Below are 56,159 nucleotides of genomic sequence, written 5' to 3' on the forward strand. Positions count from 1 at the left end.
CCGCTACGACAAACGCGCCTACACCTACCTCGGAACCGTCACCGTCGCAGCCCTGATGATCTGGCTCCGCACATGATCCAAGAAACAGAACCTAGGCCGTGTCGTCAAATGAGCTCCCCCAGCTACCGCTGGGAGGTGCCCCCAGGTGCGGTGCATCGCAAGGCGGAGAGTCGTCCTCGTAGTCGGTTACTCGGACGATTCGACAACGCAGCGTGGGGGCACCCCCGGCCGAAGGCTGGGGGAGTGCCGTACCAGACGCCGCCGAGCAGGCGGGCATTGACGACACGGCCTAGGACCCGGCCCTGGGGTACCGGATGCCGGAAGGGGGCGGCGGCCCGGTGGCCGCCGCCCCCTTCCGCGTCCCGCGACCTGGGTTCAGCTCGGATCGGTCAGGTCGTAGACGGTCGTTCCGCCCAGGGTGGTGGAGCCGAAGTTCTCCTCCACCCACGAGCTGATCTGCGAGGAGGTGCCGCTGCCGCCGCCCCGGCCCATGCCGCCGGAGGCGATGAAGTAGTGGATCTTCCCGGCGGCCACGTACTCCTGGAACCGCTCCAGCGTCGGGGACGGATCGCTGCCGTTGAAGCCGCCGACCGCCATCACCGGCTTGCCGGTGGCCAGCTGGTAACCCGCGGCGTTCTGGGAGCCGATGGCGGCGGCCACCCAGGTGTACGCGTCGGCGCCCTCCAGCAGCGCCTCCTTGGTGGCGTCGGCCACCTGTGAGCCGCCCAGCAGTCCGCCGAGGCCCCCCGCCGCTCCGCCGCGGCGGTTCTCGCCGCCCGTACCGCCACCCGTACCGTTGCCGGGGAAGCCCTGCCCGCCCTGACCCTGCCCGCCCTGACCCTGCTGCCCGTTGCCGCCGGGCATGCCCCCGGGGAAGCCGCCCGTACCGCCGGGGCCGCCTCCCGTGAAGCCCTGCCCGCCCTGGCCCTGCCGTCCGTTGCCGCCCGGGAAGCCACCGCGCATGCCGCCGGGGCCGCCGCCCATGCCGGCGCCCTGCACCGCCGGGCCCGCGGTCACGATGGAGCCGGTGTGCGCCGTCCCGACGGTCTGCACGGTGTACGCCAGCGGCCCGCCGAGGGCCGCCGCCAGGCCGGCCGCGGCCGCGAGCGGCGCGAGCCGCCGGAGCAGCCGGGCCCCGAGCAGCAGCCCGCCCGCCGCGATCCCGGTGACCAGCACGGCGTACCGCACCCAGGGGTACCAGTCGGCGGAGCGCCCCAGCAGGACGTACGACCAGACCGCCGTGAGCACGACCGTGCCCGCGAGGACCGCCGCGGCCGCGGGGTGGGCACGCCGCTCCCACAGCATCACCGCGCCCATTCCGGTCAGCGCCGCGATGTAGGGCGCCAGGGCGATGTTGTAGTACTGGTGGAATATCCCGGACATGAAGCTGAAGGTCAGGAAGGTGAAGACCAGCGCACCGCCCCAGGCGAGGATGGCCGAGCGGCCGGTGTCCGTGCGCGGGGCGCGCCGGGTCAGCCAGAGTCCGGCGACCAGCAGCACGAGGGCCGCGGGCAGCAGCCAGGCGATCTGACCGCCCATGTCCGAGCCGAACAGCCGGCCCCAGCCGGTCTCACCCCACCGTCCGCCGCCGTTCGGGCCGCCGCCGCCCCCGACCGAACCGGTCTCGTCGCCGGTGATCCGGCCCAGACCGTTGTAGCCGAAGGTCAGCGACAGGAAGCTGTTGTCCTGCGAACCACCGATGTAGGGGCGGGAGGACGCGGGCCACAGCTCGACGATCGCGACCCACCAGCCGCCTGACACGACGGTCACCAGACCGGCGAGACCGAGCTGCGCGAAGCGCCGCTTCACCGTCGCCGGGGCGCAGACGGCGTACACCAGTGCCAGCGGCGGCAGGATCAGCCAGGCCTGCAGCGTCTTGGTGAGGAAGCCGAGGCCGAACGCGACGCCGGCGAGCACCAGCCACTTCGTACGGGCGTCCTCCAGCGCGCGCAGGACGCAGTACACCGCCGTCACCATCAGCAGGCACAACAGCGCGTCGGGGTTGTCGAAGCGGAACATCAGCGCCGCGACCGGGGTGAGCGCCAGGGCCAGTCCGGCGATCAGGCCGGCGGCCGGCCCGGAGCGGCGGCGCACGGCGGCGTGGAGGACGCCGACCGCGGCGACCCCCATCAGCGCCTCGGGCACCAGGATCGCCCAGGACCCCAGGCCGAACAGCCGCACGGACAGCGCCATCGGCCACAACGCGGCCGGGGGCTTGTCGACGGTGATCGAGTTCGCCGCGTCGGACGAGCCGAAGAAGAACGCCTTCCAGCTCTCGCCACCCGCCTGCGCGGCCGCCGAGTAGAAGCTGTTGGCGTAGCCCGAACTGCTCAGGTCCCACAGGTAGAGCACGGTCGTGAAGGCGAGCAGCGCCAGCAGGGCGGGCCGCGCCCAGCGCGGGTCCTGCGGCCGTCCGCGCCACAGGCGAACGGCGGTCCCGCGGGGGCGGCCGGTGCCGCCCTGCGGCGCATGGTGCACCGGGGGCGCCACCGGCGCCGGGGCACCCGCCGGGACGGGGCTGCGCCCGTCGGCGCCGGGCGGCGGGGCGTCCACCGGGACCGGCGTACGGCTCACGACCGCGGGTGCGTGGGCCGGGGGCGGGGGGAGGGGGAGGGGGAGGGGGAGGGGGAGGGGGCGCTGAGCCGGCACGGCCCGGTCCCGGGCCTCGTCGCTGCGCGACGTGGTCATCGGTCGCTCCTCGGGTCGTGCGCATCGGGACGCGCGGTCGGCAGGGGGACGGCCAAGTCCCGGGTGGGATCCGCGACCGGTACGGGCGGGGTGCCGCCCGTCCGGCCGGGGAAGACCCAGGTGCGGAAGAGCAGGAAACGCAGCACCGTCGCGGCGAGGTTGGCCGCGACGAGCACGGCGAGTTCGGTGCCGTGCGCGGGCGTGGTGTCGGCGACGTGCAGCGCGGCCAGCGATCCGCTGGTGAGCGCCAGGCCGATGCCGAAGACGACCAGCCCCTGCGCCTGGTGCCGCACGGCCTTGTCGCGGCCGCGTACACCGAAGGTCAGCCGCCGGTTGGCGGCCGTGTTGCCCACCGCCGAGAGCAGCAGGGCGAGGGCGTTGGCGGCCTGGGCGCCGCAAAGGGTGCGGAAGAGCGTGTACAGCAGCAGGTACGCGACCGTGCTCAGCCCGCCGACGACGCAGAAGCCGACCAACTGCCGGGCGAGCCCGGCCGGCACGTCGGCGAGACCGCGGTCGCGCGGGTCGTCGCCGAAGGGCCGGCGCAGCCGGTCGAGCGGGAGGGCGCCCGTGGCCAGCGCCCTGCCCACCCGCCACACGCCCTTGAGGTCGTCGGTGGCGGTCCTGACGACGTCCACGCTCGAGTCGGGGTCGTCGACCCAGTCGACCGGCACCTCGTGGATGCGCAGCCCGGCCCGTTCGGCCAGCACGAGCATCTCGGTGTCGAAGAACCAGCCGGTGTCCTCCACCAGGGGCAGCAGCCGCTCCGCGACGTCCTTGCGGATGGCCTTGAAGCCGCACTGCGCGTCGGAGAAGCGGGCGGCCAGCGAGGTCCGCAGCAGGACGTTGTAGGAGCGGGAGATGAACTCCCGCTTTGCGCCCCGCACGACGCGCGAGCTGCGGGCCAGCCGGGAGCCGACCGCCAGGTCGGAGTGGCCGGAGATCAGCGGGGCGACCAGCGGCAGCAGCGCGTTGAGGTCGGTGGAGAGGTCGGCGTCCATGTACGCCAGCACCGGCGCCCCGGAGGCCGACCACACCGCGCGCAGGGCGTGGCCGCGGCCCTTGCACTCCAGCCGGAAGGCGGTGACCTCGGGGAGCTCGGCCTCCAGGGCCGTGGCGATCAGCGGCGTGCGGTCGGTGCTGGCGTTGTCGGCCACGGTGATCCGGAACGGGTAGGGGAAGGTGCGCCGCAGGTGCGTGTGGAGCCGGCGAACGCAGCCTTCGAGGTCCTTCTCCTCGTTGTGCACGGGGATCACGACGTCGAGCACCGGTTCGGTCTGCGCGACGGCCAGGTGCTCACGGGCGGGGAGGGCCTCCGGGCCCCGGGCCGGCCGGCCGGTCGGTGGGAGCTGTTGGGTTCGCATGGCGACGACCTTGGTCCGGCCCGCTGTCATGACGTTGTGGCGGCGCTGAGCGGCAGCTGTGAGTGCGCGGCGGGCAGGTGGACGCGGAAGACGGTACGGCCGGGCACGCTGTCGATGGACACCGCGCCGCGGTGTGCGGCCACCACGGCCTGGACGATGGCGAGTCCCAGGCCCGTGCTGCCCGCCGCCCGGGAGCGGGAGGCGTCACCGCGCGCGAAGCGCTCGAAGACGTGCGGCAACAGGGCGGACGGGATGCCGGGACCGTCGTCCTCGACCTCGACCAGCACCTCCCGGCCGCGCGGCACGACGCGCGCGACGACGGTGCTGCCGGGCGGGGTGTGGGTGCGGGCGTTGGCGAGCAGGTTGGTCAGCACCTGGTGCAGGCGCTCCGGGTCGCCGTGCACGACGGCGGGTTCGTCCGGGAGGCTCAGCAGCCAGCGGTGGTCGTTCCCGGCCGCGCGGGCGTCGCTGACGGCGTCGACGACCAGCGGGGACATGTCCGTCCCGGTGAGGCCGAGCGGACGCCCGGCGTCCAGCCGCGCGAGCAGCAGCAGGTCCTCCACCAGGGTGGTCATCCGGCTCGCCTCCGACTCGATCCGGCCGAGCGCGTGCCGGGTGTCCGGGCCGATCGTCTCCCGGCCGCGCCGGGTCAGCTCGGCGTACCCGCGGATGGAGGCCAGCGGGGTGCGCAGTTCGTGGCTGGCGTCGGCGACGAAACGGCGGACCCGGGTCTCGCTCTCCTGGCGGGCGTGCAGGGCGTTGCCGACGTGGTCGAGCATGCGGTTGAGCGCGGCGCCGACCTGGCCGACCTCGGTGCGCGGATCGGTGTCGGCGTCCGGCACGCGGTCGTGGAGGGCGACCTCGCCACGGTGGAGGGTGAGTTCGGAGACCCGGGTGGCGGTGGCGGCGACCCGGCGCAGCGGGTGGAGGCTGAGCCGGATCATGACGAAGCCGGCCATCCCGGCGGCGGCCAGCCCCGCGGCGGTGACGCAGGCCTCGACGACCACGAGGGTGCCGATGGTGTCGCGGACGGCCGTCGTCGGCAGTCCCACCAGCAGCCACCCACCGCTGCCGTCGGTGGCCGACTGCACGCGGAAGCCCCCCAGTCCCGGGACGTCGAGCGTGTGCGGCAGGCCGTCCAGGGGGACGGCCGCGAACGCCTCGCGCTGCGGAGCGGTGAGCGGCCGGGCCTGCAGCCGGGACTGGGTGCCGCTGGGCTGCGCGCTCACGCCGGCGGCGGTCACCGCGCCGGTCGCGTCGAGCCGGGCGCCCACGGTCCCGGGGGCGATGCCGGGCCCGGTGATGAAGCGCAGGGACCCGGTGCCGGGGACCGGCGGCCCGACCGGATGCTTGCCGTCGTACCCCGGGTCCAGCCGGGCCCGGCCGGCGACCGCCACTACCTGCTTGTCCAGTTGTGTGAAGAGGAAGGACTGCAGGGCGAGCGTGGTGACCGTACCGATGACCGCGCACACGACCGCGATCAGCGCGACCGAGGAGACCACCAGCCGGGTCCGCAGGGACGCGCGCCGGCGGGCCCGGCTCACGCCGCTTCGCCCGGCTTGATCAGGTAGCCGGCGCCGCGCCGGGTGTGGATCATCGGGGGGCGGCCCACGTCGATCTTCTTGCGCAGGTAGGAGATGTAGAGCTCGACGACGTTGGCCTGGCCCCCGAAGTCGTAGGACCAGACGCGGTCGAGGATCTGCGCCTTGCTCAGCACCCGGCGCGGATTGCGCATCAGGTACCGCAGCAGCTCGAACTCGGTGGCCGTGAGGTGGATGCCCTGGCCCCCGCGGCTGACCTCGTGGCTGTCCTCGTCGAGCACGAGGTCACCCACGACCAGCAGCGACTCCTGGCGGGCGGCGGCGGCCCCGGCCCGGCGGAGCAGCCCGCGCAGCCGGGCCACGACCTCCTCCAGGCTGAACGGCTTGGTGACGTAGTCGTCACCGCCCGCGGTGAGACCCGCGATGCGGTCCTCGACGGCGTCCTTGGCGGTGAGGAACAGCACCGGCACGTCGGGCAGTTCGCGGCGCAGCCGGGCCAGGACCTCCAGGCCGTCCATGTCGGGCAGCATGACGTCGAGGACCACGGCGTCCGGTCGCACCTCGCGCGCGGCGCGCAGCGCGTCGGAGCCGGTGCCTTCGGTGTGGACGTCCCAGCCCTCGTAGCGCAGGGCCATGGAGAGCAGGTCGGCGAGGGCGTTCTCGTCGTCGACGACGAGCACCCGGACAGGCGCGCCGTCGGGACGCGTGAGGTCGGCGGCGGGGGAAGGAGACGCGGTCATGCCCGCATCCTGTGAACCGCCGCTGAGAACCCCCTTTCCGCTGCCTGTGATTTCCCTGAGAATCCCCTGTCGCGAAGGCCCTGACGCGCCGCCGGGCCGGGAATGCGCGGGCCGCGGACCCCGTTTTGGTACGAAGGACGTCGAACTTCAAACGGACTTCACGGCGGGAGAAGACCCATGAGCGACAGCCGGACGCCGGCGATCGGGCGCTACGGCCTGTGGAACGCCGGGCTGCGCGACCCCGATCCGGCCCGCGCGGCCGAACTCGCCGAGACCGCCGCCGAACTGGAGGAACTGGGCTACGGGGCCCTGTGGCTCGGCGGCAGCAGCGGCGTCGAGCACGCGGTACCGCTGATCGAGGCCACCTCCTCCATCACCGTCGCGACCGGCATCCTCAGCATCTGGCAGTACGGGGCCGAGGACACCGCCGCCCGCCAGGCGGGCCTCGAGGCCGCCCACCCCGGGCGCTTCCTGCTCGGGCTGGGCGTCAGCCACGCCCGCCTCGCCGAGCAGTACAAGCACCCGTACGCCGCGATGACCCGCTACCTCGACGAACTGGACGCCGCCGGGGCCCCGGCCGGGAACCGGGTGCTCGCCGCGCTCGGCCCGCGGATGCTGGACCTCGCGCGCGACCGCTCGGCGGGCGCCCACCCCTACCTGGTCACCGTCGAGCACACCGCGCAGGCGCGGGCCACGCTGGGCGAGGGGCCGCTGCTGGCACCGGAGTTCACGGTCGTCCTGGAGACCGACCCGGCACGGGCCCGCGAGACGGCCCGGGAGATGCTGGCGTTCTACCTGACGCTCCCCAACTACACCAACAACTGGCTGCGCCTGGGGTTCACCGAGGACGACCTCGCCGACGGGGGCAGCGACCGCCTGGTCGACGCGCTCTTCGGCTGGGGCGACGAGGAGCGGGTCCGGCAGCGGATCGACGCCTTCCTCGACGCGGGCGCCGACCACGTCGCCGTCCAGGTACTGGCCTCGGGCGAGGACCGGTCCGGACTGCCGCGCGAGCAGTGGCGCCGGCTGGCCGCGGCGCTGATGCCCACCGGTCACTGAAGGTCCGCCCGCAGGCAATCCGGGACAGTCCACCGACAGGAACGGAACCCTCCGCTCAAAGGCGTTCAGCGCCCGGCCGCTCCACGGGACCGGGCGTATGTTCGGCCCCATGGACAGCGGCACCGTGCCTCGTACTGTCCCGGTCGACCGCATGGCGTCCGGCGACCACGCCTGCCTCGGCTTCCAGGACGAGGACGACCGCTGGGAGATCCGCGCCGCCTTCACCGCGATCGGGCTCGCCCGCGGCGAACGCGTCCTGCTCTTCACCGATCCCGGTACGCCCCCGGCCGAGGCCGTCACCCGCCTCGGCGCCCACGGGGTCCGCGCCGCCGACGCGGTCCGCCACAGCGCCCTCGTCATCACCCCCGAGGTTCCCGGCTACGACGGCGCCGCCGCCTGGACCGCCCTGACGAACACCGCCCACTGCCACGGCTTCTCCGGCCTCCGCGTCGCCGGCGACATGTCCTGGGCCCTCGGCCCCCACCTCGACCGCGACCGCCTGCTCGGCCACGAGACCGCCATGACCCCGATCCTCGCGGGCCTCGGCCTCACCACCATCTGCGAGTACGACCAGCGGCGCTTCGCCGCCTCGCTCCTCGACCGGGTCCGGGCGGCCCACCCGGTCTGCGTACGCCCCCGCCACGGATCACTGCGCGCGGAGCGCTCCGGCGACACCCTCGCCCTGCGCGGCGACGCGGACCTCGCCACCCGCAACGACTTCGAACTGGCCGTCCGTCACGCCTTCGCGGCGCCCGCCGGCCCGCCGTACCGGGTCGACCTCAGCCGGGTGGCCTTCCTCGACGCCCGCTGCGCATCCGTCCTGATCCGCCACGTGGCGTCCCTCGGCCCCGCCGACCGCGTCACCATCCGCTGCCCACGACTGCACGCGCGCACCCTGCGGCTCTGCGGCGCGACCGAGGTCCCCCAGCTCCTCCTCGAGGAGACCTGAACCCCCGGCGCCCGGCGTCAGGCCTGCTGGGCCGCCCAGAACTCGTCCCACGAGATCTTGCCGTCGCCGTTGGCGTCGACGGCCCTGATGACGCTCTGCGCCACGGTCTCGGTCACGTTGAAGTCCCCGAGCTGCGCCATCACGCTCTTGTACTCGCTCGCCGTGATGAGCCCGTCCCCGTCGACATCGAATCGCGTGAACGCCTTCTTGGCCGCCTCGATGTCCGCCATCGTGACCACCCCTCCTTGTGTGTACTCGGTCCTGACTGCGCACACCCTAGCCGCCGCAACGACCCCCCAACGCGAGAGGCCCCCGGGTGATCCCGGGGGCCTCTCGCCTGCTGTGCACTCGGCAGGATTCGAACCTGCAACCTTCTGATCCGTAGTCAGATGCTCTATCCGTTGAGCTACGAGTGCTTGTGCTTCCCGGCGTTTTCTTGCCGGTCGGCGTTGCGGGAACAACATTACATGACCTGCGCCGTGAGGTGAAATCCATTAGCCGCACCCCCTCTGACCTGCCGAAACGCCGAATGCGGGGTCCAGAAGGGGTGCCGGGAACGGCAGAAGCCCCGGCCGGGTGGCCGGGGCTTCTGTGTGGCGGAGGCGGAGGGATTTGAACCCTCGATGGACGGTAAAGCCCAAACCGCATTAGCAGTGCGGCGCCATAGACCGGACTAGGCGACGCCTCCTCACGTACCCGCGCGAGCGGGTGTGTGCAGATGATGGCACAGCCCACCGGGCTGGGACCAATCGCTGACCAGATTACTCGGCCGTGCACGGCCAGGGCAAAGGCGTTGCGGTGGGCGCCGGGGCGGCGCGCCCACGATCGGGTGGATTGACGGGCGCGGACGGTGCCGGGGAGGTAGGGACGGAGCATGCGATTGCCTCGTGGACCCATGACCGCCGCGCTCGCGCTCGGCCTGCCGCTGACGGTGGCCGCACCGGCCCTGGCCTGCCCTCCGGGGGCGGGGGAGTCGTCCGACGTGCTGCGGGTGACCGTGGACGACGGGGGCGGGCACCTGTCCGAGTACGACCTGCACTGCGACCCCGCGGGCGGGACGCACCCGGACGCGAGGGAGGCGTGCGCGCTCCTGGAGCGGCTGGGCGGGCCGGTGGGGCCCGAGCCCGAGGGCACGATGTGCACGATGATCTACGGCGGCCCGCAGCGGGCGACGGTGCGGGGCAGCTGGCGCGGCCGGCCCGTGGACGCCCGCTACGACCGCAGCAACGGCTGCGAGACGGCCCGCTGGCGGCGGATGGCCCCGGTGCTGCCCGCACCCGCCGTCCACGACGAGTCCGGTGGCCCTGGGGCGTGACCTGCGGAGGTGACCGACACCACATCGGCACGGCTCGACCACGAACACTACTCACGCGTACGGGACATGGGCATCCGGAGCCTCGCCGCCAACCTCTGCCCGTACACTCGCTCTAGTGACATGCCCCCCGGTCGGCGGCAAGATGGCCACCACCGGTGGATGCCCCCTTCGCGGGTGGTGGCGCGGCAGCAAGTGCGGTTTTCAGGGAGGACGCGTCTCGTGAGCAGCAGGCCATCCCGAGGCGCTGCTCGCCTCGCGGCAATACTCGACGCGCTCCCCGACGCGCTGCTGCTGGTGAACGCCAACGGGACCGTCGTCAACGCCAATTCCATCGCCCTGGAGACCTTCGAGTCGCCGGGCACCGCCCTCGTGGGCCGCGGGCTGCTCGACCTCCTGCCGGCGTTCGACGCGCGTCGCATCCCCGGTTCGATGCGCCGCCCCGACGACGACGAGGGCCGCACCAAGCCGACCCGGATGGTCGCCCGGCGGACCGACGGCAGTGAAATTCCGGTGGAGGTCACGAGCGCGAACCTCGACGACGCCCGCACACCTTTCGCCGAGACGTACAGCTACACCGGCGACGAGCTGCTGATGCTGGTCGTCCGCGACCTGACCGGGACGCTGGACACCGAGGCCGAACTCGCCCGCCAGCAGCGCCAGACCGAGATGATCCTGCGCGCCGCCAGCGAGGGCGTGGTCGGCGTCGACACCGACGGCAAGATCGTCCTGGTCAACCCCTCGGCCGCGCAGATCCTGGGCTTCCGGGCCACCGACCTCGGCGGGCAGGAGCTGCACCCGCTGGTGCACCACTCCCGTCCGGACGGCAGCCCGCTGCCGGCCGAGGAGACGCCGCTCTCCGAGACGCTGCGCTCCGGGCTGAAGCACCGGGTCCGCGGCCAGGTGCTGTGGCGCAAGGACGGGCGCTCGGTTCCGGTCGACCTGATCACGGCGCCGGTGCGGGAGGGCGACCAGCTGGTCGGCGCGGTGATGACCTTCACCGACCGCACGCGCTTCGACGCGCTCGCCGCCCGCAACGCGCAACTGCAGTCGCTGCTCGGCGACGCCCTGCGCGGACCGCTGGACGAACTGCGGGCCGAGCTGGCCGGGCTCGCCAACGACCCGGCCGGGCAGCTGTGGCCGGAGGCCAACCAGATCCTGCACCACCTCACCGCGGGCTACGCGCGGATCACCACGCTCATCGACAGCGTGCTCTCCTTCCAGCGGCTCGACCGGGGCGAGGAGAAGCTGCAGCGCGAGACGACCTCGATGGACAAGGTCGTGGCGTCCGGCGTCGAGGCGGCGGTCGAGCTGATCGGTCCCGGGCGGGCGCAGTACGCGGTGCACGCGCCGCCGATCGAGGCGACCGTGGACGCCGAGCGGATGTCCCAGGCGCTGTCCCACCTGATCGCGGACGTGGCGGGCGTCGACGCGGCCGGCAACATGCCGGTCGTGGTCGGCGGCGTCGACTCCACGATCGTGGTGGCGGCGGCGCAGCGCGGCGACTCCGTCCGCATCGAGGTGCGCGGCCCGCACGCCGGCGACAACCCGGTGCACCTGCCCATCGCGCGGGGCATCGTCGAGAAGCACGGCGGCGTGCTCCAGACGCACGAGGTGCCCGGGCAGGGCAGCGCGTACGTAATGGAGGTGCCGGTCGGCAAGGGCGGCGCGAAGACGGCGGTCAAGGAGCCCCGGCGGGAGTCGGAGACGACCGTCATGCCGGTGCCGGCCGAGCCGGTGCGCGGTACCGCCCCGGCCGCGCTGGCGCAGGCGCCGTCCTCGGCGCCGCAGCCGCCCAGGCCCGCAGCGCCGGTGGCGACCCCCGGTGCCGCGCTCGCGCTGCCCGCAGCGCCGACCACCGACGCGCCGACCCCCACGGGGCGGCGCCGTGCCCTGCGGCGTCCCGAGGAGCAGCAGGTCCCGCCGCAACCGCAGCCCCAGCCGCAAGCCGCCCTCCCCCCGGCACCCGCCCCGGCGCAGGAGCAGCCCACCGGCCGGCGGGCCCGCCGTGGCGCCCCGCAGGAACCGCAGCCGGGCCTGGTGCCCGCGCTGCCGGCGGCCCCCGCGCCAGAGCAGGACGCGCCGGGCAACGGCCGCCGTGCGCGACGGGCCCCCACCGCGGAGGCCCGGGCGACGCCGGAGCTCCCGGCGCTGCCGGCCGCCCCTTCGGTCCCCGCCACCCCGGCGACCGAGTGGCCGGAGGCCCAGGGCTCGGCCCGGCGCCCGCGCGGCATTGTGGAGAGCACCCCGCGCCCGTCGGCGATCGTCGACCCGCGGCGGCTTCCCCCGCCCACCCCGACGCCGCTGCCAGAACCGCCGGCCGTCGAGCCGCCGATGATCCCCGAGCAGACGCAGCGCTCTCCGGAGCCACAGCCCGTGGTGCCGCCGCAGCCGCAGCCCATGGTCCCGCCGCAGGCAGCGGCACCCGCACCGGCGCAGCCCCAGCCGTCGTCCATGCCGAGCGACGGCGGTACGCAGGGCCGGGCCATCAGCGTGCGCACCCTCGGCCAGGGCGTCGCCTTCGCCCAGCAGATCAACGAGCAGGTCGCCCAGCCGTCGAGCGGCTCCGGGCGCCGGCGCAAGCTCGCCACCCCCGCGGAACCCGATGCACCCAAGGCCGTGGCACCCGCGGCCGTGAACGGCACGGAGACCCCCGGCCGGGCGTACGCCATAGGCGCTCCCACGGAGGCCACCGAGGGTCCCGAGCCGCTCGACGGCCCCAACGGCGCCGTCGACGTCACGGAGGAGACCGGCCCCGAGCCCGGGGCCGTGCTGGACGAGCCGCGCCGGCTGCTGGTCTGGCCGGAGCCGGACGTCTCCACCCGCCAGGCGCTCACGGACCGCGGCTACCGCCCGGTCATCGTCCGCTCGCGCGAGGAGGTCGACGCCCAGGTCTCCGATCCGCCCGCCGCGCTCTTCGTGGACCCGCTGACCGGGCCGATCACCCGTACGGCGCTGCAGTCGCTGCGCCAGGCTGCGGCGCAGGCCGAGGTGCCCGTCCTCGTCACGGCCGGCCTCGGCCAGGCCACCCGCGAGGCCGCGTACGGAGCCGATCCCGCCGTGCTGCTCAAGGCGCTGGCCCCGCGCGACAGCGAGCAGCATCCGCCGCGGGTGCTGCTGATCGAGGCCCACACGCCGATCGCCCAGGCGTTCACCGCCACGCTGGAACGGCGCGGGATGCACGTCGCGCACGCCCAGTCGGAGGCGGACGCGATGACGCTCGCCGCGCAGATGCACCCCAACCTCGTGGTGATGGACCTGATGCTCATCCGCCGCAGGCGCCAGGGCATCATCGACTGGCTGCGGGCGAACGGCAGGCTGGAACGCACGCCGATGGTCGTCTACACCGCGGTCGACATCGACCCGGCGGAGCTGCCGCGGCTGGCGTCCGGCGAGACGGTCCTCTTCCTCGCGGAGCGGTCGACCAGCACGGACGTCCAGGGGCGCATCGTCGACATGCTGGGAAAGATCGGCTCCTGAGGGCCCACCGCACGACGCAGGCCGGGCCCGGGGGTGCGCCCCCCGGGGCCCGGCGCACGCGTGGCGCGTCGTCAGACGAGCTTGGTGACGTCCAGTTCTCCCGCCGCGTACTGGCGGCGGATCACCTTCTTGTCGAACTTGCCGACCGAGGTCTTCGGCACCGCCGGGATGACGGCCCAGCGCTCGGGCAGCTGCCAGCGGGCGACGCTCTCGCCGAGGAAGGCGCGCAGTTCCTCGTAGCCGACCGTGGTGCCGTCCTTGAGGACGACCGTGGCGAGCGGCCGCTCGCCCCAGCGCTCGTCGGGTACGGCCACCACCGCGGCCTCGGCGACGGCCGGGTGGGCCATGATGGCGTTCTCCAGCTCGACCGAGGAGATCCACTCGCCGCCCGACTTGATGACGTCCTTGGCGCGGTCGGTCAGCGTCAGGTAGCCGTCGTGGGTGATGGTGCCGACATCGCCGGTGCGCAGCCAGCCGTCGGGGCTGAACTTGTCCTCAGGGAGGAGCGCTTCGGCGTCGGCGCCGCCGTAGTAGGCCGCGGCGATCCACGGCCCGCGGACCTCCAGTTCGCCCGCGGACTCACCGTCCCAGGGCAGCACCTCGCCGGACGGGCCGACCAGCCGGGCCTCCACGGAGGCGGGGAAGCGGCCCTGGGTGATCCGGTACGGCCACTCCTCCTCCTCGGTGAGGCCGGCCGGCGGGTGGGCCATGGTGCCCAGCGGGGAGGTCTCGGTCATCCCCCACGCGTGGAGGAGGCGGACGCCGAGCTTGTCGTACGCCTCCATCAGGGAGGGCGGGCAGGCGGAGCCGCCGATGGTGACGTGCCGCATGCTGGTGATGTCACGGGGCTTGGCGGCGAGTTCGGCGAGCAGGCCCTGCCAGATGGTGGGGACGGCGGCGGCGTGCGTGGGACGCTCGCCCTCGATCATCTCGGCGAGCGGGCCGGGCTGCAGGAAGCGGTCCGGCATCAGCATGTTGATGCCGGTCATGAAGGTGGCGTGCGGCAGGCCCCAGGCGTTGACGTGGAACTGGGGCACGACGACCAGGGTGGTGTCGGCGTCGGTCAGGCCCATCGACTCGGCCATGTTGACCTGCAGGGAGTGCAGGTAGATCGAACGGTGCGAGAACAGCACGCCCTTGGGGTCGCCGGTGGTGCCGGAGGTGTAGCACATGGCGGCCGCGGAACGCTCGTCCAGCTCGGGCCAGTCGTAGCGGTCCGGGCGGCCCTCGATGAGGGACTCGTACGTGTGCAGGGCGGGACGGCAGCCCTCCAGCGGCGAGGTGTCGCCGGGGCCGACGACGACCACGTGCTCGACCGACTCCATGGCCGGCAGCAGCGGTGCCAGCAGCGGTATCAAGGTGCCGTTGACCAGGACCACGCGGTCGGCGGCGTGGTTGGCGATGAAGACCAGTTGCTCGGCGGGGAGCCGGAGGTTGAGCGTGTGGAGGATCGCGCCCATGGAGGGGATCGCGAAGTACGCCTCGACGTGCTCCGCGTTGTTCCACATCAGGGTCGCTACGCGGTCGTCGCGCTGGACGCCGAGCTCGTCGCGCAGCGCGTGCGCGAGGCGGGCGGCGCGGGCCCCGATCTCGGCGAACGAGCGGCGCTGCGGCTCGCCTTCGCCGGTCCAGGTCGTGACCTGCGACCGGCCGTGCACGGTCGAGCCGTGGGTCAGGATCCGTGACACCAGCAGGGGAACATCCTGCATTGTGCTCAGCACCGGGCGCCTCCTCGTTGAAGCGGCTACGCGTGGGTAGGTGGGTGCTGAGATTCTGCTGGCATACCGAGCGGTATGTCACTACCCCAGGCGCAATTCGGGGTCCGCGCGGAGTTTGCCCAGGGCGCGCGACACCGCACTCTTGACCGTGCCGACCGACACCCCGAGCGCCTCGGCGGTCTGCACCTCGCTCATGTCCTCGTAGTACCTCAGGACGACCATCGCCCGCTGGCGGGCCGGCAGCCGGGCGATCGCGCGCAGCAACGCGTCGCGCTGGGCCTGCTGCTCGGCCTCGTCGGGGCCGGTCACGGCGTGGCCGTGCGGCTCGGGGAGCTCGTCGGTGGCGTACTCCTCCACGCGGCGCCTGCGCCACTGCGAGGTACGGGTGTTGACCAGCGTGCGGCGCACGTAGCCGTCCAGCGCCCGGTGGTCGTCTATCCGGTCCCACGCCAGGTAGGTCTTGGTCAGGGCGGTCTGCAGCAGGTCCTCGGCGTCGCAGGGGTTGGCGGTGAGCGAGCGCGCGGTCCGCAGCAGCGCCGGGCCCTTGGCCCGGACGTAGCGGGTGAACTGGGCCTGCGAGGCGCTGGTGCACACGGGCGTCGTCATGGCTCCACGCTAGGAGCCGGTCCGGGTGCGGGGGATCCGCCGCAGGTGCCGAAGCGGGGTCACCCTGAAGTCGTAGGGCGGGGGCCCGCCCCACCTCCGGAGGGCTGAGGCGGCACCCGCCGCCCCTACGGGTCGCCCCGCAGGGGCGGCGTCCTCGCGGCCGCCCGCCGCGTCATCCGACGACGGCCACCGGCCCGTCCAGCCGGTTGCGGTCGATCGCCAGCCGCCGGCCGCCGTGCTTCTCGCGCACGCTGCCCGAGTACTGGTGGATGCGCCCGTGCGGATGCCAGGCGTCCCGGCCGAGGACGGGTTCGCCGCGCACCGCGGGCTTGCCCTGCCAGCGGGCGAACCAGACGGCGCGCGGCAGGTCGTCGTAGCCCTCCCGGCGGGCCCGCTCGACGTGCCGGATGCCGGACTCCGAACTGCTGTAGAGGCCCGGCAGGTAGCCGGCGTCGTCGACCTCGCGGTCCCATGCCCGGATGAAGTCGAGGGTCTGGTCGGCGCAGCGGGACCGCTTGACGTTGTACGCCTCCATGTCGAGGTAGAGCGCGCTGCCCTCCTCGAAGCCGAGGGCGGCGGCCCTGCGCACGGCGTCCCAGCCCTCGCTCGCGCCCTGGCCCCAGGGGTCGTCGGTGCTCATCCGGTGGTTGCGCAGATGTCTGCCGCGTACGCAGGGCGACTGCGAGCCGACGTAGATCGGCAGGATGCGCCAGCCCATGCGGTGCACCGAGCGCACCCAGGTGCGGTTGAGGTGCCGCTGGGTGCTGCAGGCACGGGCGCGGCCGCCGTAGTAGACGCCGACGGCGCGGTACTTGGAGCGCAGCCAGGCCCGCATCGTGGACAGCGGCGGCGTGCGGCAGGTGTCGAAGCCGTAGCCGCGGTAGACGCGGGTCGGGCCGGCCCCGGACGGGGCGCGTTCCTCACCGCCGAGGCCGTAGGGGAGGTCCAGGCCGTCGAGGAGACCCGTGTCGGCGAAGCCGAACGGGTCGTCGTCACCGCCGTCACCGGGCGCCCGGGCGGGCCGGGCGGGCCGGGCGGGCCGGGCGGGCCGGGCGGGCCGGGCGGGCCGGGCGGGCCGGTACGTCCGGACCGCGCCCGGCGTGGCAGCCGTCACCGAGGCCGGCTTGGCGACCGGCGCGGCGGGACGCGGCACGACGGCCTCGGCCGCGGTGGGACCGGCCAGGAGGCAGGCCAGCACCATCGCCACGATCGCCCCGTGTCGGATGATCGGCTTGTGTTCGCGCATGGGTCGAGTGAACGCAGGCGGCTGCCCGCGAACGGGGCAGCCACGCCCCGCTGTCAGCCGTACGCAGCAACGCCCGGCCCCGGATGGGCCGCCGGTGCCGGGGCCGGCTCAGTCCGCCGCGCCCAGCAGCAGTCCCGAGGTCGGCACCCCCGTACCGGCCGTGACGAGGACGTGGGCCGCGCCGGGGACCTGGTTGACGCTAGTGCCGCGCACCTGCCGCACCGCCTCGGCGATGCCGTTCATGCCGTGCAGGTACGCCTCGCCGAGCTGCCCGCCGTGGGTGTTGACGGGCAGCCTCCCGCCCCGTTCCAGACCGCCGTCGGCGGCGAAGGCGGCCGCCTCTCCGCGCCCGCAGAATCCGTACTCCTCCAGCTGCATCAGGACGAAGGGGGTGAAGTGGTCGTAGAGCACGGCGGTGTCGACGTCCTGCGGCCGTAGGCCGGAGGTCCGCCACAACTGGCGGGCCACGACCGCCGACTCGGGGAGCCCGCACAGGTCCTGGTCCGGCCGGTAGTAGCCGGTCATCTGCTCCTGGCCGCGCCCCGCGCCCTGGGCGGCCGCCCTGATCACCGCGGGCGGGTGCCGCAGGTCCCGGGCGCGCTCGGCGGAGGTGACCACCAGGGCCTGACCGCCGTCGGTCTCCTGGCAGCAGTCGAGCAGGCGCAGCGGCTCGACGATCCACCGCGACGCGGCGTGGTCGGCCAGGGTGATGGGCCGGCGGTAGAAGTACGCGGCCGGGTTGGTCGCGGCGTGCCGGCGCCCGGCGACGGCGACATGACCGAAAACCTCTGGTTCGAGCCCGTACGTGTGGAGATAGCGCTGTGCCGACATGGCGACCCAGGACGCGGGGGTGAGCAGCCCGGACGGCAGGTTGACGCCGAGGGCCGCGCCCTCCGCCGAGGGTTCGCGCTGCTGGACGCCGGAGCCGAAGCGGCGGCCCGAGCGCTCGTTGAAGGCCCGGTAGCAGACGACGACGTCCGCGACGCCGGTCGCGACGGCCATCGCGGCCTGCTGCACGGTGGCGCAGGCCGCCCCGCCCCCGTAGTGGATCCGGGAGAAGAAGCCGAGTTCACCGATGCCGGCCGCCTGGGCGACGGTGATCTCCGGACTGGTGTCCATCGTGAAGGTGACCATGCCGTCGACGTCGTCCGGCGTCAGCCCGGCGTCCTCGACCGCCGCGCGCACGGCCTCCACGGCGAGCTTCAGTTCGCTGCGCCCGGAGTCCTTGGAGAACTCCGTCGCGCCGATCCCCGCGATCGCGGCCCGTCCGCCCAGGCCGTCGCGCCGGCGTACGCTCATCCGCCCCCCACCTCCAGCACCGCGGTGCCCGTGACGTGCCGCCCCCGCCCGACCGCGCCGATGACCTCGACGGTCGCCTCCGTGCCGCGCACCGCTGTGACGCTCCCGGTGAGCACCAGCTCGTCGCCGGGGTGCGCCGGTGCGCCCAGCCGTACGCGCAGTGAGCGGAGCACCGCCGAAGGGCCGAAGTGCCCGGCGAGGTACCGGCCGACGAGCCCGCCCGTGGTGAGGATGTTCAGGAAGACGTCCGGCGAGCCCTTGGCCCGCGCCGCGTCGGGGTCGTGGTGCACGTCCTGGAAGTCGCGGGTGGCGATCGCCCCGGCGACGACCAGCGTCCGCGTGACGGGGATCCGAAGCTCCGGCAGGACGTCGCCCGCCCGCGCCCCCGGTCCGGTCATCTCACACCTCCGCGCGGAAGACGGGCACGGCCGGCTCCCCGCCGGCCTGCCGGAACTCGAGCGTCACCGGCATGCCGATGCGCACCTTCCCGTACGGCACGCCGACCACGCCGCCCAGCAGGCGGACCCCTTCGGCCAGTTCGACCAGGGCGACCGCGTAGGGCGGGTCGAAGGCGGGGAACGGCGGGTGGTGCACGACGACGCGGCTGAAGACGGTGCCGCGCCCGCAGGCCGGTAGCGTGTCCCAGGCGTCGGAGCCGCAGCTGTTGCAGCCGGGGAGCCACGGCAGCCTCAGGGTTCCGCAGGAGGAGCAGCGTTGGATGAGCAACTCGTGCCGCCCGACGCCCTCCCAGTACCCGGCGTTGTCCCGGTTGACGACCGGGCGGGGCCGTCGCGGCCGCTCGCCCGGCGCCCGCGCGGGGGCGTACTTGAGGATGCGGAAGCGGTGACGGCCGGCGAGTTCGCCGTCCGCCCTGACGTCCATGCGCGTGGTGACGAAGTGGCCGCTGCCGAGGCGGGTGGTCTTGCGCGGCGACACGGACTCGATCACCGCGTCGAAGGTGATCCGCTCGCCGGGGCGCAGCGGCCGCAGGTACTCCTGCTCGCAGTCGGTGGCGACGACCGCGGTGCAGCCGGCCTCGTCGAGCAGCGCGAGCAGTTCGTCGTAGGCGCCGGCGCGGCCGGCCCCGGCGACGTCTCCCGGCCCGGGGAGCCCGCGCATGGTCCACACCTGGAGCATGGGGGCGGGTGCCGTACCGTCCTGCGGGACGGGATGGCCCAGCGCCTCGCACCAGTGCCTGATCATGGGCCGGTTCACGGGGTCCTTGCCCTCGCCCGCGACGGCGGCGGGGCGCCCCTCGTACGTCACCAGCCGCTCGTACAGGTCGTCGGTCGTCATCGTCGCCGCCACCGCCCCCAGTTTCTGACTGATCGTCAGATTGACGAGGAAGCGGCACCGCTGTCAAGACGCCCGGACGGAAGGTGTTGTCCACAGGCTGTGGACGACGCCGGACGCGACTGCGCGACGGCAGTGAGGTTGCCGTCGCGCAGTCGACCCTTCAGCCCCCCGGCCCGCCCCGGCGGCGGACCGGCCCGCTCACCACATGGGGCCGAAGTGGATGCTGAACGTCGGCTGGTTGATGGTGGTGAAGGCCGAACCCACCACACTGGCCGTGCTGTTCTGGTTCGAGGCCCCCGCCCCGGTAGCCGCCTGCTGCGTCGTCGTCACCGTCCCGAAGTTGTCGCGGCCCACGTTGCCGCCGCTGTTGCTCACCACGGTCGCGTTGGACGTGCCACCCGCCACGGCGCCGTTGTCGGCCACCGCCGTGCCGGCGAACAGCGCCGCCGCGAGCGGCAGCGCGGCCAGGGTGGACACGACTCGGGCGGTACGGATGCTTGCCATGTGTTTCCCTCCGAGGAGTGGATACGAGGTGCGCGGTGCGGCCGGCCGACCGCTCCGCCGGCTCTGCGACGTCGCCGCAAGCAGAGTTGCCCAGCACCACGACGGACAAGCCGGACCTTGATCCCTTTCGCTCGCAAGCGTGACGATCTGTCGACAAACCTCCACAACCGTCGTCGCTGACCCGCCCGCCCGCGTCCCGGCCACCACAACCCGGGCCCGGCGGGCGCAGAATCGTTACGGCACGACTTTCGGCCAACCTCGGCGGACCGGTCCTCCCCCGCCGGCGCCACCGCCCGGGTGGCCACCACGGCGCCGTTCGGGCGGATGCCGCACCTCCCCGGTGCGTGGCTCGCCGGGAGGCGGCCGTCCGCTTCCTACGCTCCGGCTGACGGACCCCCGCTGCCCGTCGCGCCCCGCGCCCGGACGTCCCCGCCCGGCCGCACCGCTTCCCCAGGGGAGAGATGTGACCCGGTCCCGCGCCCGAACCCCGCTGACCCGGCTGGTCGCCGCACTGCTCCTCGCCGCCGCCTGGCTCGCCGGCTGCGCGGGGCACGCCCCGTCCGGGCATCCCCACGCCCCGGACCGGCCCGCCCCGCAGGACCGGCAGGCGCCCCCGGCGGGACCCGGCCCACGGCTGCAGGACCCCCCGGAACTGGTCAGCCGCGACGGGGTCCTCAAGGCGGTCATCGTCGTCGAGCGCCGCAAGGTCCGGGTCGGCGACCACCGGCTGTACGCCCTCACCTACAACGGGAGGTACATGCCGCCGACGCTGCGCGTACGGCCCGGCGACCGCATCGACCTCACCATGACCAACCGGGTGCGCGAGGACACCAACGTCCACGTGCACGGGCTCCACGTCTCACCGCGCAGCCCCGCGGACGACATCTTCATCGCCATCACGTACGGCCGGAGCCACCACTACACCTACCGGCTGCCGCGCACCATCACGCCCGGCACCTACTGGTACCACTCGCACGCCGACATGATGTCCGCCGCCCAGGTCGCGGGCGGGGAGTCGGGCGTCATCGTCGTGGACGGCCTGCGGCGGTACCTGCCCCCGTCCCTGCGCGGGATCACCGAGCACGTCGTCGCGCTCAAGGACTTCCAGATCCACGGCGACGCGATCAGGACCCACAAACTGAAGATCGGGACGCGCACCAACCGCACCGTCAACGGGCAGCAGAACCCGGTGATCGGCCTCCGACCCGGCGAGACCCAGTTGTGGCGGCTGGCCAACATCGGCGCCAACATCTACTACCGCCTGCACCTGAAGGGCAGCCGCTTCCACGTGATCGCGCAGGACGGCTACCCGGTCCGCCGGGTCTACGCCGCGGACACGCTGGTCATCGCCGCCGGCGCCCGGTTCGACGTCCTGGTGCAGGGCGGCAGCCGGCCCGGCACCACGACGCTGGAGACCCTCGCCTACGACACCGGCAAGGCCGGCAACCGGTTCCCCCGCACCGACCTGGCCACCGTCGTGACCGGCGGCGCCCCCGTGACCCCGGCGCGGATCCCGACGGACTTCGCGCCCAACGAGGACCTGGCGCACGCCACGGTCGCGGACCGCAAGACGGTGGTGTTCACCGAGAACGCGGCGGGCGACGTGTTCTACGTCAACGGCCGGACCTACGCGCCGGGCCGGGTGGACTTCACCTCCGTCCTCGGCACCGTCGAGGAGTGGACCGTCCGCAACGACAGCGACGAGGAGCACTCCTTCCACGTCCACACCAACCAGTTCCAGCTGATGAGCACCAACGGGAAGGCCAACGACCCGGACCACCGCTGGTTCGACACGGTCAACGTGCCCGCCCGCGGCAGGGTCGTGATCCGCATCCCCTTCACGGACTTCACCGGCCGGACGGTGCTGCACTGCCACATCCTCAACCACGAGGACATGGGCATGATGGCCGTGCTCGACATCGTCCCGCCCCGTCCCCGCGGCAAGTGAGCGGCCCCGCGGCGAGTGCCCGTCCGCTCAGCGCGTGCCGAAGCGCCGCGCCGCCGCCACGACCGCCTCCCCCATGGTGGGGCTGCCCGTGTGACCGGAGTCGTCGATCACCTGGAGCTCCGCGTCGGGCCACGCCTTCGCCAGCTCCCACGCGGTCGTCAGCGGACTGCCCAGGTCGAGACGCCCGTGGATCAGTACCCCCGGGATCCCGGTGAGCCGGTGCGCGTCCCGCAGCAACTGCCCCTCCTCCAGCCAGGCGCCGTTGGCGAAGTAGTGCGCGCAGATCCGCACGAAGGCGACCAGGTCGTCGTCCGGCCGGTCACCGTAGGCCCCCGGCTTGCCGTTGGTCTCATGGGCGATGACCGCGTCCTCCCAGGTGACCCAGGCGCGTACGGCCTTCTCCCGCGCCGCGGCGTCCGGGCCGTTCAGCAGCCGGTCGTACGCGGCCGGCAGGTTCCCGTCCCGCTCACCGGGCGGCACCCCGTCCCGGAACGTCTCCCACGGCCCCGGCACCAGCCGGGCCACGCCGCGGTAGAGCCAGTCGATCTCCTCCCGCCGGGTCGTGGTGACCCCGACGATCACGATCTCCGACACCCGCTCCGGGTACCGCTGCGCGTACGCCAGGATCAGCGTCGAGCCCCACGAACCGCCGTACAGCATCCACCGCTCGACGCCCAGGTGCTCGCGCAGCCGCTCCATGTCGGCGATCAGGTGCTCGGTCGTGTTGTGCTCGAGCGACACCGCCGGGTCCGAGGCGTGCGGCAGGCTCTGCCCGCACCCCCGCTGGTCGAACAGCACGATCCGGTACACCTCGGGGTCGAAGGTCTTCCTGCTGCCCCGCTTCCCCCCGGAGCCCGGTCCCCCGTGCACGCACAGGACCGGCTTGCCGTCCGGGTTCCCGCTGGTCTCCCAGTAGACGCGCTGCCCGTCCCCGACGTCGAGCAGCCCCGACGCGTACGGCTCGATCAGCGGAAACCCCGCTGCTGCCATCACGATCCCCTCCTCCGCACCGGCGAACGACCCCGCGAGGCTACCGGTCCTCACTCGGGGCCCGAGCGGGGCCGGGGGAAGGGCCCGGGATCCGCCGGTCCGTCCTCCTCGCCCGCGGCGGAGGGGCGGTACCGGTCCAGGGCCGGCAGGTCGGGCACCAGATGGGCGTGGGCACGGCACACGGCCGCGGTCTCGGCAATCGACACCAGCGGGGTGCGAATGTGGGACCAGCCCCCTGAGGCGTCGCCCGCCACCGCGACCCCCACCCGGTCCGGGGCGATGGCGGTCGCGGCGGCCATCGCCTCGGACGAGATGTCGCCCAGGCCCACCTCGGCGGTCTGCTTGTTGACGCGGTGCACGACGCGACCGGAGAGCTGGGACCGGAGCGTCGCGGCGCCCTTGCCGAGCTCCACCCCGAAGCGCTGCCCGCAGATCTCCAGGTAGATGCCGACCGCGCGGGCCCGCTGCGCCAGTCGGATCAGGTTCGCCACCATGCGGTCCCGGCGTTCCTCGTCCTTCTTCGTCGTGCTGAGGAACAGTTCGGCGACCTCGTCGACCAGCACCACGACGGGCACCGGCCGCACGTACGCGGGCAGCCCCCAGATGTCGGAGGCCACCTCCTCCTCCGGGGCGTCCAGCGCCGTGCGCTGGCACTCCTTGAGCACCGCGAACCGGTGCTCCATCTCCCCCACCAGCGCGTCCAGCAGCTCCGCCGCCTGCTCCCGGTCGGTGGCCAGGGCCGACAGCCGGGACGCGTACGGGATCTGCTCCACCCCGCCCTTGCAGTCGATCCCGACCAGGGCCACGGGCAACCGGGCCAGGTTCATGATCAGGTTGCGCTGGTACACCGACTTGCCCGACTGGTTCGCCCCGAGGGTGAGCGCGTGCGGGATCTCCCGGTAGTTCCGCACGAAGGCGGTCCCGTCGTCCCGCAGCGCCACCGGCACCACCATCGGGCCGGACGGCAGGCGGCGCGGCATCCGTACGTCGCGGAGCACGTCGTAGCCGGTCATCCGCAACTCGACCACCCCGGGGCCGAGCTCGACCACGTGCACCGCGTGCACGCCCCACGCGTGGCGCAACCGGTTGGACGCCGCGGCCACATCGGCCGGCTCCAGCCCGCCCGGCAGCCGCAGCCGCACCCGCATGCCGGTCAGCGAGCCCCCCACCCGGCGGATCCTCGGCGGCACCGGCCGCACCTCCCTGCGCCCCGCCACCCGCCCCGCCAACGCCCGCGCCCACGACGGCGGTACGGCCAGCCCGCACGCCGCCATCGTGGAACCGTAGGTCGACAGGAACCGCCCCCAGGCCAGCGGCAGCCCGAACAGCAGCCAGAACGCCACCGGGAACCGTCGACGGGCATAGGCCAGGCCACCGGCCGAGGCCAGCAGCACACCCAGGAGCGCGACACCCGTCATGGTGATCAGCCCTTGCCGTTCGGGACGGCGGCCGGGACCGGCGCGGTGACCGCCCGCGGCACGCGAGCAGATCCCATGCCCGGTTTGACCGTTAAGCGTATTCTCTCACCCCCGCCCCCACCGCCCCGTCACCGACACCGGCGGTTCGCCGGACGGCCGACCCCGACAGGGCCGGCGTACGCGGCGTCGAGGCGTTCACCCATCCCCGCCGCATGAAGAAGGGGCGCCCCCGTGTCTTGAGGCACCCCTTCCGTCCAGCGCATTCGCCGGCCTGGTGCGGAGGGCGTGGGGCGTGAGCCACGGTGACATCGCCGCCAGGACGGTTCTCAAGACCTTCCCCCAGCGTGTAGGCGACCAATAAAGCCGGTGCTCAGGACCGAGGTTCGACCTCCGGCGATCCGGCCGGCACGCCGTCGCACTCGTCCGGGGACTGTTGCGGCGGTGCCGTTCAGGCACGCGGGGCTCGCGCCGTGGTCACAACTCGCACCACTCGCCCATGGTGGATTACGTTGAGGCGCTCCTCGACCGGTACCCCGACGGCAAGATGGCGTGGGCGTCGCCACCAGTCATGGACGAGGCCTCGGGGCCGCGTTCGTCGTTGCCGCGGGAGATCTTGCCTCCTTCGCCGATGCCGGGAACCTCGCTTCCGCCGCCGGCCTCGTGCCCGTTCCACGAGACTCCGGACGCCGCACCGGAAACCTCCACCGCCCCAAGCGCTACAGCCGCCGCCTGCGCAGGGTGTTCTACCTGTCTGCCCAGACCAGCACCATGCGCGAGGGACCCAACCGGGACTTCTACCTCAAGAAGCGCGGCCAAGGACTCACGCACGTCCAAGCCATCATCGCCCTCGCCCGACGACGAGTCGACGTCCTCTGGGCACTCCTACGCGACAACAGGCTCTTCACCCCAGCCCCGCCAGAGCCCGCAGCGGCTTGACTCAGTCATTGAAACTCCCGCCCAAAGCCGATACGCCGACCTCTGCTCTGATCTCACCACTTTCCCGCGAGCACCCGGATGCGGTGCCCCAGCACCTTGCCGAAGGCGGCAGTGAAGTGAGGATCAAGGGGCGGCCAGTCGTCGAACTCGAAGCCGAGGTGGGCGAAGGCGAAGTAGTCGCGTGTCCAGTCCCAGTCGGGAAGCGGGGCGCGGCGAGTGCAAGCCGGGCAGCCGAGGTCAGCCGCGCCCGTGGTGTACCAGGTGTCGATGACCTCACCGGACCAGGTGGAGGTCGCGCTCTGGCAGCGAGGACAGATCGGGTCAGGGAATCTGCCCATACCGGCGAGGAAAACGGTACGACCCGCCACGACCCGCAACTCCCCGCAAGGCTCCTCCTCCAACTCCTTGATCCGGGCCCGCCAGTCCGGTGGGACCAGGTCGACGGCCTCCCGCCAGCGTGGCCCGGCCAACTGCACCAGACCGTCTTGCCACGGCACCGGGCGGATGAACCCTTCCGCCTCAAGCCACTGCCTACCACGCTCGCCCCACGCCACCGCCTCTTCCGCTGAGGCATCCAGGTCCACAACGGTCTGCCGGTAGGTCCCCATGGCCTTCCCCCGCCTCCATGATTGTTCTGGGCCAGCACCGGCCTCAGGTTAGGCGAGCGACCCGTGCGTGCCCCTTCCGTGCCCGATCGCACGGGAAACCACGGGGAAGCACGGTGCCGTCATGCACGAAGAAGGGGCGCCCCCGTGTCTTGGGGCACCCCTTCTGTCCAGCGCCTTCGCCGGCCTGTGCGGAGAGTGTGGGATTTGAACCCACGGTGACATCGCTGCCACGACGGTTTTCAAGACCGTTCCCTTAGGCCGCTCGGGCAACTCTCCCCGCGCCGCGAGGTCCGGCTGGTGGGCCGGGCGGCGCGGGGACAGCCTAACGGGTCGGCTCAGCTGCTGCTGTCGCCCTTGCGTTCGCCGAGAGTGAGGGTGGCGGTGCGGGTCTGGCCGTCACGGGTGTACGTGAGGTTGACCTTCTCGCCGGGCTCGTGCTGCCAGATCTCGCCGATGAGGGTGGGGCTGGAGTCGACCACGGTGTCGTCGAACTTGGTGATGACGTCGCCGGAGCGCAGGCCCGCCTGGTCGGCGGGGCCGCCGGAGGTGACGGCGTCGGCGCCGGTGGCGATCTTGGCGCCCTCGCCGCTGTAGCTGGAGTCGACGTGGACGCCGATGACGGCGTAGACGGGCTCGCCGTCCTTGATCAGGTCCTGGGCGACGCGGCGGGCCTGGTCGATCGGGATGGCGAAGCCCAGGCCCACGCTGCCGGACTGGGAGGTGCCGTCGCTGCCGGTGGACTGGATCGCGGAGTTGATGCCGATGACAGCGCCCTCGGAGTTCAGGAGGGGGCCGCCGGAGTTACCGGGGTTGATCGAGGCATCGGTCTGTATGGCGCTCATGTAGGAGGCGTTGGACCCCTCCCCGTCGCTGGAGGCGATGGGGCGGTGCAGGGCGCTGACGATGCCGGTGGTGACGGTGCCGGAGAGCCCGAAGGGGGCGCCGATGGCGATGGTGGAGTCGCCGACGGCCACCTTGTCGGAGTCGCCGACGGCGAGCGGGGTGAGCTTGTCGGGGGTGACCCCCTTGAGCTTGACGACGGCGACGTCGTAGCCCTGGGCGCGGCCGACGACCTCGGCCTCGTACTTCTTGCCGTCGGAGAACGTGGCGGTGAGCTTGCCGCCGTCGGCGGCGGGGGCCACGACGTGGTTGTTGGTGAGGATGTGGCCCTCCTTGTCGTAGACGAAGCCGGTGCCGGTGCCGCTCTCCTGGCGGCCGGTGGCCTCGATCGTGACGACGCTGGGGAGGGCCTGCTTGGCGATGCCCGCGACCGAGTCGGCGGCACGGCTGAGGTCCTTGGGGTTGCCGACCGAGGAGACGGTGGTCGAGGAGGAGCTGTCGTTGCGGTCCGCGGCCCAGAAGCCGACCCCGCCGCCGATGCCGCCCGCGACGAGCGCGGCGACCAGGACGGCGGCGACCAGGCCGCCGTTGCCGCGCTTCTTGGGCGCGGGGGCGGCCGGCACCGGCGTGCCCCACACCGGGCCCACGGGACCGGACGGGCCCATGGGGCCGGAGGGCCCGACGGGACCGCCGTACGGCTGGGTGGGCGGCGGGGCGACCGGCGGCAGGGGCGCGGTGTGCACCTCGGCGGGCGGTGCCGCGGGGGCCGCCGGGGGAGCGGCCTGGGGCCCGGCGGGAGGCCCGGCGGGGGGAGCTGCCGGAGGCGCCACCGCGACGGGTTCCGCGGACGCCGGCGCCGCGGGGGCCGCGGGGGCCGCGGGAGCCTCCGGAGCCGCGGGGGCGGCCGGGCCCGGCGCCGACGCCTGCGCCTGCGCCTGGGCCGGGGGAGCGGCGGGCGGGGCGGCGGGGGGCACGGGAGGTGCAGCGGGAGCGGCGGACCCAGCGTCAGCGGGCGGCTGCGTCGGCAGCGCCGCCGGGACCGGGCCGGCCTCGTTCTCGGTGCTCACGGCTGTTCTCCTCGGATATGCGTTGTATGCCGTGCGTACGGTTACGGCTACGGTACGTACGACGACCGTCGTGATGGACACAGCTTTTCCCACCGGGTGTCAGGCCGCCGTAAGCAGCGGCCGTTCCCGGCCCGGCGGATGGCACGATAGCCCGGTGACTGATCTCCGCGCGATCCAGGTCGTGGCTCACCGGGGAGCGTCCGAGGACGCCCCGGAGCACACGCTCGCCGCCTACCGGAAGGCGATCGAGGACGGCGCGGACGCCCTGGAGTGCGACGTACGCCTCACCGCCGACGGCACGCTGGTCTGTGTGCACGACCGCCGGGTGAACCGCACCTCCAACGGGCGGGGCGCGGTCTCCGCGCTGGAGCTCGCGGACCTGAGGACCCTGGACTTCGGCAGCTGGAAGGCGCAGCCGGGTGCCGGCGGGGCCGGCAGGGCCGGCGGGACGCGGCGGTGGCGCCCGTCCGCGGAGCTGCGTTCCCTCCTCGATGCCGACGCCGAGGCCCCCGACCGCACCGACGGCGACCCGGACGAGCTCAGCCGCGTCCTGACCCTGGAGCAGTTGCTGGAACTGGTCGCGGACACCGGCCGCCGGGTGGAGCTGGCGATCGAGACCAAGCACCCCACGCGCTGGGCGGGGCAGGTCGAGGAACGGCTGGTGGAGCTGCTGGACCGGTTCGGGATGCTGTGGCCCGAGCCGGGCGAGCCGTCCCGGGTCCGTGTCATGAGCTTCTCCTCCCGTTCCCTGCGCCGGATCCGGATGGCCTCGCGCGACCTGCCGACCGTCTTCCTGATGCAGTACGTACTGCCCCGGCACCGCGACGGCCGGCTGCCGGCCGGGGTGGGGATCGCCGGGCCGGGCATCCGCATCCTGCGCGCCAACCCGGGGTACGTGGAACGGCTGCACGAGGCGGGGCACCGGGTCCACGTGTGGACGGTGAACGAACCCGAGGACGTCGAACTCTGCGTGCGACTGGGCGTCGACGCAGTCATCACCAACCGCCCGCGCCAGGTTCTGGCCCAACTCGGGCGCTGCTGAAGGGAATACGGACTCCATCCCTCCCCGGGTGGTGTGCACCGGCGCGTTCGGAACCTGTTCGATCGTTGTGTGTGCCCCAAGAGATCGCAGTTGGCCGGTTTCCGGCCCAGAACGAGAGGGCATCCATCCCGTGGCGTGGGGTGAAGGAGGTCTCGGGGGTGGCGTTGGTGGTGGCCCAGGAGGTGCCGACGTCCTCGACCATGGCCCTGCCTCATGGTCCGGCGGGCGTGGCCGAGGCGCGGCGCAGGCTGCGCAAGGAACTGTGTGCGTACGGGGTCGCGGAGCCGGTCGTCGACGACGCCGTGCTCATCCTGTCGGAACTGCTCAGCAACTCCTGCCGGCACGCCCGGCCGCTGGGCGAGGACGCGCCGTCCTCGGGCGGCAGCGGCATCAGGGCCGCCTGGGGGATCGACGAGGACGGGTTGCTGACCGTGGAGGTCACCGACGGCGGCGGGCCCACCCGCCCGCTTCCGGCCAGTCCCTCGCTCACCGCCCGCGGCGGCCGCGGGCTCGGCATCGTGCGGAACCTGTCGCTGCGCTGGGGCGTGCGCGACGCCCCCGGCGAGGTCACGGTGTGGGCGATGCTCGCGGTGCGCAGCCGGCACGCGCGGCGCGACGACCTCGTGCCCCAGCTCGACATCCCGATCGACTTCGCGGACCCCTTCGACGACCTCCCGTAACCCCCGCAGGGGAGTTGCCCGGCCTCCACGGGCGCGACCTCCGATGAGGGCGGACGGCGTGGCGCTAGGCTCACGGCCGGAACACCGCCGTTACCGGGAGAGATCGAGCCATGGCGAAGAAGCGCCCGACGAAGACGAAGGCCCCTGCCCGCCCGCAGATCACGGACGGGGAGATCCCCGTCGTCGGGGCCCGGGAACCCTGCCCGTGCGGCTCGGGACGGCGTTACAAGGCGTGCCACGGCCGTGAGGCGGCGCACGCGGTGACGGAGCTGGTGCGACGGCCGTTCGAGGGCCTGCCGGCCGAGTGCGACTGGGTGGCGCTGCGCGAGCTGGTGCCCGCCGCCACGGCCGAGTTGACGCTCAAGGACCCGCTGCCGGAGGGTGTGCCGTCCGTCACGCTGGCGACCGTGCTGCCGATGGCGTGGCCGGGGCTGCGCCGTGACACCGGCACGGTGCTGCTGGGCCTGCAGAACGACACCGCGTCCGGGGACATCAGCCGGGACCTGGCCGACACCCTGCTGCGCGCGCTGCAGGCGGAGCCGGGCAACCCGGTGGGCGGGGAGCGCCCGGCGCCCGAGGGTCCCCGGCTGCAGGACCTGCTGGACCTGGACGCCGCGTTCGAGCCCGTGGTGCACACCGGTTTCGAGTTCTGGCTGGAGGACGCGGAGTCCGCCACCGGCGAGGTCGCCGCCTCGCTGGAGCGGGCGAACGCGGCCGTGATCCCGACCGTGCGGCTGACCGGTGTCGACGCGGCGTACTGGTGCGAGACCCCGGAGAAGAACCACCTGCGCTGGGTCATGCCGCACCCGGAGGAGCAGTTGCTGGACGCGCTGGCCCGGCTGCACGCCGCGGGCGCCTCGTCGCTGGGCGAGGGCACGCGGCTGGTGGGCTCGTTCCGGGCGCACGGGCTGGTCGTCCCGGTGTGGGACCTGCCGACGGGCGTCTCGGCGGACGAGGTCGAGAAGCCGGCGGCGGCCTTCGGCGAGCGGCTGGCCGAGGTGCTGGAGCGGACGACCCCGCTGACGGCGGAGGAGCGGCGGGCGCGCAGCGGCTTCACCAACCGGCAGATCACCCTGAGCTGACCGGTCTCCCGTGCCGGTAGCCGCAGTTCAGGCCATGATCGCGTCCGGGTGATCCTGGTCACAGCCGCTGCCGGCCGGGCCCGGAACCCGGGCCGGAACCCGTACCCCGGATTTGCGTACGGGCGAAGTCTTGTTACCGTTTAAACAGTCCGGTCGCTGGTGCATCCCCCGTCGCCAGCGACCGGACGTTTCCATGTTCGGGTCAGTACGCGGATCCGCTGCGCAGCAAGGGGCGTTCCCCGCCCCGCTCGGCGATCTCCGCCACCGCCGTGTACGGCTCCGCCGCCCCCGCCACCGTCGGCTCGTGCGGCGTCTCGCAGCTCCCGCTCCCCGCGTCCGCGGTGATGACGCACCGCGCCTGTACGGTCCGGCCGTCGGGCCGCATGAGGCTCAGCACCCCGTCCAGGGGCCGCCCCGTGGCGTTGCTGTAGTACGTGCGCGCCCAGGTGTCGCCGTCCTCGTCGATGGTGCAGGTCTGCGCCCGCAGGCCTGCCGCGGAGGCGAGTTGGGGACCGCAGGATGCGGTCTGGCGTTCGGATCCGGCCAGCTTCGGCAGGGAGTCGAAGACATCGGGACCGCTTGACAAGGGCTTGTCGTCCGTGAGCGCCGTCGTGACGTCCACGGGCACCGCGGGGAGGACGGGCCCGGCGGTGGCGCCGGTCAGGGGCAGCATCGCGGCGACGGCCACGACCGTGGCGAGGGCGGCCATCCGCAGGTTCGGCGCACGCATCATGCATAGAACATAGCGGGAGAAACGGACATGGAGCGGGGGCCGTTGCCCGTTCGCAGGGCAACGGCCCCCGCTCCTACCCGAACGAGTGACGACCGACGGGGACGGCGACCGTCACGCACCTCCCGCGGGACCCGTCACCGGGACTCGTTCAGTACGAGAGCCGGCTGCCGTCCGGCGCCGTGCGGCCCGCCTGCACCAGGGTGTCGACGATCACCCGCACGCTGGGCAGCCACGGCGCCCGGTCTCCCGGGTCCACCACCGGCCGCCGGACCCAGCGCGCGGCGGTGCCGTCGGAACCGTCGGATCCGACCGGCGAGGGCGGCAGGACGAGGTAGCCGCCCTCGCCGTGGTACCGCAGCGAGGTCGGCACCCATTCGTGGCGGTCGAGCAACTCGCCCAGTTCCGCCAGGGAGTACGGCTCCACCAGGACCGCGAAGCGCGTGGGGGTGGCCACGACCGGGCCGGTGCGCACCCCCAGCTTGTCGAAGACGCCCAGCGCCCGCGCTCCCGCGACCGCCGGCAGGCTCACCGCCGAGACCCGGTCGCCCGTGGCGAGCACGAGCGGCTGGTCCGGCCGCCGCGTCCACCACCAGCGGACCATCCGTGGATCGCGGGTCGCCGCGAGGAGGCCCGGATCGTGCGGATGGGCGCCCGGCACCGGACAGTCGGGCCGCAGACAGGCGCATCCGCCCCGCGCGTCCGTACCGGCTCCGGGCACCACGGGCCATTGCCACCGCTCGGCGCAGGTGAGCGCCGCACGCAGCAGCTCCGGACTGCTCTTGCGTCGCTTTCCGAGGATCTCGCGCATCTGCGCTCGTTCCTTTCCGTTGGCGCTCAGGGATCTGCCCATGACACAACGTAATCTGGAACACACCGCTTACGAGGCAGCGCATCACGTCTCGAGCCGAGCGTGGAACGTGGCGGGGGGTGGCGCACACTGGCGCTTGTTCGTCCTGCGGAGTGCTGGGAACTGCTGCGTGTGCTTGCGATTGCTGCTGTGTGCGGTCCCGCTGGCTGTGCAACACCCCGCCATGGGGGGAGGGTCGGCCGTCTCCGTCTATGACGCCCTGGCAGGGCGCCGGGTTCCTGCGGCCGCCAACTCCCATCCCTTACGTACCCGCTGCGATGGATATGACGCGCTGTCGAACCCCTTCAGTCGACAACTAATTGTGGCACGCGGTGCCCTTTTTCGGCCATAGTCCTGCATCTCCTCGGACGCGCCGACACCAGCCCTTCCACCTGGGCAATCCTGGACACACCCACGAGTAGGCGGTACAAGGTAATCCATTGATAGCGGCGCAGCACGAGCTTGGGGGTTTGCGATGCTATTGACAGAAATGCGCTGCTCTGTGGAGCCGACGCCGCGTCACGACGAAGAGCGTGAAAGCCGGCGGCCATGAGCGCCGCGCGCCTACCGAAAGTGGCCGGAATCGACCCACCCATTCCGACACCGGCGCACACTTCCTCCCCCGCGGTCGAACAACAATCCCATCCGGCGGCCCCGGACGCACACTCCGGAGCGCCGGACCCGGTCGACCAACTCACCGCGGCCCAGGACCGGATGGCCTCCTGGATCTCCGACCTGACCACCCTGCACGAGCTCACCGAGCGGCTGGCCAGGACCGCGACCCTGCAGGAAGCGCTGCACGAACTGCTGCGCGCCGGCGGCACCTTGGTCGGTGCGCGACGCGGTCTGGCCGCCGTCTCCCCCGTCGACCGGCTCGGTCCGGCCACCGTCGTGGGCCTCGGTCTCGGCCCGGCCGAGCTCGGCGCGCTGGAGACCGTCCCGCTGCCCGCCGCACCCGAGGCGGCGCCGGCCGAGGAGATCCACACCGACCTGTGCCGCGAGCCCGGACTCGGCCCGCGTCACCGCGAGGTCGCCCTGCGGCTCGGCTTCGGCGCCAGTTACGCCCTCCGGCTGTCCGCGGACTCCGCAGGCCGGCTGGGCTCGGCCCTGTGGTTCTACGACGAGCCGGCCGAACCCGGCGAACGCCAGCGCCACCTCATCGGCCTGTACTGCCGCCACGCCACCGAGCACCTCGCCCGGCTGCTCGAACTCGACCGCAGCCGCGCCACCGTCGCCACGCTCCGCCAGGAGCTGCTGCCGACCCGGCTGCCCCGGGTCCCCGGGGTCCGTCTGGCGGTGCGGCACCGCCCGGCCGCGGGGGGCGGCGGCGACTGGTACGACGCCCTCCCGCTGCCCGAGGGCGCGCTGGGGCTGTCGGTCGGCGGCGTGAGCGGCGGCGGCATGAGCGCGGTCGCCGCGATGGGGCGGCTGCGGGCCTCCCTGCGGGCGTACGCGGTAATGGAGGGCGAGGACCCGGTCGCGGTCCTGTCCGACCTCGAGCTGCTGCTGCGGCTGACCGAGCCCGCCCGGTCGGCGACGGCCCTGTTCGCCTACGCCGAGCCGGCCTCCCGGAAGGTGGTGGTCGCCGGGGCCGGGCACTGTCCCCCGCTGATCGTCGGCGGGCACCGGGTCGAGTACGTGGAGACCTCGCTGTCCGCGCCACTGGGCATGCTCAGCTGCTGGGAGGCGCCCAGCGTCGAGTTCCGGGCGCTGGCCGGGGAGACCCTGCTGCTCTACACCGACGGCCTGCTGCACCGCACCGGCGATCCCGTCGACCGTGCCTTCGCCCGCCTGCACGCGGCCGCGGCGTCCGCCCCGCGGACCGCCCGGGACGACCCTGCGCAGCTGGTGGAGCACGTCCTGCACACCATGCTCCCGGGCGACCGTGAGGACCCCCACCCGACCGAGGACGTCGTCCTGCTCGCCGCCCGCTTCGACTGACCACCGGCCGGACCGCCGCCGGTCCTCCCCGCGCACCCACTTACGATGGGGTGGTCTACTGCGAGGAGGCATGACGTGGCCGAGGACCGCGCTCCGGAGACCCCGGAAGGCGACGAGCCCATCAAGCAGCGGAAGAACGGCCTGTACCCGGCCGTCTCCGACGAGCTCACCGAGGTGATGAAGTCCGGCTGGGCCGACACCGAACTGCGCGACCTGCAGCCGATCGAGCAGGCACCGTACGCCGCCAAGCGGCGCGCGGCGCTGTCCGCGCGCTTCCCCGGCGAGCGGCTGGTGGTCCCGGCCGGCAACCTGCGCACCCGCGCCAACGACACGGACTACCCCTTCCGTGCCGCCAGCGAGTACGTGCACCTCACCGGCGACCAGACCCAGGACGCCGTGCTGGTCCTGGAGCCCAACGGTGACGGATCTCACGACGCGACCGCCTACCTGCTCCCCCGCTCCTCCCGGGAGAACGGCGAGTTCTGGCTGGACGGCCAGGGCGAGCTGTGGACCGGCCGCCGCCACAGCCTGGCCGAGGGCGAGGTCCTGCTGGGCCTGCCGTGCGCCGACGTCCGCAAGGTCGCCGACGTGCTGCGCGGGGCCACCGGCCCGGTCCGGGTCGTCCGCGGCTACGACGCCGGCATCGAGGCCGCGCTGACCGACAAGGTCACCGCCGAGCGCGACGCCGAGCTGAAGGAGTTCCTGTCCGAGCTGCGGCTGGTCAAGGACGAGTGGGAGATCGGCGAGCTGCAGAAGGCCTGCGACTCCACCGCGCGCGGTTTCGAGGACGTCGTCCGGGTCCTGGACAAGGCCGAGGCGACCTCCGAGCGCTACGTCGAGGGAACGTTCTTCCTGCGCGCCCGCGTCGAGGGCAACGACGTCGGCTACGGCTCCATCTGCGCGTCCGGCCCGCACGCCACCACCCTGCACTGGGTCCGCAACGACGGCCCGGTCCGCTCCGGCGACCTGCTGCTGCTCGACGCCGGCGTGGAGACCCACAGCCTCTACACCGCCGACGTCACGCGCACGCTGCCCGTCAACGGCACGTACAGCGACATCCAGCGGAAGATCTACGACGCCGTGTACGAGGCGCAGGAGGCCGGCATCGCCGCCGTCCGCCCGGGCGCCGCCTACCGCGACTTCCACGACGCCGCCCAGCGCGTGCTCACCGAGAAGCTCGTCGAGTGGGGCCTGGTCGAGGGCCCGGTCGACCGCGTCCTCGAACTCGGCCTGCAGCGCCGCTGGACCCTCCACGGCACCGGCCACATGCTGGGCCTGGACGTCCACGACTGCGCCGCCGCCCGCACGGAGACCTACGTCAACGGCACGCTGGAGCCGGGCGTGGTCCTCACGGTCGAGCCCGGCCTGTACTTCCAGGCCGACGACCTGACCGTGCCGGAGGAGTACCGGGGCATCGGCGTCCGCATCGAGGACGACATCCTCGTCACCGAGGACGGCAACCGGAACCTCAGCGACGGCCTGCCGCGCCGCTCCGACGAGGTCGAGCGCTGGATGGCCGCCCTCAAGGGCTGACCCCCGCCGCCCGGACCGACGGCCGGGGCCCCACGGACCTCCGTGGGGCCCCGGCCTCCGTGCGTCAGGAGACCTTGAGCAGCGAGTCGTCCCGCCACTTGAGGATCTTGTCGAAACTGACCACCGCCCCGTGCCCGGGACGGTTGTGGAAGTGGACGTGGTCCACCAGCGCCTCGATCAGGAACAGCCCGCGCCCGTGCTCGGCGTGCTGGTCCTTCTTCGCCAGCGGACGTACGGAGTGGTGCGTACGGCGCAGGTCCGGGGCGAAGCCCGGGCCGGAGTCCGCCACCTCGATGCGGCAGCGGTCGCCCTCGATGCGGGCCGTCACCCGGTACTCGCCGTGGGCGGCGTGCTCAACGGCGTTGGCACAGGCCTCGGTGAGGGCGACCGACAGGTCGTAGGAGATGTCGGGGTCCACCCCGGCGGTCTCCATCGTCCCCAGCAGGAGCCGGCGGGCGAGCGGAACGCTCGCAGCCTCGCGCCGCAAATGGAGGGACCACCAGATGCTCATGCTCAGCCTCCTGGCTGCGGCTCGACATACCGATACGTATTGCCCCGAAACACGGTCGGTAAGCGTGGCGTTGACGTGATGCCAGCCATACGGCGGATGCCGTCGCTCCTCAGGCGGGTGTAGGAACGGTGCCGGACGCCATAGCACAGACCGGCGTGTTCCGGGACCCGCCGTTCGCAAGGCGGGCCCGCGGTGAGAGGATGACGCCCGTCATGTCTACCCCCGTGCGCGCCGGCGCCGATCTGCGACTGCTGCGGGCCGCGGTGTTCACCGCGGTCTGCGTCGTGTTGTCCGCGGGCGCGCACATGCTGGCGTCGGGGCACGGGGTGCCCGGCTGGACGCTGGCGGTGGGCTGGCTGGTCGTCTTCGCGGTCGTCGCCCCGCTCGCCGGGCGGGAGCGCTCGATGCCCGCCATCGCGACCGGGCTCACGGGCGGACAACTCGTGCTGCACGTGCTGTTCAACGTGGGCGGGGTCTGCGGTGCCGGCGGGATAGCCGAGATCGCCGGGCGGCTGCTCTGCGACGAACGGGCGGCGGCGCTCCGCGCCCACGCGCACTCCGCGGCCGGGACGGGCCACATGGTGGGCATGCCCGCGATGCCCGGCATGCCCTCCGCGGCCACCGAGAGCACGATGCTCTCCTACAGCCTCCCCATGCTGCTCGGGCACGTGGTCGCCGCGGTGACCGCCGGCTGGCTGCTGCGCCGCGGCGAGGCCGCGCTGTGGCGGCTGGTCGCCCTGTCGGCCCGCGGGCTGGCCGAACTGTCGGGCGGCGCCCTGCGCCACGCCGTCGCGCTCGTACGCCTCCTGCTGACGGGCAGCCCGGCCGCGCCCCGCGCCGTCCTCGCCCCGAGCCGCGCCGGCGGCTCCACCCGCGTGCCGCGCACGGTGCTGCTGCGGCACAGCCTGGCCCGGCGCGGTCCGCCGGCGTACGCCCCCGCGGCCTGAACGCGACCCGCTCCACCGACGTACGAGGGCGGAGTCGCGCGCGCCGCACGCGTGCCATCCGTCACCTTCCCTCCGTCACCGTGGAGTCTCCGCATCATGAACACCGTCATGCGCCGCGCCACCGCCCTCGCCGCCGTCACCGGGGCGGCCGTGCTCGCCACCGCCGTCCCCGCCTTCGCGCACGTGAGCGTCCAGCCCGGCAACGCCGCCAAGGGCGGCTACAGCACGGTCGCGTTCAAGGTCCCCAACGAGGACGACAAGGCCTCGACGATCAAGGTCGAGGTCAACCTGCCGGGCGACCACCCGATCGCCTCCGTCTCCACCCAGCCGGTGCCCGGCTGGACGGTGCAGATCACCAGGACCAAGCTCAAGACCCCGCTGAAGACCGGGCACGGCGACCTCACCGAGGCCGTCACGAAGATCACCTGGAGCGGCGGGAAGATCAAGCCCGGCGAGTTCCAGCAGTTCCCCGTCTCCCTGGGCCCGCTGCCCGAGGACACCGACCAGCTGGTCTTCAAGGCGCTCCAGACGTACGACGACAAGGAGGTCGTGCGCTGGATCGAGGAGCAGCAGGAGGGCCAGGAGGAGCCGGAGCACCCGGCGCCCGTGCTGACCCTGGCCGACGCCGCGGACGACGGCCACGGCCACGACGCCGCCACCTCGGACGACAAGAAGGACGACGCCAAGGCCGAGGCCGCCTCGGCGTCCGGTGACGGCGCCACCGAGAAGGCCGCCTCCGCCGACGCCGATGACACCACGGCCCGGGTGCTGGGCATCGTCGGCATCGTCGTGGGCGTGCTCGGCGTCGCCTTCGGCGTCGTGGCCGGCCGCCGTCGCGGCACGGGCACCCCGTCCGCCTGACGCACCATCGCCGGGGCGGCCGCCGCGCACGCACCGCGGCCGCCCCGGCGCCGCAACGAATTCCTGGGGAACCCCTGATGCGTACCACCCTCAGGGCGGCGGCCTCGGCCGCCGCCGTCGCCGCACTCGCCCTGACCCTCGCCGCCTGTGGCGGCCCGGACGGCGGGACGGACGCCTCCGGCGCCGAACCGGTCGTCTCCGTCGAGGGGACACCGAAGGCCGCGACCGTCCTGGACACGCCGTTCGAGAAGCCGGACATGATCCTCACGGACACGCACGGCGCGACGTACGACTTCGTCGAGCGGACCAAGGGCCGGCCGACCCTGCTCTTCTTCGGCTACACCCACTGCCCGGACGTCTGCCCGACGACGATGAGCGACATCGCCATCGCCAAGTCGAAGCTGCCCGCGGCCGAGCAGGACGAGCTCGTCGTGGTCTTCGTGACCACCGACCCCGAACGCGACACCCCGCAGCGGCTCGGCGAGTGGCTGGGCGCGCAGGACAAGTCCTTCGTCGGCCTCACCGGTGACTTCGCCACGATCCAGGCGGGCGCGCGCTCGCTCGGCGTGGACGTGGAGAAGCCGGTGAAGGAGAAGGACGGCAGCATCACCGTGACGCACGGCGCCCAGGTCATCGCGTACTCGCCGAAGGACGACAAGGCCCACGCCCTGTACATGTCGGGCACGACGTCCGAGGAGTTCGCCGCCGACCTGCCGAAGATCATCGCGGGGCGGACGCCGTGACCCCGACCCGCTCCCTGCGGCGGATCCCCGTGGCGGCGGCCCTGGTGCTGCTCGGCGCCACGGCCTGCTCCGGGTCACCGGACGGCCCCGAACTGACGGTGAGCGGCGCCTACATCCCGCAGCCCGCGCTGGGGGACATGGCGGCCGGCTACTTCACCGTCAGCAACACCGGCGACCGGGACGCCCGGCTGACCTCCGTCACCAGCGACCTGTCCGGGGACATCACCCTGCACAGCACCGAGGACGACCGGATGCGCCGGGTGACCTCCTTCACGGTCCCGGCGGGCGGGCGGCTCACCCTCGCGCTCGGCGGCAACCACCTGATGCTGACGGACCTGGAGCACAAGCCCGCGGCCGGCGAGCAGGTCTCGCTGCAACTGCACTTCGACGACGCCGACACCATCGACGTACGGGTCCCGGTCAAGCCCGCGGGCTACCACCCGGGGGACTGAGGAGAGCGCATGAGGGTGATGACGAAGTCCGCGCTGCGGCTGCTGGCCGTACCGCTCGCCGTGCTCGGCCTGCTACTCGGCACCGCGGCGCCGGCGTCCGCGCACGCCGCGCTGGTCGGTTCCGACCCGGCCCAGGGCTCGGTCGTCAAGACCGCGCCGGCGCAGGTGCGGCTGTCCTTCTCCGAGGGCGTGCTGCTGTCGAGGGACTCCATCCGGGTCCTCGGCCCGGACGGCAAGCGCGCCGAGACCGGCGACGCGAACGACGGCGGCAGGGGGAGCACGACCGCGGCCGTCGCCCTGCGCCCCGGGCTCGGCGACGGCACGTACACCGTCGCGTGGAAGGTGGTCTCGGCCGACAGCCACCCGGTCGCGGGCGCCTTCACCTTCTCCATCGGCGCGCCCTCCAAGACCTCCGTCCAGCTGCCCGACCAGGAGGTGGGCGGGGGCGCCGTCGGCACCCTGTACGACATCGCCCGCTACGCCGCCTACCTCGGCTTCGCGCTGCTGGTCGGCGCCGCGTTCTTCATCGGCGTGTGCTGGCCGGACGGCGCGCGGACGCGGTCGATGCGGCGGCTGGTGGCCGCCGGCTGGGCCGCGATGGTCGCCGCGACGATACTGCTGCTGATGCTGCGCGCCCCCTACGCCAACGGGGGCGGGCTGGGCGACGCCTTCGACCTCGGCGGCGTACGGGACGTCCTGGACACCCGGCCCGGCGCGGCACTGGTGTCCCGGCTGCTGCTGCTCGCCGCGGGCGCGGTCTTCATCGCGGTGCTCTTCGGCAGCTGGGCCAAGCGGGAGGACCCGGTCGAACGCCAGGACCTCGCCTGGGGCCTGGCCATCGGCGGCACGGTCGTGTCGGTCGGCCTGGCCGCGACGTGGGCCATGGCCGAGCACGCCTCGGTCGGCATCCAGGCCTCGGTGGCGATGCCCGTCGACATCGTGCACCTGCTGGCCATGGCCGTCTGGCTCGGCGGTCTCACCGCGCTGCTGGTCGCGCTGTGGGGCGGGCAGCGCGTGGAACGGGCGGTGGTGCAGCGCTTCTCGAAGATCGCCTTCGGGGCGGTGGTGACCCTGGTCGTCACGGGCGTCTACCAGTCCTGGCGCCAGCTCGGCTCCTGGGACGCGCTGGTGTCCACCGGCTACGGCCAGCTGCTGCTGGTCAAGATCGGCCTGGTCATCCTCCTGGTGGAGCTGGCCTGGCTGTCCCGCCGCTGGACCGCGCGGCTCGGCGACACGGCCGTCCGCGGCAGGACCGCCGTCGCCCAGCCGGTCGCCGTGGGACGGAAGGGCGGCGGGGGCGGGGGTGCCTCCGAGCGCGCCGAACAGCTGGCCCGCCAGCAGGCGGCGCTGGCCAAGGAGCGGGCCCGCAAGGACCGCGACGCCGACACCGAGCGCACGGGCCTGCGCAAGTCGGTGCTGGCGGAGGTGGCCGTCGCGGTCGTGGTGCTGGCCGTCACGACGCTGCTGACCGGCACCCAGCCGGGCAGGGCCGCCGAGGAGGGCGCCGCGCAGCAGCAGGCCTCCGCGCCGGTGTCCGAGGTGCCCGAACCGCTGGACGTGAGGATCCCGTTCGACACGGGAGGCACGAACGGCAAGGGCGAGGCGGAGGTGACCCTGGACCCGGGCGGCGTCGCCGAGAACGAGCTCCACCTGCTCGTCACCGCCCCCGACGGACGAGCCTTCGACGTCCCCGAGGTGCAGGTCTCCTTCACCCTGAAGTCCAAGAAGATCGGCCCCATCCCGGTGACGCTGGGCAAGATCGACACCGGTCACTGGAGTGCCGAGAACGTCCAGATCCCGGTCCCCGGGGAGTGGACGGTCGCCGTGACCGTCCGGACCTCGGACATCGACCAGGTCACCCGCACGAAGGTAGTGAAGATCGGCTCATGAACGACCGTCCTCAGGACCTCTCGCGGCGCCGTCTGCTCGGCACCGCCGGAGCGGCGGGCGCCGCGGGACTGCTCGTGGGCGGCACCTCGGGTGCCGTCACCGCGCACGCGACGCGGGACGAGGCCACCGCGCTGACCTCCGTCGGCGCCACGGCCGTCCCCTTCCACGGCCCCCACCAGGCCGGCATCACCACCCCGCTGCAGGCCCGCGGCCACCTGGTCGCCTTCGACCTGGCCGCGGGCGCCGGGCGCAAGGGCGCCGCGGCGCTGCTGCGCCGCTGGTCCGCAGCGGCCGAGGCGATGACCGAGGGCCGGGCCCCGTCGGGCGACAACCAGATCGCCCTGGACGCCGGGCCGTCCTCGCTCACCGTCACCTTCGGCTTCGGCCGCGGTTTCTTCGCCGGGACGGAGCTGACGGGGCGGATGCCGCAGGCGCTCGCCCCGCTGCCGGACTTCGCCTCCGACGCGCTCGACCGCGGGCGCAGCGACGGCGACCTGTGGATCCAGATCGGCTCCGACGACGCCCTGGTCGCCTTCCACGCCCTGCGCGTGCTGCAGAAGGAGGCCGCGGGCACGGCGACGCTGCGCTGGCAGATGAACGGCTTCAACCGCACCCCGGGCACGACCGCCGAGCCGCGCACCGCCCGCAACCTGATGGGCCAGGTCGACGGCTCCAACAACCCCCGGCCCTCCGACCCCGACTTCGACGCCCGCGTCTTCGTCCCCGCCTCCGGCTCCCCGCAGTGGATGGCGGGCGGCTCCTACGCGGTCGTCCGGCGCATCCGCATGCTGCTGGACACCTGGGACAACCTCCCCCGGGAGCGCCAGGAGAAGGTGATCGGGCGGCGCAAGGCCGACGGCGCCCCGCTGTCCGGCGGCACCGAGGCGAGCAGGCCCGACCTCGACAAGGTCGGCCCGGACGGCCGTACCTTCGCGATCGCCGCCGACGCGCACGTGCGCGTCGCCGCCCCGGCCTCCAACGGCGGCGCGGCGATGCTGCGGCGCGGGTACTCGTACCACGACGGCTACCGTGACGACGGCGCACCGGACGCCGGGCTGCTCTTCGTGGCCTGGCAGGCCGACCCGCTCAAGGGGTTCGTGCCGGTGCAGCGCAAACTCGACCGGGGCGACGGCCTGTCGCGCTTCCTGCGGCACGAGGCCAGCGGGCTCTTCGCGGTCCCGGGCGGCGCGGCACCGGGCGAGTACGTCGGCCAGCGGCTGCTGGAGTCCTGAGGCGGGACGCGGGACAGACGGGACAGGCGGAACAGGCGGGACTTCGGCGGCAGGGCCTAGGCTGACAGACATGTCGCCGGCGAGCCGTTACACCTATCTCGGCCCTGAGGGCACCTTCACCGAGGCCGCGCTCCGGACGCTTCCGGAGGCCGCCACACGCGAGCTGGTACCGATGGTCTCGGTGCAGGCCGCGCTCGACGCGGTGCGCAGCGGGGAGGCCGCGGCCGCCCTGGTGCCCATCGAGAACTCGATGGAGGGCGGCATCACCGCGACCCTGGACGAACTGGCGGCGGGCACCCCGCTGATGATCTACCGCGAGGTGCTGCTGCACATCGCGTTCGCGCTGCTGGTGCGCCCGGGCACGGGTCTCGGGGACGTCAAGACGGTCACCGGTCACCCGGCGGCGCAGGTGCAGGTCCGCAAGTGGCTGACGGCGCACCTGCCGGACGCCGCGTGGGAGTCGGCGGCGTCGAACGCGGACGGCGCCCGGCTGGTGGCGGAGGGCCGGTACGACGCGGCGTTCGCGGGCGAGTTCGCGGCGCCGACGTACGGGCTGGAGCCGCTGGCCACGCAGATCCACGACGCGGCGAACGCCGAGACCCGTTTCGTTCTGGTCGGCCGTCCCGCCCGGCCGGTCGCGCCGACCGGCGCCGACAAGACCTCGGCGGTGTTCTGGCTGGGCGACGACCACCCCGGCGCGCTGCTGGAGCTGCTGCAGGAGTACGCGGTGCGCGGGGTGAACCTGATCCGCATCGAGTCGCGGCCGACCGGCGAGGGGATCGGCCGGTACTGCTTCTCGGTGGACTGCGAGGGGCACATCACCGAGCGCCGGGTCGGCGAGGCGCTGATGGGCCTGAAGCGGATCTGTCCGCAGGTGCGTTTCCTCGGCTCGTACCCGCGCGCGGACGAGGTGCCGCCGCAGCAGCGCAAGGGGACCACGGACGAGGAGTTCACGGCCGCGGCGGACTGGCTGGGGCGCGCCCTGGACGGGCGGGTCTGAGGCGCTCGCGCACCGCTTCCCGGGGGCCTTCGGTGAACAACCGGTGGCCCCTTCGGTTGTCCACCGCGTTATCCACAGGCCCTTGGTGCGGGCTGGGGATAAGTCGACAGAACAAGTCGCCCAAGGAACCGCCAGATCGACAAATCGGCACACTCGCGCCAACTGGTCCCACAGACCCCCAGGTCATCATTCGTCACCCCAATACCTTCGAACAACTCGATAGAGGGAAGAGTTCTCACTCGAAAGTGAGTGTTAGGAGGGTTTGAACCGGGAATCCATGCCCCCGCACCCACCCGGCGGAATGATCAGGTCCATCTTCCACAGCCCATCCACACCCGCTGTGGACAAGTGAGGGGGGCACCTCTCCCCCTGTGGATAACTCTCCGCTCCGGACCTGCCCCAACTGCCTTTGTCCACAGGGCACATGCCCTCGCCGGAGGGACGCGAAGAATTCGGTTGACGGTAACCGACCCGCCATTATCGGCCGTACGGCATTTCCTGCAGCCTGCTTTCGAAGCGGACATAACGCCCCATAAAGCACTTAACTTGTCGCGTCGGCACCCGGCGCACCGGTAGCCTGTTCCCGTGATTGACCTTCGCCTGCTTCGTGAGGACCCCGACCGTGTGCGCGCCTCCCAGCGCGCCCGTGGAGAGGACGTCGCGCTCGTCGACGCCCTGCTCTCCGCAGACGAGCGGCGCAGGTCGTCCAGTACCCGCTTCGACGAGCTGCGCGCGGAGCAGAGGTCGCTGGGCAAGCTGGTCGGCAAGGCCCAGGGCGAGGAGCGGGCCGAGCTGCTGAAGCGGGCCGAGCGGCTCAAGGCCGCCGTGAAGGCCGCCGACGCCGAGCAGCACGAGGCCGCCGAGGAGGCGCACCGCCTGCTGCTGCAGCTCGGCAACATCGTCCACCCGGACGCCCCCGTCGGCGGCGAGGAGGACTTCGTCGTCAAGGAGGTCATCGGCAGCCCGCGCGACTTCGCGGCCGAGGGCTTCGAGCCCAAGGACCACATCGACCTCGGCGAGCTGCTCGGCGCCATCGACGTCGACCGCGGCGCCAAGGTCTCCGGCTCGCGCTTCTACTACCTGACCGGCCCCGGCGCCCTGCTGGAGCTGGCCCTGGTCAACGCGGCCATCGCGCAGGCCACCGCGGCCGGCTTCGTCCCGGTGCTGACCCCGACGCTGGTCAAGCCGGAGGCCATGGCGGGCACCGGCTACCTCGGCCAGGTCGAGGACGACGTGTACTACCTGGAGAAGGACGGCCTGTACCTGGTCGGCACCTCCGAGGTCCCGCTCGCCGCGTACCACATGGACGAGATCATCGAGGCGTCGAAGCTGCCGCTGCGCTACGCGGGCTTCTCGCCCTGCTACCGGCGCGAGGCGGGCTCGTACGGCAAGGACACCCGCGGCATCATCCGCGTCCACCAGTTCGACAAGGTGGAGATGTTCGTCTTCACCCGCCCGGAGGACGCCGAGGCCGAGCACGCCCGGCTGCTGGAGTGGGAGAAGCAGTGGCTGACCTCGCTCGAGCTGCCCTTCCGGGTGATCGAGCTGGCCTCGGGCGACCTGGGCTCCTCGGCGGCGCGCAAGTTCGACTGCGAGGCGTGGATCCCCACCCAGGGCAAGTACCGCGAGCTGACCTCGACCTCGAACACCACCGAGTTCCAGGCCCGCCGGCTCTCCGTACGGCTGCGGGACGAGAACGGCACCCGCCCACTGGCCACGCTCAACGGCACCCTGTGCGCCATCCCGCGCACCATCGTCGCCATCCTGGAGAACCACCAGCAGGCCGACGGCTCGGTCCGCGTCCCCGAGGTGCTGCGCCCGTACCTGGGCGGCCGTGAGGTGCTGGAGCCGGTAGCCAAGTGACCGCCCCGCTCCCCTACCGTCTGATCGCGACGGACCTCGACGGCACGCTGCTCGGCCCCGACCACACCGTCTCCGGACGGTCGCGCGAGGCGCTCGCCGCGGCCACCGCGGCGGGTGCCGATCACATCGTCGTCACCGGCCGCCCGGTGGCCCGTACGGTCCACGTCCTGGAGGACCTGGGCTACCAAGGCCTGGCCGTCTGCATGCAGGGCGCGCAGGTCTACCACGCGGGCGAGCGACGGCTGCTGACCTCGGTCACGCTGGACCGGCAGACCGCCCGGACGGCGCTGGCCAAGATCGAGGCGGAGACCGGCCCGCTGGCCGTGGCGGCGGCGCTCGACGGCATCGACGGCGACATCGTGCTCGGCCCCGGCTACCGGCTGTTCGACTCGGAGCTGCCGGTGGGCGGCGAGGTGGACGACGTGGAGGGGCTGTGGGCGTCACCCGTCAGCAAGCTCTACGTCCAGCATCCGCGACTGGGCGACGACGAGCTCGCGCACGCGGCGACCACGGCCGCCGGCGGCCTGGTCAGCGCCGTGATGTCCGGTACGGGCATCGTGGAGCTGCTGCCGCTGGGGCTGTCCAAGGCCCGGGGGCTGTCGCTGGCCGCCCGCCGGCTGGGTGTGACGGCCGCCGAGACCGTCGCCTTCGGTGACATGCCCAACGACCTGCCGATGTTCGAGTGGGCGGCCCACGGCGTCGCGATGGGCAACGCCCACCCGCTGCTGAAGGCGGCCGCCGACGAGGTCACGGCCTCCAACGGCGAGGACGGGATCGCCCTGGTCCTGGAGCGGCTCTTCCCCGGGGCGTGAGCCCGCGGCACGTGAGGCCGATCAGCAGGGCGATGACGTGCCCGAGGTCGGTGTAGGTGCGGCCCGGTGTGACCAGGGGGTACGCGAAGAAGCCCGCGGCGGCGAGCAGGTAGGGCAGCCGCCAGGGCGGTCGTACCCGGTGGGTGAGCACGCCGATGGCCCCGGCCAGCCCGTAGCTGACGCCGATGTCGACGGTGTGCGCGAGCGAGGCCGGCAGCCGGTCCGCGCGGATGCCGAGCAGCACGGCCTGCTGGCTGAGGACGCTCGCCCCGACGTGGGCCAGGGCCACGACGCCGAGCCAGCGCCGGGTGCCCAGCCAGCGCTCGGCGGGGGCGTGGACGGCCTCGAAGCAGAGCGCGTACAGCCCGAAGGCCGCCGGGGACTCGGTCCACAGCGCGCTGCCGACCAGCGCGCGCACCGGCTGGGAGCCGAGCTCCGCCAGGTTGGTGCTGTTGTGGTGCAGCAGGAAGGACCTCAGGTCCGGCGGGGCGGCCGCCATGATGCCGCTGGTCACGGCGAGGGCCAGCAGCCAGATGTGCGTCCCGGGGGCGGAGCGCACCCAGGCCCGCACCTCGGGGACGACGACCCTGGCCGCCGCGCCGCTCAGTGCGGTGCGGCGGCGCCCGGTGCCGGCGGTGCCGGCCGTCTCGTCCGTTGCCATCCCCTCCATCGTGCGGCAGGGGAACGGCTGCTTCAGCGGGTTCAGGCCGCCTTGATCGCGGAGATGTCGAAGGTCAGCTTGACCTTGTCGCTGATCAGGACGCCGCCGCCCTCGAGGGCCGCGTTGTAGGTGAGGCCCCAGTCGCCGCGGTTGACGGTCGTCGAGCCCTCGAAACCGACACGGAGGTTGCCGTAGGGGTCGGTGGCGGAGCCGTTGTAGGTGAAGTCGATGGAGACCGGCTTGGTGGTGTCCTTGATCGTGAGGTCACCGTGCATGCGGTAGGTCTCGTCGTCGACCTGCTCGGCGGAGCTGCTGCGGAAGCTGATCTCCGGGTAGGTGGCGGCGTCGAAGAAGTCGCCGGTGCGCAGGTGCTCGTCGCGCTGGGCCTGGTTGGTGTCGATGCTGACGACCTTGATGGTGACCTCGGCGGAGGAGTTGGCCGGCTTGCTGCCGTCCAGCTGCAGCTTGCCCTCGTACTCCGCGAACTGGCCGCGCACGGTGGTGACCATCGCGTGGCGCACGGCGAAGCCGACCTCGCTGTGGGTCGGGTCGATCGTGTACTCGCCGGTCAGGTGCGCCAGGTCGGCGGACGGCGCGGTGGTGACGGCAGCGGTCTCGGTGGCATCGCTCTTGCGATTGAACAGGCCCATGACTAACTCCTTGGGGACGCGTTGGTTTACGATTCAACCTCCTTCACGTTAGCGACATTCCCTTGAATTCTCAAGGAGTCCTGTGATCCAGCCCACTTCCGGGGGACGAGGACGAAGCGCCGGCGGCCCCGGGCACGGGACCACCGGCGGCGGAGCCCGGCGGCGGCACGCGCGGCGAGCGCGTCGACGTGATGGGCCAGCTCCGGGCTGAACAGCGCGATGAGCAGGCCGAGGGCGGCCAGGAACACACCCACGGCGAAGAGCAGCGGAGTCTCGGACGTCACGCCGCACATCTGACAATCCGATGTGCGGACGTCGGGGGAGCAGGGCCGCCCGGGCGGAAGAAGACCACCCGGGCGGCTTACGGTGGGACGGGCCCTAGGCCAGAACGATCACTCCTCGCCGGCCAGCGTCAGCGACCGCATCCGCTGCCCCGCGAAGGCCGTCGCGGCGAGGGTGACGCCGACCAGCAGCACCACCGCGAGCGGCAGCCCCACGTCGGAGGTCACCGTGCCCTCGCCCGCGATCTTCTGGGCCAGCGCCAGGGCCCACTGCTGCACGCTCAGCGTGCGCGCCCCCGGCACCAGGCTGCCGATCAGCGACTCCCAGATCAGCGCGTAGACCAGGCCGAAGACCACGGCCTGCCGGGTCACCACGCCCAGCAGCAGGAAGATCGCCGCGTACGTGACAGAGGCGACCGCCGCCGCCGCGGTGAACGCGACCGCGATGCCCTGGCTGTTGCCGTTGAGGATGAACCCGGCGATCAGCGTCGGCACCGCCGAGAAGACCACCGACACCGCGATGGCGACCAGCAGCTTGGTGACGATGATCGTCGGCCGCCGTACCGGCTTGGCCAGCAGGTAGATGATCGAGCCGTCGTCGATCTCCGGCCCGATGGCGCCGGTGCCGGCGATCACGCCGACCAGCGGCACCATCGTCGCCAGCGCGAAACCGCCCAGCACCGAACTCGCGATGGAGTCGTCGGCGCCGACCAGCGCCCGTACCGCCACGGAGATCAGGATCAGCAGCGCCGGCAGGGCGAACAGGACCAGGGCCCGGCGGCGGCCCAGCAGCCCCCGGTAGGTCAGCCTGGCCACGGTGGGATTGAACATCGGAGCTCCTTACAGCCGTGTGCCTACGCCGTGACCAGGTAGGAGAAGACGCTCTCCAGGGACTCGTCGGACGGCGAGACCGTGTAGAGCCGGATGCCCCGCTCCCGCGCGACGCGCGGCAGCAGTTCGGTGAAGCCGGCGAAGTCGATCGCCTGGATGCGCAGCGCCCGCTCCTTCCAGTCCAGCTCGATGGCGGCCGTGGACCCGTCCGCGATCAGCGCGGCGGCGAGCGCCCGGTCGTCGCTGGAGCGCACCAGGTAGCGGTGCGGCCGGTCCGTCATGAGCCGGCGGATCTTGCGGAAGTCGCCCGAGGCGGCGTGCCGGCCGGCGACGACCACCTCGATGTGGCTCGCCAGCTGCTCGACCTCCTCCAGGATGTGCGAGGAGAACAGCACCGTGCGGCCCTCGGCGCCCATCCGCCGGAGCAGGTCCATCAGGTGCAGCCGCTGCCGGGGGTCCATGCCGTTGAAGGGCTCGTCCAGCAGCAGCACCGACGGGTCGTGCACGAGCGCGGAGGCCATCTTGGCGCGCTGCCGCATGCCCTTGCTGTACGTGGAGACCGCGCGGTCCTGGGCGAACTCCATCTCGACCGTGGCCAGGGCGCGCTGCGCCGCCGCCCCCGGGTCCGCCAGCCCGTGCAGTTCGGCGTTGGCGACCACGAACTCCCGGGCCGTCAGGAAGTCGTACATCGCCTCCCGTTCGGGGACGATGCCGATGTGCCGGTACACCTGCTCGTTGCGCCAGACCGTGGCGCCGTCGAGGGTGACGGTGCCGGCCGAGGGGGCCAGGAAGCCGCCCATCATGTTGATCAGGGTCGACTTGCCCGCGCCGTTGGGGCCAAGCAGCCCGGTGACGCCGGGGCCGATCGTCATCGTCACGTCGTTGACGGCGACGACGTTGCCGAACCAGCGGGACACGTGGTCGATGGACAGGGTGGTCACGACAGTACGGCCTTTCGGTAGCGGCGCATCAGCAGGCCGAAGGAGCCGGCGATCACGGCGAGGAGGACGAGGAGGTAGACCGTGCCGACGACCGCGTCCTTCGGGCCCGCGCCCTCGGGGAAGCTGGAGGTCGCCCCCAGCCACCAGGTCTGCGCGCCGTCGATCAGCGTGATCGGCGAGAACAGGCCGAGCCAGCCGATCACGTCGGCGTTGCCGTTGATCGAGGCGACGCCCTGGACGCTGGTCACCGCGCCGTACGAGAGCGTGAACACCGCGATGACAGCGGCGACGCCGAAGCCCCGGCGCGGCGTCAGCGCCGCGATGACCAGGCCGATGCCCGCGAACAGCAACGACAGCAGCAGGGCGGCGAGCATCGCCTTGGCGAAGCCCGCGCTCTGGTCGCTCACGTCGAACTTGGCCAGCAGCGCCCCGATGTACATGATCAGCAGCGGCGTCGCGGTGAGGATGAACAGCGCCGTGGTCAGCGCGGCGAACTTCGACGCGACGTAGTCGACCGCCTCGATCGGACGCGAGAAGTACAGCGGGGTCGTCTTGAACCGCAGGTCGAGCGAGACGGCCTGCGGGGCCTGCGCCGCCAGGTAGAGGCCGATGACCGCCTGCATGATGATCGCGTACTGGGTGTACTCGATCGGCAGCTTGGTCGCCTTCGTGCCGATCGCCACCGCGACCATGATCCCGGCCGGAACGCACATCACGGCCAGCAGGATCACCGGCAGCACCTTGGACTTCGCCGAGCGGCCGAGCCCGTACGCGCTGCGCAGGCTCTGGACGTACAGCGACGTGCGCGCGTAGCCGCGGCCCAGGCGCGGGCCGTCGTAGTGCCGGTAGCCGATGTCGTGGATGACGTCGGCGGCGGGCGTCCTGCCCTCAAGCTGCGTCATGCTCGTCCCCTCCCCGGAAGATCTCGGCGATGCGGTGCCGGTGCTGCTCCATGCGCACCAGGCCCGTGCCGAGCTCCGCGACCGCGTCGCGGACCGCGTCATACGTCTCGTCCCCGTCGATGTCGACCATGACCAGCCGGCCGTCCGCGTGCGCGTTGAGCCCGGCGGCGGTGAGCTTCGCCACCAGCTCGTCCTCGTGCTCGGTGACCTCGACGGTGAGCGAGGCGGTCGCCTGGGTGAAGTCGCTGGTCGAGGAGGAGCGCAGCAGGGAGCCGCCGTCGATGACGACGATGTGGTCGCTGGTGCGCTCCAGTTCACCGAGCAGGTGGGAGGTGACCAGCACGGAGATGCCGAACTCGGTGTGGACGCGCCGGATCAGTTCGAGCATGTCGTCGCGGCCGACGGGGTCCAGCCCGTTCGTCGGCTCGTCGAGCAGCACCAGCCGGGGGTCGTGGACCAGCGCCTGGGCCAGCTTCACCCGCTGCTTCATGCCCGTGGAGTACCCGCCCATGGGGCGGTACCGCTCCTCGTACAGGCCGACGTGGCGGAGCGTGTCCGCGGTGCGCTCACGCGCGGCGGCCGGCGGCAGCCCCGAGATACGGGCCATGTGGACGACGAACTCCGTCGCCGACACGTCCGGGGGCAGGCAGTCGTGCTCCGGCATGTAGCCCACATGGGCGCGGATCGCCGCGCCCTCTGTCGCCACGTCCATGCCCAGGACGGCGGCCCGGCCTTCCGTGGCCGGCGCCAACCCCAGGAGGATTTTGATCAGGGTCGACTTGCCGGCTCCGTTGGCACCGACCAACCCGGTCACGCCGGGTGCGATGTCGACGGTGAGCCGGTCCAGAGCGGTCACCCTCGGGTACCGCTTCGTCAGGCTTTCGGTAGCGATCACAGTCACGCCACGAACCTAGTGGCGCGGGCCACACCCCGTCGTCAGTCTGGGGGGCGGTTGTGCGTAGTCCTTGGGGTTGACTCCCCCGTAGGGGAGGCGCTGCGGTGCGTCCGTCTTGCCGGGGTTCCTCCTGCGGGTCGCGCGGTTCAGCCGCGGCGGGGCGTCGTCCGGGAGCACGGTCGGCTCCACCGGTCGCCCCCGACGGGCCGGACCCCGCGGTGGTGCCGCGTGGCGGTGCGTCGGGTCGTGGGGTGCGGGCGCGTGGGAGTGCGCGGGTCGCGCTCGCGTGAGGGGTGCGGGGGTGTGCGGGGTGTGGGAGTGCGGGGCGTGGGAGTGCGGGGCGTGCGTGTGCGGTACGTGCCTGCTCCGCCGTACGCGCGGATGCGGCGGTGCGGGCCGCCGTCGTGCGCGGGCGGGTCGGCGACCTGACGGTCCGTGGCTCCGTCGCGGGCCGGGGTGTCCCGCCGCGTGTGGGGCCGGGTCGAGCCGGCGGTGACCGTCACAGCCCCGGGGGTGCGGGTCGTCTCCGGCATCGTCGTCCTCGTCATGGTGCTCGTGGTGGTGCTCGGGGTGGTGCCCGGCGTGGTGCCCGGCGTGGTGCTCACTGCCGTGCTCCGGCGCGGGCCCGTGTGTGCGCCCGTCGTCCGGGGAGTCCGGACGGTTCCGCTGGAGCGGGCGCCGTGTCCGGCGCCGTGGTGGTGCTGGTGCGCTTGCCCTCGGGCGGTCCGCTCGACGCGGTCCTCCGCGGTGGGTACGGCCTGACGTGACGTCAACGGGAGCCGTGCGGCACGCCGTACCGGCTGGTCACGCGCGTCCGCGGCGGTCATGCGCAGAGCGCCCACTCGCGGCGGCGGGGGGTGCGGGCCGGGGCCGCGGTCGCGTCGGTCAGCGCGGGGTCGAGGCCGGCGTCGCCGATCGGACGGGTGCGCACGCGGGCCACGGGCGAGGCGCCGTGGGCCTCGGCCCGGATGCGCTGCTTCATCGTCGGCGGCAAGGAGCGTGCGTCGGCCGCGGCGGTGAGGCAGGGCGCCGGGACGAAGGGGACGGACGGCTCGGGCACGACGGGTTCGCTGCGGTACGACGTGCGGCACGACGGGACGTCCGGTGTGCGTCCGCCCGGTTCGACGCGCGGCCCCGGACCGGACGCGGCGGCGCCCACCGCCACCGGTTGTGGTGCCGGCTCCGTACGCGGCGCCGGTGCCCAGTGGCGGACCGCCTCGGCGGTCGGCAGGAACCGGGTCCCGGGGACGGTCTCGGGTCGCGGCGCGGCAGGAGCCGTGCTGCGCGACGCCGGGACGGCGAACCCGAAGTACGCGACCATCTTGAGCAGGAGCGTCACGAAGACGTCCCAGAACGTCCTGACGTGGGTGTTGGCAGCCATGACCTCTCACTTCCTTCGGTGAGTCGGGAGCGACTAATCCGATGATGCGGAAGTGAGCACGAAATCCTCGGTGCCGCACCCCGAGGGCGCCGATATTCCGATCAACACCACCCGGGTGGCCCAGCCGTGCCCCGGCCGGCCGCTCCGGCGAGGAACTTCCCGCGCAGCGCACCCCGAGTTGCGGGTCCCGATGTCCGGGGGTAAGGCGGCGTCCTGTTGCGCGTGGCGTGCGTCGCCCCGTCCACAGGATGCGCAGGCGGGGGCCGCGCGGGGCCCGGTTGGCCGCGATTTCCACCGGACGGCGGCCGGAGCCCCGATCGTCCGACCGCTCCGGGCCGGGCGGCGCCAGGGCCCGTAGGGTGGAGGACATGCGCCTGAGCACTGTGATCCTGCCGATCCACCGCTGGAACGAGGGCCGGACGGTCTGGCGTCGGGCCGAGGAACTCGGCTTCCACGCCGCCTACACCTACGACCACCTGTCGTGGCGGAGCTTCCGGGACGGCCCGTGGTTCGGGGCGGTGCCGACGCTGACGGCGGCGGCCGCGGCCACGGAGCGGATCCGGCTGGGCACGCTCGTGACCTCGCCGAACTTCCGGCACCCGGTCACGCTCGCCAAGGAGTTGATCTCCCTCGACGACGTGAGCGACGGGCGGCTGACGCTCGGCATCGGCGCCGGCGGGGTGGGCTACGACGCGACCGCGCTGGGGCAGGTGCCGTGGACGCCGCGGGAACGGGCCGACCGCTTCGGCGAGTTCGTCACCGTACTGGACCGGCTGCTGACGGAGCCGGTGGTGAGTCACGAGGGCGAGTTCTACTCGGCGGACGAGGTGCGGAACATCCCCGGCTGCGTGCAGCGGCCGCGGGTGCCCTTCGCGGTGGCCGCGACGGGCCCGCGCGGGCTGCGGCTGGCGGCGCGCTACGGCCAGGCCTGGGTGACCTACGGCGACCCGAAGGGCCCGGCGGAGGTGCCGGTGGACAAGTGCCCCGAGGTCGTCTCGCACCAGTACGACCAGCTGGAGATCGCCTGCGCCGAGATCGAGCGGGATCCGGGCGAGCTCGACCGCATCCTGCTGACCGGGTCGACGGCCGAGCGCCCGCTGGAGTCGCTCGACGCCTTCGTCGACTTCGCCGGCCGTTACGCGGAGGTCGGCATCACCGAGATCGTGCTCCACTGGCCGGTGCCGGACTCCGTCTACGCGGCGGACGAGAAGGTCTTCGAGCGCATCGCGACCGAGGCGCCGGCCCAGCTCAGTTGAGCCGGCGGCGGGCGTTGCGCCGCCACTGGCCGAGCAGCACGGGTGACGCCGTGGGCGGCGGACCCGCGGGACAGACGTCGAAATGACTGATCCGACAGGTGGCGAAGGGGTCGGCGGCACGCAGGTTGACCGCCGTGCCGTCACCCGCGACGCGCCAGCGGCGACCGGCCGGGACGGTGGCCGACGGCCACTCGCCGGGCTCGACCAGGATCCAGTGGCCGCCGGCGGTGCGGTGGCGGTAGGCGGCGCAGGCGCACCGGCCGCAGGTCGTGGCGGTGCCGGCCGCCGGATCGGCGACGGGTATCGCGGTGCGCGCGGCCAGGCGGATGCCGTCCACGACGGTCGGCAAAGCGTCGGCCAGGAGCACCGGTTCCCGGTCGGGCTGCTCTTCACAACGCACAAGGGCCATGGCGAGATGGTGGCACCCGGCACTGACAACGGCGACGGAGAGTGTGGCGGTGATCGCACTCAGCGCCCGCCTGCTGTCATATGCAACCGCATGGGGGACCATGGGTCGGTGACCTCAGCCACCCAGCATCCCAGGACCCCGGACGCCACCCTCGCGGCTCCCGCGCCGCGGCTGATCGCCACCGACCTGGACGGCACGCTCCTGCGCGACGACAAGACCGTTTCGGCCCGGACGATCGCCGCCCTGGCGGACGCGGAGGCCGCGGGCATCGAGGTCTTCTTCGTCACCGGCCGGCCCGCGCGGTGGATGGACGTGGTCGCCGCGCACACCGCCGGCCACGGCATGGCGATCTGCGCCAACGGCGCCGCCGTCTACGACCTGCACCGCGACAAGAGGTTGCTGGCGGCCTACCCCCTCGACCCGCGGGACGCGCTCGCGGTCATCGCCTCCCTGCGCACCGCCGTCCCCGGCACGACCTTCGCCGTCGAGCTGACCGGCGGCTTCGCGTACGAGCCGGAGTACCCGCCGTACGCCCCCGCGCCCGACGCCGTCGTCGCCCCGGTGGAGGAGCTGCTGGACGGCGGGCGGCACGGCCAGCCCGTGCTGAAGCTGCTCGCCAAGCACCCGTCCATCGACCCGGACGCCTTCCTGCGCACCGCACGCACGGTGGCCGGGGAGCACGCCGAGATCACCCGGTCCAGCGCGTCGGCGCTGCTGGAGATCAGCGGTGCCGGGGTCAGCAAGGCGACGACGCTCGCACGCTGCTGCGCGGACCTCGGCATCTCCGCCGAGGAGGTCGTGGCCTTCGGGGACATGCCCAACGACCTCGCCATGCTGTCGTGGGCAGGCACCTCGTACGCCGTCGCCAACGCCCACCCCGAGGTGCTGGCCGCCACGACGCACCGCACCGTGGCGAACGAGGAGGACGGCGTCGCCCTGGTCATCGAGCGGATCCTCGCCGCCCGCTGACCCCCTCCGGTCTCACAGGGGCGCCTCCCAGGCGAGCGTGGTGCCCTTGCCGTCCGGCCCCGGCCCGAAGATCGACTCGCCGCCCAGCGACTCCGCGCGGCGGGCGAGGTTGCGCAGCCCGCTGCGCCGCCCGGTCTCCGGGATGCCGACGCCGTCGTCGGAGACGATGAGCCGCACCCCCTCGCGACCGTCGGCGAGCACGGCGGTGGCGTCGAGCACCACCTCGACCCAGGTGGCGCCCGCGTGCCGCTGGACGTTGGACAGCGCCTCGCGCAGCGCCGCCACGAGGTTGCGGGCGCTGAGCGCGCCGACCCGGTGGTCGACGGGCCCGACGAAGCGGACGGAGGGCGGGAAGCCCAGGCCCCGCGCGGCGGAGCCGGTCTCCCGCAGCACCTGGGCGCGCAGTCCCGCCGGTGCGTCGTCGCCCGGCTCCTGCTGCAGCGCGAAGATCGCCGTCCGCACCTCCTGGATGGTGGCGTCCAGTTCCTCGACCGCGTGCGCGATGCCCGCCTCCGCTTCGGGCGGCAGCGCCTTGCGCCGGGCCCCCTGCAGCATCAGGCCCGTCGCGAAGAGCCGCTGGATGACCAGGTCGTGCAGGTCACGGGCGATCCGGTCGCGCTCCTCGTAGACGGCCAGCCGGTTGCGGTCGCGCTGGGCGTCGGCGAGCAGCAGGGCCAGCGCCGCCTGCGCCGCGAACTGGACGGCGACGAAGCGCTCGTCCTCGGTGAAGCCCGGCACGCCGTGGGCCCTCGGCAGCGCGAGCGCGCCCATCACATGGCCGCTGCTCTGCAGCGGCAGGATCATGCAGGCCCCGAAGCGCGGGGCGATCGCCATGGTCATCCGGTCGTCGGTCGAGGCGTCCTCCACGAACACCGGCTCGCCCGCCATCAGCGGCGCCACAGGCGGGCTGTCCGCCTCGAGCACCGTGCCGACCAGGCCCGCGGGTTGCTGGGCCGAGACCGCGACCACCTCCAGACCGCCCTCGACCGTCGGCAGCAGAACCAGGCCCGCGTCGGCCGCCACGAGCGCGCGGGCCTGCTCGGCGACGACGTCGAGCGCGTTCTCGCCCGGTTGTTCGTCCGCCAGCAGCGCGGTCGTGACCGAGCCGACGGCGTCCAGCAGCTTGGCCAGTGGTTCTGCCATACGGCGAGCCTAGGCCGGTGCCGCGTCCTACGCCGTGATCGACTCCGGCTCGGGCGCGCCCAGTG

50 protein-coding genes, 3 tRNA genes and 2 pseudogenes (1 of these 55 running past the window's edge) are annotated in these 56,159 nt (G+C 73.2%); 22 read left to right on the forward strand and 33 right to left on the reverse strand.

The features are described from left to right. Positions 1 to 375 precede the first annotated feature (375 nt). The 4 genes from ACFYYN_RS00005 to ACFYYN_RS00020 are packed head-to-tail and all read right to left on the reverse strand — an operon-like array spanning position 376 to position 6,330. The gene (locus ACFYYN_RS00005) at positions 376 to 2,688 is read right to left on the reverse strand and encodes an ArnT family glycosyltransferase (protein WP_500544114.1); all 2,313 of its coding nucleotides are present in this window, start codon (positions 2,686 to 2,688) and stop codon (positions 376 to 378) included. Further along, on the reverse strand, positions 2,685 to 4,049 hold the full coding sequence (locus tag ACFYYN_RS00010; RefSeq protein WP_500544115.1) for a bifunctional glycosyltransferase family 2/GtrA family protein: 1,365 nt from the start codon (positions 4,047 to 4,049) through the stop codon (positions 2,685 to 2,687). The genes ACFYYN_RS00005 and ACFYYN_RS00010 overlap by 4 nt, the downstream gene beginning before the upstream one ends. A gap of 26 nt (positions 4,050 to 4,075) precedes the next feature. Beyond that, entirely contained in the window at positions 4,076 to 5,593 is a 1,518-nt protein-coding gene (locus ACFYYN_RS00015) for a sensor histidine kinase (RefSeq protein WP_500544116.1), read from the reverse strand. Next, positions 5,590 to 6,330: a response regulator transcription factor gene (locus ACFYYN_RS00020; RefSeq protein ID WP_500544117.1), complete on the reverse strand. Its 741-nt coding sequence runs from the start codon at positions 6,328 to 6,330 to the stop codon at positions 5,590 to 5,592. Before ACFYYN_RS00020 ends, ACFYYN_RS00015 begins: the two co-directional genes overlap by 4 nt. A gap of 177 nt (positions 6,331 to 6,507) precedes the next feature. Between ACFYYN_RS00020 and ACFYYN_RS00025 the strand changes: the two genes are divergently transcribed. Then, a complete protein-coding gene (locus tag ACFYYN_RS00025; protein ID WP_500544118.1) occupies positions 6,508 to 7,389 on the forward strand; it encodes an LLM class F420-dependent oxidoreductase in 882 nt (293 codons plus the stop codon). A gap of 109 nt (positions 7,390 to 7,498) precedes the next feature. Further along, positions 7,499 to 8,338: an MEDS domain-containing protein gene (locus ACFYYN_RS00030; protein WP_500544119.1), complete on the forward strand. Its 840-nt coding sequence runs from the start codon at positions 7,499 to 7,501 to the stop codon at positions 8,336 to 8,338. A 17-nt stretch (positions 8,339 to 8,355) separates the two neighbouring features. Here ACFYYN_RS00030 and ACFYYN_RS00035 read toward each other — a convergent pair whose 3' ends face one another. The 3 genes from ACFYYN_RS00035 to ACFYYN_RS00045 form a co-directional block, all read right to left on the reverse strand. Continuing rightward, the gene (locus tag ACFYYN_RS00035) at positions 8,356 to 8,568 is read right to left on the reverse strand and encodes an EF-hand domain-containing protein (protein ID WP_500332270.1); all 213 of its coding nucleotides are present in this window, start codon (positions 8,566 to 8,568) and stop codon (positions 8,356 to 8,358) included. 113 nt (positions 8,569 to 8,681) lie between these two features. Continuing rightward, a tRNA-Arg gene (locus ACFYYN_RS00040) sits at positions 8,682 to 8,754 on the reverse strand. A 178-nt stretch (positions 8,755 to 8,932) separates the two neighbouring features. Next, a tRNA-Ser gene (locus tag ACFYYN_RS00045) sits at positions 8,933 to 9,026 on the reverse strand. Between the two features lie 207 nt (positions 9,027 to 9,233). On the opposite strand from ACFYYN_RS00045, the gene ACFYYN_RS00050 reads away from it, so the two are divergent. Further along, entirely contained in the window at positions 9,234 to 9,653 is a 420-nt protein-coding gene (locus ACFYYN_RS00050; RefSeq protein WP_500544120.1) for an SSI family serine proteinase inhibitor, read from the forward strand. A gap of 219 nt (positions 9,654 to 9,872) precedes the next feature. Next, complete coding sequence (locus ACFYYN_RS00055; RefSeq protein WP_500544121.1) at positions 9,873 to 13,130, forward strand: hybrid sensor histidine kinase/response regulator; 3,258 nt, start codon at positions 9,873 to 9,875, stop codon at positions 13,128 to 13,130. Positions 13,131 to 13,201: 71 nt separating this feature from the next. Here the strand turns inward: ACFYYN_RS00055 and ACFYYN_RS00060 are convergent, their stop codons facing one another. From ACFYYN_RS00060 to ACFYYN_RS00090, 7 genes are all read right to left on the reverse strand, one after another. Further along, positions 13,202 to 14,851, reverse strand: coding sequence for a long-chain fatty acid--CoA ligase (locus ACFYYN_RS00060; protein WP_500332366.1), 1,650 nt, complete (start codon positions 14,849 to 14,851; stop codon positions 13,202 to 13,204). 78 nt (positions 14,852 to 14,929) lie between these two features. After that, complete coding sequence (locus tag ACFYYN_RS00065) at positions 14,930 to 15,454, reverse strand: SigE family RNA polymerase sigma factor (RefSeq protein WP_500544122.1); 525 nt, start codon at positions 15,452 to 15,454, stop codon at positions 14,930 to 14,932. A gap of 172 nt (positions 15,455 to 15,626) precedes the next feature. Further along, positions 15,627 to 16,700, reverse strand: a complete 1,074-nt coding sequence (locus ACFYYN_RS00070) for a DUF1906 domain-containing protein (RefSeq protein WP_500544123.1) — start codon at positions 16,698 to 16,700, stop codon at positions 15,627 to 15,629. Between the two features lie 108 nt (positions 16,701 to 16,808). Next, positions 16,809 to 17,999 (reverse strand): lipid-transfer protein, encoded by a 1,191-nt coding sequence (locus ACFYYN_RS00075; protein WP_500544124.1) that lies wholly within the window; start codon positions 17,997 to 17,999, stop codon positions 16,809 to 16,811. Then, a complete protein-coding gene (locus ACFYYN_RS00080) occupies positions 17,996 to 18,397 on the reverse strand; it encodes a MaoC/PaaZ C-terminal domain-containing protein (protein ID WP_500332363.1) in 402 nt (133 codons plus the stop codon). Before ACFYYN_RS00080 ends, ACFYYN_RS00075 begins: the two co-directional genes overlap by 4 nt. A gap of 1 nt (position 18,398) precedes the next feature. Next, positions 18,399 to 19,295, reverse strand: coding sequence for a bifunctional MaoC family dehydratase N-terminal/OB-fold nucleic acid binding domain-containing protein (locus tag ACFYYN_RS00085; protein ID WP_500544125.1), 897 nt, complete (start codon positions 19,293 to 19,295; stop codon positions 18,399 to 18,401). 198 nt (positions 19,296 to 19,493) lie between these two features. After that, positions 19,494 to 19,799, reverse strand: coding sequence for a hypothetical protein (locus tag ACFYYN_RS00090; protein ID WP_500544126.1), 306 nt, complete (start codon positions 19,797 to 19,799; stop codon positions 19,494 to 19,496). Positions 19,800 to 20,262: 463 nt separating this feature from the next. On the opposite strand from ACFYYN_RS00090, the gene ACFYYN_RS00095 reads away from it, so the two are divergent. Next, a complete protein-coding gene (locus tag ACFYYN_RS00095) occupies positions 20,263 to 21,747 on the forward strand; it encodes a multicopper oxidase family protein (RefSeq protein WP_500544127.1) in 1,485 nt (494 codons plus the stop codon). A gap of 27 nt (positions 21,748 to 21,774) precedes the next feature. Here ACFYYN_RS00095 and pip read toward each other — a convergent pair whose 3' ends face one another. Continuing rightward, a complete protein-coding gene (gene pip / locus ACFYYN_RS00100) occupies positions 21,775 to 22,737 on the reverse strand; it encodes a prolyl aminopeptidase (RefSeq protein WP_500544128.1) in 963 nt (320 codons plus the stop codon). Positions 22,738 to 22,787: 50 nt separating this feature from the next. Beyond that, positions 22,788 to 24,155 (reverse strand): FtsK/SpoIIIE domain-containing protein, encoded by a 1,368-nt coding sequence (locus ACFYYN_RS00105; protein ID WP_500544129.1) that lies wholly within the window; start codon positions 24,153 to 24,155, stop codon positions 22,788 to 22,790. 570 nt (positions 24,156 to 24,725) lie between these two features. Between ACFYYN_RS00105 and ACFYYN_RS00110 the strand changes: the two are divergent. Next, positions 24,726 to 25,091: pseudogene (locus tag ACFYYN_RS00110) on the forward strand (transposase); the annotation flags it as partial. Between the two features lie 53 nt (positions 25,092 to 25,144). On the opposite strand, the gene ACFYYN_RS00115 reads toward ACFYYN_RS00110, so the two are convergent. The 3 genes from ACFYYN_RS00115 to ACFYYN_RS00125 form a co-directional block, all read right to left on the reverse strand. Next, complete coding sequence (locus tag ACFYYN_RS00115) at positions 25,145 to 25,699, reverse strand: hypothetical protein (RefSeq protein WP_500544130.1); 555 nt, start codon at positions 25,697 to 25,699, stop codon at positions 25,145 to 25,147. A 189-nt stretch (positions 25,700 to 25,888) separates the two neighbouring features. Continuing rightward, positions 25,889 to 25,975 (reverse strand) — tRNA-Ser (locus tag ACFYYN_RS00120). A gap of 59 nt (positions 25,976 to 26,034) precedes the next feature. After that, complete coding sequence (locus tag ACFYYN_RS00125) at positions 26,035 to 27,606, reverse strand: S1C family serine protease (protein ID WP_500544131.1); 1,572 nt, start codon at positions 27,604 to 27,606, stop codon at positions 26,035 to 26,037. 154 nt (positions 27,607 to 27,760) lie between these two features. On the opposite strand from ACFYYN_RS00125, the gene ACFYYN_RS00130 reads away from it, so the two are divergent. From ACFYYN_RS00130 to ACFYYN_RS00140, 3 genes are all read left to right on the forward strand, one after another. Further along, the gene (locus ACFYYN_RS00130) at positions 27,761 to 28,648 is read left to right on the forward strand and encodes a glycerophosphodiester phosphodiesterase (RefSeq protein ID WP_500331013.1); all 888 of its coding nucleotides are present in this window, start codon (positions 27,761 to 27,763) and stop codon (positions 28,646 to 28,648) included. A 158-nt stretch (positions 28,649 to 28,806) separates the two neighbouring features. Then, on the forward strand, positions 28,807 to 29,328 hold the full coding sequence (locus tag ACFYYN_RS00135; protein ID WP_499512963.1) for an ATP-binding protein: 522 nt from the start codon (positions 28,807 to 28,809) through the stop codon (positions 29,326 to 29,328). Between the two features lie 110 nt (positions 29,329 to 29,438). After that, complete coding sequence (locus tag ACFYYN_RS00140) at positions 29,439 to 30,410, forward strand: DUF5926 family protein (RefSeq protein ID WP_500331009.1); 972 nt, start codon at positions 29,439 to 29,441, stop codon at positions 30,408 to 30,410. Between the two features lie 202 nt (positions 30,411 to 30,612). Here ACFYYN_RS00140 and ACFYYN_RS00145 read toward each other — a convergent pair whose 3' ends face one another. Then, positions 30,613 to 31,143 (reverse strand): hypothetical protein, encoded by a 531-nt coding sequence (locus tag ACFYYN_RS00145; protein WP_500544132.1) that lies wholly within the window; start codon positions 31,141 to 31,143, stop codon positions 30,613 to 30,615. A gap of 148 nt (positions 31,144 to 31,291) precedes the next feature. After that, positions 31,292 to 31,951, reverse strand: coding sequence for a bifunctional DNA primase/polymerase (locus ACFYYN_RS00150; protein ID WP_500544133.1), 660 nt, complete (start codon positions 31,949 to 31,951; stop codon positions 31,292 to 31,294). A 588-nt stretch (positions 31,952 to 32,539) separates the two neighbouring features. Here ACFYYN_RS00150 and ACFYYN_RS00155 point away from each other — a divergent pair. Both ACFYYN_RS00155 and ACFYYN_RS00160 read left to right on the forward strand, forming a co-directional pair. Then, on the forward strand, positions 32,540 to 33,931 hold the full coding sequence (locus tag ACFYYN_RS00155) for a PP2C family protein-serine/threonine phosphatase (protein ID WP_500544134.1): 1,392 nt from the start codon (positions 32,540 to 32,542) through the stop codon (positions 33,929 to 33,931). Between the two features lie 45 nt (positions 33,932 to 33,976). Next, entirely contained in the window at positions 33,977 to 35,464 is a 1,488-nt protein-coding gene (locus ACFYYN_RS00160) for an aminopeptidase P family protein (protein WP_500544135.1), read from the forward strand. A 64-nt stretch (positions 35,465 to 35,528) separates the two neighbouring features. On the opposite strand, the gene ACFYYN_RS00165 is transcribed toward ACFYYN_RS00160, so the two are convergent. After that, entirely contained in the window at positions 35,529 to 35,975 is a 447-nt protein-coding gene (locus tag ACFYYN_RS00165; RefSeq protein ID WP_018558220.1) for an ATP-binding protein, read from the reverse strand. A gap of 212 nt (positions 35,976 to 36,187) precedes the next feature. On the opposite strand from ACFYYN_RS00165, the gene ACFYYN_RS00170 reads away from it, so the two are divergent. The 9 genes from ACFYYN_RS00170 (at position 36,188) to ACFYYN_RS00210 (ending at position 45,775) form a co-directional block, all read left to right on the forward strand. Further along, positions 36,188 to 36,922 (forward strand): hypothetical protein, encoded by a 735-nt coding sequence (locus ACFYYN_RS00170; protein ID WP_500544136.1) that lies wholly within the window; start codon positions 36,188 to 36,190, stop codon positions 36,920 to 36,922. A 96-nt stretch (positions 36,923 to 37,018) separates the two neighbouring features. Further along, positions 37,019 to 37,783 (forward strand): YcnI family copper-binding membrane protein, encoded by a 765-nt coding sequence (locus ACFYYN_RS00175; RefSeq protein ID WP_500544137.1) that lies wholly within the window; start codon positions 37,019 to 37,021, stop codon positions 37,781 to 37,783. Between the two features lie 77 nt (positions 37,784 to 37,860). Beyond that, positions 37,861 to 38,526: an SCO family protein gene (locus ACFYYN_RS00180; RefSeq protein ID WP_500544138.1), complete on the forward strand. Its 666-nt coding sequence runs from the start codon at positions 37,861 to 37,863 to the stop codon at positions 38,524 to 38,526. Continuing rightward, positions 38,523 to 38,978 carry a copper chaperone PCu(A)C gene (locus tag ACFYYN_RS00185; RefSeq protein ID WP_500436056.1) on the forward strand — a complete coding sequence of 152 codons (456 nt, stop codon included), beginning with the start codon at positions 38,523 to 38,525 and terminating at the stop codon, positions 38,976 to 38,978. Before ACFYYN_RS00180 ends, ACFYYN_RS00185 begins: the two co-directional genes overlap by 4 nt. A gap of 9 nt (positions 38,979 to 38,987) precedes the next feature. After that, positions 38,988 to 40,868, forward strand: a complete 1,881-nt coding sequence (locus ACFYYN_RS00190) for a copper resistance CopC/CopD family protein (protein WP_500544139.1) — start codon at positions 38,988 to 38,990, stop codon at positions 40,866 to 40,868. After that, positions 40,865 to 42,100, forward strand: coding sequence for an iron uptake transporter deferrochelatase/peroxidase subunit (efeB, locus tag ACFYYN_RS00195; protein WP_500330992.1), 1,236 nt, complete (start codon positions 40,865 to 40,867; stop codon positions 42,098 to 42,100). The genes ACFYYN_RS00190 and efeB overlap by 4 nt, the downstream gene beginning before the upstream one ends. A gap of 70 nt (positions 42,101 to 42,170) precedes the next feature. Next, positions 42,171 to 43,100 (forward strand): prephenate dehydratase, encoded by a 930-nt coding sequence (gene pheA / locus ACFYYN_RS00200; protein WP_500330990.1) that lies wholly within the window; start codon positions 42,171 to 42,173, stop codon positions 43,098 to 43,100. 585 nt (positions 43,101 to 43,685) lie between these two features. Then, entirely contained in the window at positions 43,686 to 44,963 is a 1,278-nt protein-coding gene (gene serS, locus ACFYYN_RS00205; protein WP_500544140.1) for a serine--tRNA ligase, read from the forward strand. Further along, complete coding sequence (locus tag ACFYYN_RS00210) at positions 44,960 to 45,775, forward strand: HAD family hydrolase (protein WP_500330986.1); 816 nt, start codon at positions 44,960 to 44,962, stop codon at positions 45,773 to 45,775. The genes serS and ACFYYN_RS00210 overlap by 4 nt, the downstream gene beginning before the upstream one ends. Here the strand turns inward: ACFYYN_RS00210 and ACFYYN_RS00215 are convergent. From ACFYYN_RS00215 to ACFYYN_RS00250, 8 genes are all read right to left on the reverse strand, one after another. Beyond that, positions 45,711 to 46,436: a rhomboid-like protein gene (locus ACFYYN_RS00215; RefSeq protein ID WP_500544141.1), complete on the reverse strand. Its 726-nt coding sequence runs from the start codon at positions 46,434 to 46,436 to the stop codon at positions 45,711 to 45,713. The two genes, ACFYYN_RS00210 and ACFYYN_RS00215, sit on opposite strands and share 65 nt — an antisense overlap. A gap of 41 nt (positions 46,437 to 46,477) precedes the next feature. Further along, positions 46,478 to 47,086, reverse strand: a complete 609-nt coding sequence (locus tag ACFYYN_RS00220) for a YceI family protein (protein WP_500336927.1) — start codon at positions 47,084 to 47,086, stop codon at positions 46,478 to 46,480. Positions 47,087 to 47,112: 26 nt separating this feature from the next. Further along, on the reverse strand, positions 47,113 to 47,370 hold the full coding sequence (locus ACFYYN_RS00225) for a hypothetical protein (RefSeq protein WP_500544142.1): 258 nt from the start codon (positions 47,368 to 47,370) through the stop codon (positions 47,113 to 47,115). A gap of 108 nt (positions 47,371 to 47,478) precedes the next feature. Continuing rightward, entirely contained in the window at positions 47,479 to 48,198 is a 720-nt protein-coding gene (locus tag ACFYYN_RS00230) for an ABC transporter permease (RefSeq protein ID WP_499512945.1), read from the reverse strand. 23 nt (positions 48,199 to 48,221) lie between these two features. Next, the gene (locus ACFYYN_RS00235) at positions 48,222 to 49,139 is read right to left on the reverse strand and encodes an ABC transporter ATP-binding protein (protein WP_500436052.1); all 918 of its coding nucleotides are present in this window, start codon (positions 49,137 to 49,139) and stop codon (positions 48,222 to 48,224) included. Continuing rightward, positions 49,136 to 50,041: an ABC transporter permease gene (locus ACFYYN_RS00240; RefSeq protein ID WP_500544143.1), complete on the reverse strand. Its 906-nt coding sequence runs from the start codon at positions 50,039 to 50,041 to the stop codon at positions 49,136 to 49,138. The genes ACFYYN_RS00235 and ACFYYN_RS00240 overlap by 4 nt, the downstream gene beginning before the upstream one ends. Next, positions 50,028 to 50,942: an ABC transporter ATP-binding protein gene (locus tag ACFYYN_RS00245; RefSeq protein ID WP_500330975.1), complete on the reverse strand. Its 915-nt coding sequence runs from the start codon at positions 50,940 to 50,942 to the stop codon at positions 50,028 to 50,030. The genes ACFYYN_RS00240 and ACFYYN_RS00245 overlap by 14 nt, the downstream gene beginning before the upstream one ends. An 817-nt stretch (positions 50,943 to 51,759) precedes the next feature. Next, a complete protein-coding gene (locus tag ACFYYN_RS00250; protein ID WP_500330973.1) occupies positions 51,760 to 52,317 on the reverse strand; it encodes a DUF6344 domain-containing protein in 558 nt (185 codons plus the stop codon). A gap of 368 nt (positions 52,318 to 52,685) precedes the next feature. Between ACFYYN_RS00250 and ACFYYN_RS00255 the strand changes: the two genes are divergently transcribed. Continuing rightward, positions 52,686 to 53,573, forward strand: a complete 888-nt coding sequence (locus tag ACFYYN_RS00255) for an LLM class flavin-dependent oxidoreductase (RefSeq protein WP_500544144.1) — start codon at positions 52,686 to 52,688, stop codon at positions 53,571 to 53,573. Here ACFYYN_RS00255 and ACFYYN_RS00260 read toward each other — a convergent pair. Next, positions 53,566 to 53,982 carry a DUF6083 domain-containing protein gene (locus ACFYYN_RS00260; protein ID WP_500544145.1) on the reverse strand — a complete coding sequence of 139 codons (417 nt, stop codon included), beginning with the start codon at positions 53,980 to 53,982 and terminating at the stop codon, positions 53,566 to 53,568. The genes ACFYYN_RS00255 and ACFYYN_RS00260 overlap by 8 nt on opposite strands. 108 nt (positions 53,983 to 54,090) lie before the next feature. Between ACFYYN_RS00260 and ACFYYN_RS00265 the strand changes: the two genes are divergently transcribed. Next, positions 54,091 to 54,951, forward strand: a complete 861-nt coding sequence (locus ACFYYN_RS00265) for an HAD family hydrolase (RefSeq protein ID WP_500544146.1) — start codon at positions 54,091 to 54,093, stop codon at positions 54,949 to 54,951. 12 nt (positions 54,952 to 54,963) lie between these two features. Here the strand turns inward: ACFYYN_RS00265 and ACFYYN_RS00270 are convergent. Together ACFYYN_RS00270 and cydD are read right to left on the reverse strand one after the other, a co-directional pair. Next, a pseudogene (locus ACFYYN_RS00270) lies at positions 54,964 to 56,070 on the reverse strand (GAF domain-containing sensor histidine kinase); the annotation flags it as partial. Between the two features lie 51 nt (positions 56,071 to 56,121). Next, on the reverse strand, positions 56,122 to 56,159 hold the 3' portion of the coding sequence (gene cydD, locus ACFYYN_RS00275; protein ID WP_500544147.1) for a thiol reductant ABC exporter subunit CydD. It continues 3,445 nt past the right edge of the window; the window shows 38 of its 3,483 coding nt (coding positions 3,446-3,483); its start codon lies beyond the right edge, outside the window; its stop codon occupies positions 56,122 to 56,124.

The organism is Streptomyces sp. NPDC001902, from assembly GCF_042891295.1.
Taxonomy (GTDB): Bacteria; Actinomycetota; Actinomycetes; order Streptomycetales; family Streptomycetaceae; genus Actinacidiphila.

Excerpts from the sequence above, each read along its gene's own strand:
- ACFYYN_RS00005 (WP_500544114.1), bottom strand. The coding sequence starts at position 2,688 with ATGACCACGTCGCGCAGCGACGAGGCCCGGGACCGGGCCGTGCCGGCT.
- ACFYYN_RS00010 (WP_500544115.1), bottom strand. The coding sequence starts at position 4,049 with ATGCGAACCCAACAGCTCCCACCGACCGGCCGGCCGGCCCGGGGCCCG.
- ACFYYN_RS00020 (WP_500544117.1), bottom strand. The coding sequence starts at position 6,330 with ATGACCGCGTCTCCTTCCCCCGCCGCCGACCTCACGCGTCCCGACGGC.
- ACFYYN_RS00025 (WP_500544118.1), top strand. The coding sequence starts at position 6,508 with ATGAGCGACAGCCGGACGCCGGCGATCGGGCGCTACGGCCTGTGGAAC.
- ACFYYN_RS00030 (WP_500544119.1), top strand. The coding sequence starts at position 7,499 with ATGGACAGCGGCACCGTGCCTCGTACTGTCCCGGTCGACCGCATGGCG.
- ACFYYN_RS00035 (WP_500332270.1), bottom strand. The coding sequence starts at position 8,568 with ATGGCGGACATCGAGGCGGCCAAGAAGGCGTTCACGCGATTCGATGTC.
- ACFYYN_RS00050 (WP_500544120.1), top strand. The coding sequence starts at position 9,234 with ATGACCGCCGCGCTCGCGCTCGGCCTGCCGCTGACGGTGGCCGCACCG.
- ACFYYN_RS00065 (WP_500544122.1), bottom strand. The coding sequence starts at position 15,454 with ATGACGACGCCCGTGTGCACCAGCGCCTCGCAGGCCCAGTTCACCCGC.
- ACFYYN_RS00070 (WP_500544123.1), bottom strand. The coding sequence starts at position 16,700 with ATGCGCGAACACAAGCCGATCATCCGACACGGGGCGATCGTGGCGATG.
- ACFYYN_RS00075 (WP_500544124.1), bottom strand. The coding sequence starts at position 17,999 with ATGAGCGTACGCCGGCGCGACGGCCTGGGCGGACGGGCCGCGATCGCG.
- ACFYYN_RS00080 (WP_500332363.1), bottom strand. The coding sequence starts at position 18,397 with ATGACCGGACCGGGGGCGCGGGCGGGCGACGTCCTGCCGGAGCTTCGG.
- ACFYYN_RS00085 (WP_500544125.1), bottom strand. The coding sequence starts at position 19,295 with ATGACGACCGACGACCTGTACGAGCGGCTGGTGACGTACGAGGGGCGC.
- ACFYYN_RS00090 (WP_500544126.1), bottom strand. The coding sequence starts at position 19,799 with ATGGCAAGCATCCGTACCGCCCGAGTCGTGTCCACCCTGGCCGCGCTG.
- pip (WP_500544128.1), bottom strand. The coding sequence starts at position 22,737 with ATGGCAGCAGCGGGGTTTCCGCTGATCGAGCCGTACGCGTCGGGGCTG.
- ACFYYN_RS00105 (WP_500544129.1), bottom strand. The coding sequence starts at position 24,155 with ATGACGGGTGTCGCGCTCCTGGGTGTGCTGCTGGCCTCGGCCGGTGGC.
- ACFYYN_RS00115 (WP_500544130.1), bottom strand. The coding sequence starts at position 25,699 with ATGGGGACCTACCGGCAGACCGTTGTGGACCTGGATGCCTCAGCGGAA.
- ACFYYN_RS00140 (WP_500331009.1), top strand. The coding sequence starts at position 29,439 with ATGGCGAAGAAGCGCCCGACGAAGACGAAGGCCCCTGCCCGCCCGCAG.
- ACFYYN_RS00145 (WP_500544132.1), bottom strand. The coding sequence starts at position 31,143 with ATGATGCGTGCGCCGAACCTGCGGATGGCCGCCCTCGCCACGGTCGTG.
- ACFYYN_RS00150 (WP_500544133.1), bottom strand. The coding sequence starts at position 31,951 with ATGCGCGAGATCCTCGGAAAGCGACGCAAGAGCAGTCCGGAGCTGCTG.
- ACFYYN_RS00155 (WP_500544134.1), top strand. The coding sequence starts at position 32,540 with ATGAGCGCCGCGCGCCTACCGAAAGTGGCCGGAATCGACCCACCCATT.
- ACFYYN_RS00160 (WP_500544135.1), top strand. The coding sequence starts at position 33,977 with ATGGGGTGGTCTACTGCGAGGAGGCATGACGTGGCCGAGGACCGCGCT.
- ACFYYN_RS00165 (WP_018558220.1), bottom strand. The coding sequence starts at position 35,975 with ATGAGCATCTGGTGGTCCCTCCATTTGCGGCGCGAGGCTGCGAGCGTT.
- ACFYYN_RS00170 (WP_500544136.1), top strand. The coding sequence starts at position 36,188 with ATGTCTACCCCCGTGCGCGCCGGCGCCGATCTGCGACTGCTGCGGGCC.
- ACFYYN_RS00175 (WP_500544137.1), top strand. The coding sequence starts at position 37,019 with ATGAACACCGTCATGCGCCGCGCCACCGCCCTCGCCGCCGTCACCGGG.
- ACFYYN_RS00180 (WP_500544138.1), top strand. The coding sequence starts at position 37,861 with ATGCGTACCACCCTCAGGGCGGCGGCCTCGGCCGCCGCCGTCGCCGCA.
- ACFYYN_RS00190 (WP_500544139.1), top strand. The coding sequence starts at position 38,988 with ATGAGGGTGATGACGAAGTCCGCGCTGCGGCTGCTGGCCGTACCGCTC.
- efeB (WP_500330992.1), top strand. The coding sequence starts at position 40,865 with ATGAACGACCGTCCTCAGGACCTCTCGCGGCGCCGTCTGCTCGGCACC.
- pheA (WP_500330990.1), top strand. The coding sequence starts at position 42,171 with ATGTCGCCGGCGAGCCGTTACACCTATCTCGGCCCTGAGGGCACCTTC.
- ACFYYN_RS00215 (WP_500544141.1), bottom strand. The coding sequence starts at position 46,436 with ATGGCAACGGACGAGACGGCCGGCACCGCCGGCACCGGGCGCCGCCGC.
- ACFYYN_RS00220 (WP_500336927.1), bottom strand. The coding sequence starts at position 47,086 with ATGGGCCTGTTCAATCGCAAGAGCGATGCCACCGAGACCGCTGCCGTC.
- ACFYYN_RS00230 (WP_499512945.1), bottom strand. The coding sequence starts at position 48,198 with ATGTTCAATCCCACCGTGGCCAGGCTGACCTACCGGGGGCTGCTGGGC.
- ACFYYN_RS00240 (WP_500544143.1), bottom strand. The coding sequence starts at position 50,041 with ATGACGCAGCTTGAGGGCAGGACGCCCGCCGCCGACGTCATCCACGAC.
- ACFYYN_RS00250 (WP_500330973.1), bottom strand. The coding sequence starts at position 52,317 with ATGGCTGCCAACACCCACGTCAGGACGTTCTGGGACGTCTTCGTGACG.
- ACFYYN_RS00255 (WP_500544144.1), top strand. The coding sequence starts at position 52,686 with ATGCGCCTGAGCACTGTGATCCTGCCGATCCACCGCTGGAACGAGGGC.
- ACFYYN_RS00260 (WP_500544145.1), bottom strand. The coding sequence starts at position 53,982 with ATGGCCCTTGTGCGTTGTGAAGAGCAGCCCGACCGGGAACCGGTGCTC.